General features: G+C 37.6%; 52 protein-coding genes and 2 rRNA genes (2 of these 54 only partly in view). 27 read left to right on the top strand and 27 right to left on the bottom strand.

What is annotated here, in order from left to right; genetic code table 11:
• From C8N28_RS09335 to recA, 6 genes are all read left to right on the top strand, one after another.
• Nucleotides 1-1,171: ribosomal RNA gene (locus tag C8N28_RS09335) — 23S ribosomal RNA — on the top strand (it extends 1,729 nt beyond the left edge of the window).
• A 97-nt stretch (nt 1,172-1,268) separates the two neighbouring features.
• A 5S ribosomal RNA gene (gene rrf, locus C8N28_RS09340) occupies nt 1,269-1,380 on the top strand.
• A 191-nt stretch (nt 1,381-1,571) separates the two neighbouring features.
• Nucleotides 1,572-3,188, top strand: coding sequence for a S8 family peptidase (locus C8N28_RS09345; protein ID WP_132224160.1), 1,617 nt, complete (start codon nt 1,572-1,574; stop codon nt 3,186-3,188).
• Between the two features lie 92 nt (nt 3,189-3,280).
• Nucleotides 3,281-3,475, top strand: a complete 195-nt coding sequence (locus C8N28_RS09350) for a hypothetical protein (RefSeq protein ID WP_132224162.1) — start codon at nt 3,281-3,283, stop codon at nt 3,473-3,475.
• A gap of 40 nt (nt 3,476-3,515) precedes the next feature.
• On the top strand, nt 3,516-4,169 hold the full coding sequence (nth, locus tag C8N28_RS09355; RefSeq protein WP_132224958.1) for an endonuclease III: 654 nt from the start codon (nt 3,516-3,518) through the stop codon (nt 4,167-4,169).
• A gap of 109 nt (nt 4,170-4,278) precedes the next feature.
• Nucleotides 4,279-5,307, top strand: a complete 1,029-nt coding sequence (gene recA / locus C8N28_RS09360) for a recombinase RecA (protein WP_132224164.1) — start codon at nt 4,279-4,281, stop codon at nt 5,305-5,307.
• 75 nt (nt 5,308-5,382) lie between these two features.
• On the opposite strand, the gene gcvP is transcribed toward recA, so the two are convergent.
• Entirely contained in the window at nt 5,383-8,265 is a 2,883-nt protein-coding gene (gcvP, locus tag C8N28_RS09365; RefSeq protein WP_132224166.1) for an aminomethyl-transferring glycine dehydrogenase, read from the bottom strand.
• 143 nt (nt 8,266-8,408) lie between these two features.
• Here gcvP and C8N28_RS09370 point away from each other — a divergent pair, with 143 nt between their 5' ends.
• From C8N28_RS09370 to C8N28_RS09405, 8 genes are all read left to right on the top strand, one after another.
• The gene (locus tag C8N28_RS09370; RefSeq protein ID WP_132224168.1) at nt 8,409-9,500 is read left to right on the top strand and encodes an acyl-CoA dehydrogenase family protein; all 1,092 of its coding nucleotides are present in this window, start codon (nt 8,409-8,411) and stop codon (nt 9,498-9,500) included.
• Nucleotides 9,501-9,548: 48 nt separating this feature from the next.
• Entirely contained in the window at nt 9,549-11,849 is a 2,301-nt protein-coding gene (locus C8N28_RS09375) for an NADP-dependent malic enzyme (protein ID WP_132224170.1), read from the top strand.
• A 16-nt stretch (nt 11,850-11,865) separates the two neighbouring features.
• Nucleotides 11,866-12,447, top strand: coding sequence for a Holliday junction branch migration protein RuvA (gene ruvA, locus C8N28_RS09380; protein ID WP_132224172.1), 582 nt, complete (start codon nt 11,866-11,868; stop codon nt 12,445-12,447).
• A 74-nt stretch (nt 12,448-12,521) separates the two neighbouring features.
• Nucleotides 12,522-12,902 carry a glycine cleavage system protein GcvH gene (gene gcvH / locus C8N28_RS09385; RefSeq protein ID WP_132224174.1) on the top strand — a complete coding sequence of 127 codons (381 nt, stop codon included), beginning with the start codon at nt 12,522-12,524 and terminating at the stop codon, nt 12,900-12,902.
• Between the two features lie 84 nt (nt 12,903-12,986).
• Entirely contained in the window at nt 12,987-13,370 is a 384-nt protein-coding gene (locus C8N28_RS09390; protein WP_132224176.1) for a VanZ family protein, read from the top strand.
• Between the two features lie 73 nt (nt 13,371-13,443).
• Complete coding sequence (locus C8N28_RS09395; RefSeq protein WP_132224178.1) at nt 13,444-13,662, top strand: FeoA family protein; 219 nt, start codon at nt 13,444-13,446, stop codon at nt 13,660-13,662.
• Nucleotides 13,663-13,674: 12 nt separating this feature from the next.
• A complete protein-coding gene (gene feoB, locus C8N28_RS09400) occupies nt 13,675-15,777 on the top strand; it encodes a ferrous iron transport protein B (protein ID WP_132224180.1) in 2,103 nt (700 codons plus the stop codon).
• A complete protein-coding gene (locus C8N28_RS09405) occupies nt 15,778-16,386 on the top strand; it encodes a sprT domain-containing protein (RefSeq protein WP_132224182.1) in 609 nt (202 codons plus the stop codon). It abuts the gene before it with no gap.
• Here C8N28_RS09405 and C8N28_RS09410 read toward each other — a convergent pair.
• The 11 genes from C8N28_RS09410 to pdxA all read right to left on the bottom strand — a co-directional run bounded on the left by C8N28_RS09410 (nt 16,383) and on the right by pdxA (nt 26,653).
• A complete protein-coding gene (locus C8N28_RS09410) occupies nt 16,383-17,774 on the bottom strand; it encodes a LutB/LldF family L-lactate oxidation iron-sulfur protein (RefSeq protein ID WP_132224184.1) in 1,392 nt (463 codons plus the stop codon). The genes C8N28_RS09405 and C8N28_RS09410 overlap by 4 nt on opposite strands.
• 4 nt (nt 17,775-17,778) lie before the next feature.
• Complete coding sequence (locus tag C8N28_RS09415) at nt 17,779-19,326, bottom strand: M28 family peptidase (RefSeq protein ID WP_246012786.1); 1,548 nt, start codon at nt 19,324-19,326, stop codon at nt 17,779-17,781.
• Nucleotides 19,327-19,374: 48 nt separating this feature from the next.
• A complete protein-coding gene (gene rpiB, locus C8N28_RS09420) occupies nt 19,375-19,818 on the bottom strand; it encodes a ribose 5-phosphate isomerase B (RefSeq protein WP_132224188.1) in 444 nt (147 codons plus the stop codon).
• A 3-nt stretch (nt 19,819-19,821) separates the two neighbouring features.
• Entirely contained in the window at nt 19,822-20,700 is an 879-nt protein-coding gene (tatC, locus tag C8N28_RS09425) for a twin-arginine translocase subunit TatC (protein ID WP_132224190.1), read from the bottom strand.
• Nucleotides 20,701-20,776: 76 nt separating this feature from the next.
• Nucleotides 20,777-22,117, bottom strand: a complete 1,341-nt coding sequence (accC, locus tag C8N28_RS09430) for an acetyl-CoA carboxylase biotin carboxylase subunit (protein WP_132224192.1) — start codon at nt 22,115-22,117, stop codon at nt 20,777-20,779.
• A 48-nt stretch (nt 22,118-22,165) separates the two neighbouring features.
• Nucleotides 22,166-22,636: an acetyl-CoA carboxylase biotin carboxyl carrier protein gene (accB, locus tag C8N28_RS09435; protein WP_132224194.1), complete on the bottom strand. Its 471-nt coding sequence runs from the start codon at nt 22,634-22,636 to the stop codon at nt 22,166-22,168.
• Between the two features lie 57 nt (nt 22,637-22,693).
• Nucleotides 22,694-23,683, bottom strand: a complete 990-nt coding sequence (locus tag C8N28_RS09440; RefSeq protein WP_132224196.1) for a beta-ketoacyl-ACP synthase III — start codon at nt 23,681-23,683, stop codon at nt 22,694-22,696.
• A 15-nt stretch (nt 23,684-23,698) separates the two neighbouring features.
• Nucleotides 23,699-24,637, bottom strand: coding sequence for a phosphate acyltransferase PlsX (gene plsX, locus C8N28_RS09445; protein WP_132224198.1), 939 nt, complete (start codon nt 24,635-24,637; stop codon nt 23,699-23,701).
• Nucleotides 24,638-24,733: 96 nt separating this feature from the next.
• Nucleotides 24,734-24,925 carry a 50S ribosomal protein L32 gene (gene rpmF, locus C8N28_RS09450; RefSeq protein ID WP_132224200.1) on the bottom strand — a complete coding sequence of 64 codons (192 nt, stop codon included), beginning with the start codon at nt 24,923-24,925 and terminating at the stop codon, nt 24,734-24,736.
• A 21-nt stretch (nt 24,926-24,946) separates the two neighbouring features.
• Nucleotides 24,947-25,483: a YceD family protein gene (locus C8N28_RS09455; RefSeq protein WP_132224202.1), complete on the bottom strand. Its 537-nt coding sequence runs from the start codon at nt 25,481-25,483 to the stop codon at nt 24,947-24,949.
• A gap of 111 nt (nt 25,484-25,594) precedes the next feature.
• Complete coding sequence (gene pdxA / locus C8N28_RS09460) at nt 25,595-26,653, bottom strand: 4-hydroxythreonine-4-phosphate dehydrogenase PdxA (RefSeq protein ID WP_132224204.1); 1,059 nt, start codon at nt 26,651-26,653, stop codon at nt 25,595-25,597.
• Between the two features lie 122 nt (nt 26,654-26,775).
• On the opposite strand from pdxA, the gene rsmA reads away from it, so the two are divergent.
• Complete coding sequence (gene rsmA / locus C8N28_RS09465; protein WP_132224206.1) at nt 26,776-27,552, top strand: 16S rRNA (adenine(1518)-N(6)/adenine(1519)-N(6))-dimethyltransferase RsmA; 777 nt, start codon at nt 26,776-26,778, stop codon at nt 27,550-27,552.
• Nucleotides 27,549-28,493 carry an NAD(P)-dependent oxidoreductase gene (locus tag C8N28_RS09470; RefSeq protein WP_132224208.1) on the top strand — a complete coding sequence of 315 codons (945 nt, stop codon included), beginning with the start codon at nt 27,549-27,551 and terminating at the stop codon, nt 28,491-28,493. Before rsmA ends, C8N28_RS09470 begins: the two co-directional genes overlap by 4 nt.
• Here the strand turns inward: C8N28_RS09470 and C8N28_RS09475 are convergent.
• A complete protein-coding gene (locus C8N28_RS09475) occupies nt 28,490-29,374 on the bottom strand; it encodes a UbiA family prenyltransferase (protein ID WP_132224210.1) in 885 nt (294 codons plus the stop codon). The genes C8N28_RS09470 and C8N28_RS09475 overlap by 4 nt on opposite strands.
• Nucleotides 29,375-29,443: 69 nt before the next feature.
• The gene (locus tag C8N28_RS09480; RefSeq protein ID WP_132224212.1) at nt 29,444-29,794 is read right to left on the bottom strand and encodes a HesB/IscA family protein; all 351 of its coding nucleotides are present in this window, start codon (nt 29,792-29,794) and stop codon (nt 29,444-29,446) included.
• Nucleotides 29,795-29,913: 119 nt separating this feature from the next.
• Here C8N28_RS09480 and C8N28_RS09485 point away from each other — a divergent pair, with 119 nt between their 5' ends.
• Together C8N28_RS09485 and dnaA are read left to right on the top strand one after the other, a co-directional pair.
• Complete coding sequence (locus tag C8N28_RS09485) at nt 29,914-31,464, top strand: acyl-CoA mutase large subunit family protein (protein WP_132224214.1); 1,551 nt, start codon at nt 29,914-29,916, stop codon at nt 31,462-31,464.
• A 370-nt stretch (nt 31,465-31,834) separates the two neighbouring features.
• Nucleotides 31,835-33,262 (top strand): chromosomal replication initiator protein DnaA, encoded by a 1,428-nt coding sequence (dnaA, locus tag C8N28_RS09490; RefSeq protein WP_132224960.1) that lies wholly within the window; start codon nt 31,835-31,837, stop codon nt 33,260-33,262.
• Nucleotides 33,263-33,534: 272 nt separating this feature from the next.
• Here dnaA and C8N28_RS09495 read toward each other — a convergent pair whose 3' ends face one another.
• From C8N28_RS09495 to rfbA, 4 genes are read right to left on the bottom strand one after another with little or no spacing between them, the layout of a single operon-like run.
• A complete protein-coding gene (locus tag C8N28_RS09495) occupies nt 33,535-34,932 on the bottom strand; it encodes an FAD-binding oxidoreductase (protein ID WP_132224216.1) in 1,398 nt (465 codons plus the stop codon).
• A 3-nt stretch (nt 34,933-34,935) separates the two neighbouring features.
• Nucleotides 34,936-35,304, bottom strand: a complete 369-nt coding sequence (gene folB / locus C8N28_RS09500; RefSeq protein ID WP_132224218.1) for a dihydroneopterin aldolase — start codon at nt 35,302-35,304, stop codon at nt 34,936-34,938.
• A gap of 50 nt (nt 35,305-35,354) precedes the next feature.
• On the bottom strand, nt 35,355-36,491 hold the full coding sequence (gene gmd / locus C8N28_RS09505) for a GDP-mannose 4,6-dehydratase (RefSeq protein ID WP_132224220.1): 1,137 nt from the start codon (nt 36,489-36,491) through the stop codon (nt 35,355-35,357).
• Nucleotides 36,491-37,378, bottom strand: coding sequence for a glucose-1-phosphate thymidylyltransferase RfbA (gene rfbA / locus C8N28_RS09510; protein ID WP_132224222.1), 888 nt, complete (start codon nt 37,376-37,378; stop codon nt 36,491-36,493). The genes gmd and rfbA overlap by 1 nt, the downstream gene beginning before the upstream one ends.
• A gap of 162 nt (nt 37,379-37,540) precedes the next feature.
• Between rfbA and C8N28_RS09515 the strand changes: the two genes are divergently transcribed.
• Genes C8N28_RS09515 through C8N28_RS09530 form a run of 4 tightly spaced genes read left to right on the top strand, consistent with a single transcriptional unit; the run spans nt 37,541 to nt 40,894 of the window.
• Nucleotides 37,541-38,419, top strand: coding sequence for an outer membrane beta-barrel protein (locus C8N28_RS09515; protein WP_132224224.1), 879 nt, complete (start codon nt 37,541-37,543; stop codon nt 38,417-38,419).
• Between the two features lie 44 nt (nt 38,420-38,463).
• The gene (locus tag C8N28_RS09520) at nt 38,464-39,012 is read left to right on the top strand and encodes an RNA polymerase sigma factor (protein ID WP_132224226.1); all 549 of its coding nucleotides are present in this window, start codon (nt 38,464-38,466) and stop codon (nt 39,010-39,012) included.
• Complete coding sequence (locus C8N28_RS09525; RefSeq protein ID WP_132224228.1) at nt 38,996-39,766, top strand: hypothetical protein; 771 nt, start codon at nt 38,996-38,998, stop codon at nt 39,764-39,766. Before C8N28_RS09520 ends, C8N28_RS09525 begins: the two co-directional genes overlap by 17 nt.
• Nucleotides 39,767-39,814: 48 nt before the next feature.
• Nucleotides 39,815-40,894 (top strand): ABC transporter ATP-binding protein, encoded by a 1,080-nt coding sequence (locus C8N28_RS09530; RefSeq protein WP_132224230.1) that lies wholly within the window; start codon nt 39,815-39,817, stop codon nt 40,892-40,894.
• On the opposite strand, the gene C8N28_RS09535 is transcribed toward C8N28_RS09530, so the two are convergent.
• Both C8N28_RS09535 and C8N28_RS09540 read right to left on the bottom strand, forming a co-directional pair.
• Nucleotides 40,895-41,368 (bottom strand): ribonuclease H-like YkuK family protein, encoded by a 474-nt coding sequence (locus tag C8N28_RS09535; protein ID WP_132224232.1) that lies wholly within the window; start codon nt 41,366-41,368, stop codon nt 40,895-40,897.
• 86 nt (nt 41,369-41,454) lie between these two features.
• Nucleotides 41,455-42,573, bottom strand: a complete 1,119-nt coding sequence (locus C8N28_RS09540; protein WP_132224234.1) for a Gfo/Idh/MocA family protein — start codon at nt 42,571-42,573, stop codon at nt 41,455-41,457.
• 282 nt (nt 42,574-42,855) lie between these two features.
• Between C8N28_RS09540 and C8N28_RS09545 the strand changes: the two genes are divergently transcribed.
• Nucleotides 42,856-43,665, top strand: a complete 810-nt coding sequence (locus C8N28_RS09545) for a hypothetical protein (protein ID WP_132224236.1) — start codon at nt 42,856-42,858, stop codon at nt 43,663-43,665.
• 135 nt (nt 43,666-43,800) lie between these two features.
• Nucleotides 43,801-44,421 (top strand): ABC transporter substrate-binding protein, encoded by a 621-nt coding sequence (locus tag C8N28_RS09550; protein ID WP_132224238.1) that lies wholly within the window; start codon nt 43,801-43,803, stop codon nt 44,419-44,421.
• 68 nt (nt 44,422-44,489) lie between these two features.
• Here the strand turns inward: C8N28_RS09550 and ettA are convergent, their stop codons facing one another.
• Nucleotides 44,490-46,169 (bottom strand): energy-dependent translational throttle protein EttA, encoded by a 1,680-nt coding sequence (gene ettA, locus C8N28_RS09555; protein ID WP_132224240.1) that lies wholly within the window; start codon nt 46,167-46,169, stop codon nt 44,490-44,492.
• A 189-nt stretch (nt 46,170-46,358) separates the two neighbouring features.
• Between ettA and C8N28_RS09560 the strand changes: the two genes are divergently transcribed.
• The 3 genes from C8N28_RS09560 to C8N28_RS09570 all read left to right on the top strand — a co-directional run bounded on the left by C8N28_RS09560 (nt 46,359) and on the right by C8N28_RS09570 (nt 51,090).
• Nucleotides 46,359-48,926: an ATP-dependent Clp protease ATP-binding subunit gene (locus C8N28_RS09560; protein WP_132224242.1), complete on the top strand. Its 2,568-nt coding sequence runs from the start codon at nt 46,359-46,361 to the stop codon at nt 48,924-48,926.
• A gap of 139 nt (nt 48,927-49,065) precedes the next feature.
• Nucleotides 49,066-49,536 carry a hypothetical protein gene (locus tag C8N28_RS09565; RefSeq protein WP_132224244.1) on the top strand — a complete coding sequence of 157 codons (471 nt, stop codon included), beginning with the start codon at nt 49,066-49,068 and terminating at the stop codon, nt 49,534-49,536.
• Between the two features lie 153 nt (nt 49,537-49,689).
• On the top strand, nt 49,690-51,090 hold the full coding sequence (locus C8N28_RS09570; RefSeq protein ID WP_132224246.1) for an MBL fold metallo-hydrolase RNA specificity domain-containing protein: 1,401 nt from the start codon (nt 49,690-49,692) through the stop codon (nt 51,088-51,090).
• Between the two features lie 98 nt (nt 51,091-51,188).
• On the opposite strand, the gene C8N28_RS09575 is transcribed toward C8N28_RS09570, so the two are convergent.
• The 6 genes from C8N28_RS09575 to C8N28_RS09600 all read right to left on the bottom strand — a co-directional run.
• Nucleotides 51,189-52,004, bottom strand: coding sequence for an enoyl-ACP reductase FabI (locus tag C8N28_RS09575; protein WP_132224248.1), 816 nt, complete (start codon nt 52,002-52,004; stop codon nt 51,189-51,191).
• A 105-nt stretch (nt 52,005-52,109) separates the two neighbouring features.
• Nucleotides 52,110-53,780 carry a DNA repair protein RecN gene (gene recN / locus C8N28_RS09580; protein ID WP_132224250.1) on the bottom strand — a complete coding sequence of 557 codons (1,671 nt, stop codon included), beginning with the start codon at nt 53,778-53,780 and terminating at the stop codon, nt 52,110-52,112.
• Between the two features lie 93 nt (nt 53,781-53,873).
• Nucleotides 53,874-55,082 carry a bifunctional phosphopantothenoylcysteine decarboxylase/phosphopantothenate--cysteine ligase CoaBC gene (coaBC, locus tag C8N28_RS09585; RefSeq protein ID WP_132224252.1) on the bottom strand — a complete coding sequence of 403 codons (1,209 nt, stop codon included), beginning with the start codon at nt 55,080-55,082 and terminating at the stop codon, nt 53,874-53,876.
• 11 nt (nt 55,083-55,093) lie between these two features.
• The gene (locus tag C8N28_RS09590) at nt 55,094-55,432 is read right to left on the bottom strand and encodes a DNA-directed RNA polymerase subunit omega (protein WP_132224254.1); all 339 of its coding nucleotides are present in this window, start codon (nt 55,430-55,432) and stop codon (nt 55,094-55,096) included.
• Between the two features lie 36 nt (nt 55,433-55,468).
• The gene (locus tag C8N28_RS09595) at nt 55,469-56,389 is read right to left on the bottom strand and encodes an outer membrane protein assembly factor BamD (protein ID WP_132224255.1); all 921 of its coding nucleotides are present in this window, start codon (nt 56,387-56,389) and stop codon (nt 55,469-55,471) included.
• A 257-nt stretch (nt 56,390-56,646) separates the two neighbouring features.
• Nucleotides 56,647-57,671, bottom strand: partial view of a hypothetical protein gene (locus C8N28_RS09600; RefSeq protein WP_132224257.1) — the 3' portion only. The gene runs 19 nt beyond the window's last position; 1,025 of the gene's 1,044 nt are visible here — the last part of the coding sequence; its start codon lies off the right edge, out of view — the gene reads right to left on this strand; the stop codon is at nt 56,647-56,649.

Raw genomic sequence — 57,671 nt, forward strand, 5'->3', positions numbered from 1 at the left:
CTTCGGGAGAAGGGGCGCTTCCTCATGCAGCAATGTGTGAGAAGCCGCAGTGAAACGGCCCAGGCGACTGTTTAACAAAAACATATGGCTTTGCCAAATCGAAAGATGATGTATAAGGCCTGACACCTGCCCGGTGCTGGAAGGTTAAGAGGGGATGTTAGTCGTAAGGCGAAGCATTGAATCGAAGCCCCAGTAAACGGCGGCCGTAACTATAACGGTCCTAAGGTAGCGAAATTCCTTGTCGGGTAAGTTCCGACCTGCACGAATGGTGTAACGATCTGGGCGCTGTCTCAGCCATGAGCTCGGTGAAATTGTGGTATCGGTGAAGACGCCGATTACCCGCAACGGGACGGAAAGACCCCATGAACCTTCACTATAGCTTAACATTGGAATTGGGTACAGGATGTGTAGGATAGGTGGGAGATTGTGAAGCGGCCTCGCTAGGGGTCGTGGAATCAACCTTGAAATACCACCCTTTCTGTACTCGGTTTCTAACTCCGCAAAGCGGAGGACATTGTTTGGTGGGTAGTTTGACTGGGGTGGTCGCCTCCAAAAAGGTAACGGAGGCTTTCAAAGGTAAGCTCAGTACGCTTGGTAACCGTACGTGGAGTGCAATAGCATAAGCTTGCTTGACTGTGAGACCGACAAGTCGATCAGGGTCGAAAGACGGATATAGTGATCCGGTGGTTCTGCATGGAAGGGCCATCGCTCAAAGGATAAAAGGTACTCTGGGGATAACAGGCTGATCTCCCCCAAGAGCTCATATCGACGGGGAGGTTTGGCACCTCGATGTCGGCTCGTCACATCCTGGGGCTGGAGAAGGTCCCAAGGGTTGGGCTGTTCGCCCATTAAAGTGGCACGCGAGCTGGGTTCAGAACGTCGCGAGACAGTTCGGTCCCTATCTGTTGTGGGCGTTGGAAGTTTGAGTGGGGCTGACCTTAGTACGAGAGGACCGGGTTGGACTAACCTCTGGTGAATCTGTTATGGCGCCAGCTGTACTGCAGAGTAGCTACGTTGGGAATAGATAAGCGCTGAAAGCATCTAAGCGCGAAACTAGCCACGAGATGAGACTTCCATTGAGGGTCGTTGTAGACTACGACGTTGATAGGCTGTAGGTGTAAAGGTAGAAATACCAAAGCCGAGCAGTACTAATTGCCCGAAGCTTTCTCAAGCAGATAGAACTGTTGTCTTCCTCTTTCTTTTTTTCTTCCAGTACATGTCATTGTTTAGCTGACTCTATTAATGATCAGAGAAACATAATAAAATATTTAGGTGCCTATATCGGCGGTGACCACCTCTTCCCATACCGAACAGAGAAGTTAAGCCCGCCAGAGCCGATGGTACTGCCGTAACAGGTGGGAGAGTAGGTCGGCGCCCAATCTTACAGGAACCCTGTCTCATCGCGAGACAGGGTTTTTTGCGTTCTTAACCTTTTTTTTCAGAACAAGCGGGCTGAAGGCTCAACCCGGCATTAACCAACACTCATAACTCACTTTTTAAAACGCTTTGTGCATCTTACGCTCGTATTGCTTAATATTATTTTATATTTGTTAATCAAATAAAGACTGACTATGAATTTTAAGAAGATATTACCGATTTTAGGTTTAACCCTTATTTCTTTCTTTGCATTTTCACAAGAGTTTAAAGCAGGAAAGCCTAACTGGCAGAATTTAGATCTTAAGGACGACGGTGTTTTTGGTATAAGCACAGAAAAGGCCTATAACAAGCTTCTTAAAAAGAAACCTAATACTATGGTTATTGTAGCCGTCTTAGATGGTGGTGTTCAAGCAGATCATGAAGATTTAAAGGCTGTAATGTGGGTAAATAAGGATGAAATACCAGGTAACGGAATTGATGATGATGGAAATGGATACATTGATGATATTCATGGCTGGAATTATTTGGGGAATGCTGATGGAGAGAATGTTCGATATGATAATCTGGAGATTACGCGACTATTAAGGGATCTTCAACCTAAATATATTTCTGTATTACCATCTACACCTCTTTCTGAGAGTGGAAAGCGCGAGTTTCAAGAATATCAGAAGATGGTAACTGATTACATGAATAGACTTCAAAGAGCCCAAATGGGAGAGCTTAATTACAGAAGTTTGAAGGAGAAGTTAGATAGTATTGTTGTATCTATTGGAAATCAGAATCCATCAAAAGCTGATATTGATCGTTATAAGCCTAAAAATAGGGATGAATCGCGGGCTATCAGAATTGTTAAAGATGCCATGAGTGATGGAATGAGTTTTGAAGCTTTTTACAAAGACTTTATGGAGGGATTTGACTACTATACAAATCAAGTAAAGTATCATCTCAATATGGCTTATGATTCTCGTTACATTGTTGGTGATAATTATGATGATAACAATGATCATAATTATGGAAATTCCGATGTAGAAGGACCTGATGCTGGGCATGGAACACATGTAGCTGGTATTATTGGTGCTGTGCGTGATAACGGATTGGGATTACAAGGTGTTGCAAACAATGTGCAGATAATGGGAGTGAGGATGGTGCCTGACGGAGATGAACGTGATAAGGATATTGCTAATGCAATTCGATATGCAGCTGATAATGGTGCAAAAGTGATCAATATGAGTTTCGGCAAGGGTTATGTTAAAAATAAGCAGATTGTGGATGATGCAGTTAAATATGCGATGGAGAAGGATGTATTATTAGTGCATGCTGCTGGAAATGATGGTGCTAATACAGATAATGCTCCTAATTTTCCAAACCGTCGTTATGTAGACAGTTTGGGTATGAATCAAGGAGAAGGAGAAGCGTGGCTTGAAGTTGGAGCAACCTCTTGGGAGAAAGATAACCTAATTGCTTCGTTCTCTAATTATGGTAAACGTACTGTTGATGTATTCGCTCCTGGTGTTGATATTTATTCATCAATGCCTGGTTCTTCATATAAGGAACAGAGCGGTACAAGTATGGCTTCGCCAGTAGTAGCTGGTTTAGCTGCACTTATTCGTTCATATTTCCCTAAGTTCAGTGCTTTAGAAGTGAAAGATATTATTATGCAATCTGTAGTTAAAACTGACGAGAAGGTTAGAATTAATGAAGGAGGTACTAATAAAAGGGTTCTTTTAAGTGATATAAGTATTAGTGGAGGGGTTGTGAATGCTTATAATGCTATTGAGTTAGCAGAGAAATTATATAAGAATAAGAAATAAATTTATAGGAGGAATGTTTAATTCGTTGATTGGCAATACTAATGTATTGTATGTGACGTTATATATATTCCAAAATATATAATCTTATGCATATGGATGAAACGTCTACTCCTAAGTTAGTGAAATTTAAATCTAAGCAAAAAACCGTATTCATTTCAAAACATGCATGGGTTAATAGTGATGACCCTTTTGAAAAAAGTTTGGCTGATTTATTAGATAAAGAATTGATTAATCCTCGAAAGCAAATTATCGATGAAATTCTGGAATTCTCGAAAAGGAATATGTAATTGACTTTAGAGAATGCGTGCAATATCCTTATCTTTGGTTATGCTTAAAAAAGATAGGTATAAAGCGTTCGTCAATTACTTTTCTGAACATCAGCCTAATGCTGAAACAGAGCTACATTATAACAATCCTTTTCAACTTCTAATAGCTGTTATTCTATCTGCCCAATGTACAGATAAGCGGGTTAACATGGTAACGCCAGCTTTATTTGAGCGATTTCCTAACCCTAGTATATTAGCTGATACCACTCCGGATATCGTATTCGATTATATTAAAAGTATAAGCTATCCTAATAATAAGGCCAAACATCTGGTGGGGATGGCAAAGATGCTGGTAGAAGAATTTGATGGAATTATTCCTAACACTACTGAGGAATTGATGCGTTTACCAGGAGTTGGAAGGAAGACTGCAAACGTAATTGCATCTGTTGTGTTTAACATACCAGCAATGGCTGTAGATACTCATGTATTTAGAGTATCGCGGAGAATCGGACTTACAAATGGGAAGACCGTATTGGCTGTAGAAAAAGATCTGATAAAAAACCTTCCAGAAGATACGATATATATTGCTCATCATTGGTTAATATTACATGGAAGATATATTTGTGTAGCAAGAAAGCCAAAATGTGAGATCTGTCCCCTCACAGCTTTCTGTCGTTATTACGAGAAAAATGTATCTAAAGCAGTTGAAGTATAAATATATTAGCATTATTTCTTATTTCGAAATATTTGTTGTACTTTGGCTAATATTATTAGTAGACCATTTGTTTAAACTATTCGTTATATTATTTTATTAGGTATTGACTATGAATGAGAAGACTGAAAAATTGAAAGCTTTACAGCTTACTTTGGATAAATTAGAAAAATCTTATGGCAAAGGAGCCGTAATGAAATTAGGCGATTCTGTAGTTGAGCCGATTGATTCAATATCGACAGGTTCATTGGGCCTTGATATTGCTTTGGGAATTGGAGGAGTGCCTAAAGGACGTGTGATAGAAATATATGGTCCTGAGTCTTCTGGTAAGACAACTTTAGCAACTCATATTATTGCTGAAGCACAGAAAAAAGGCGGTGTTGCAGCGTTTATTGATGCGGAACATGCTTTTGATAAATACTATGCTAGTAAGTTAGGTGTAGACATTGAGAATCTATTGATTGCTCAGCCTGATAACGGAGAGCAAGCCCTTGAAATAGCTGATAATTTAATTCGCTCAGGAGCAATTGATGTTATTGTTATTGACTCGGTTGCTGCATTGGTCCCAAGAGCAGAGATTGAAGGTGAGATGGGTGATTCAAAAATGGGATTACAAGCCCGATTGATGTCTCAGGCACTGCGGAAATTGACTGGTACCATTGCAAAAACGAATTGCTGCTGTATTTTTATCAATCAATTACGTGAAAAGATTGGTATCATGTTCGGTAATCCTGAAACAACAACAGGAGGTAATGCCTTGAAGTTTTATGCTTCTGTACGGTTGGATATTAGAAGAATATCGCAGATTAAGGATACTGAAGAAGTATCAGGAAATCGGGTTAAAGTAAAGATTGTTAAAAATAAAGTAGCTCCTCCATTTCGTATTGCTGAGTTTGATATTATGTTTGGAGAGGGTATTTCTAAGGTTGGTGAGATTATCGATCTAGGAGTAGACTTTAATATCATTAAGAAGGCTGGTTCATGGTTTAGCTATGGTGATACCAAACTTGGCCAGGGTAGAGATGCTGTTAAGAGACTTTTGTTAGATAATCCGGACCTTATGGATGAACTCGAGAATAAGATCCGTGTAGAAGTTACCGGTGAAAAGCTTGATCAAAAGGTGGAAAAAGAAGAAGATTAATAATCGTTATTAATATAAAAGGCTGCAGATAATTTCTGCAGCCTTTTTTGTCTTAGTCAATTTTATACAATCTGATTATTCCACTTCCATGTAAGTTTCTATTGGTGGACAAGAACATACTAGGGTTCGGTCGCCATAAGAATCATTGACACGGCTTATTGATGGCCAAAATTTATTTGTACGTAAATAAGCTAATGGAAAAGCTGCTGCTTCACGAGAATAAGCATTATCCCACTCCTCTGAGCTAATAGCTTGTACGGTATGAGGAGCATTCTTTAATATATTATTCGTTTTATCAATTTCTCCATTTTCAATTGCTGCAATTTCTTTACGAATAGCTAACAAAGCATCGCAAAAACGGTCAATCTCTGCTTTTGATTCAGATTCCGTTGGTTCAATCATTAGTGTGCCTGCTACAGGGAACGAAACGGTTGGAGCATGGAAACCATAATCCATTAATCGTTTTGCTATATCAGTAACTTCTATACCTGCAGATTTGAATGAACGACAGTCTAATATCATTTCATGGGCACAGGTGCCATTCGCTCCTGAATATAATATAGGGTAATCGTTCTCTAAACGAGCTTTTATATAATTGGCATTTAGTATTGCATATCTGGTTGCATTCGTTAACCCTTCCGGACCCATCATGGCGATGTAAGCATGTGAAATTCCTAAAATTGATGCCGATCCCCAAGGCGCTGATGATACTGCATTTATCGGATGAGACCCTTCAAGTTTTATTACCGAATGTCCTGGTAAGAAATCGACAAGATGTTCTGCTACACCGATAGGGCCCATTCCGGGTCCTCCACCTCCGTGAGGGATGCAGAAGGTTTTATGTAAATTTAAGTGGCATACATCTGCTCCGATAAAGCCCGGGCTAGTTAACCCTACCTGAGCATTCATATTCGCTCCATCCATGTAAACCTGACCACCATTGGCGTGAATAATTTCACACATCTCTATAATAGCTTCCTCGAAAACACCGTGTGTTGATGGATAAGTGACCATTAAACAAGATAAATGATCTTTGTTTTTCTCTGCCTGAGTTTTTAGATCAGATACATCAATATTTCCTCTTTCATCACACTTCACAATAACAATTTTTAATCCTGCCATTGCTGCAGATGCGGGGTTTGTTCCATGAGCAGATGCTGGAATAAGAACAACATTACGTTGACTTTGTCCATTATAGGTATGATAAGCTTTAATAACCATTAAGCCAGCATATTCTCCCTGTGCTCCAGAATTAGGTTGGAAACTCATTCTGCTAAATCCGGTAATCTCACATAACCAATGATTTAATTCATCAAATAATTGCATGTAACCTCCCGTTTGATCAGCAGGAGCAAATGGATGAAGATCACCAAATTCGGTCCATGTTAAAGGAATCATTTCAGTGCTCGCATTCAGCTTCATAGTACATGATCCCAAGGGGATCATAGAATGGCATAACGATAAATCTTTTGCTTCCAGAGACTTTATATAGCGAAGCATTTCATGCTCTGAATGATAAGAATTAAAGATTGGATGAGTTAGAAAGGCTGAATCTCTTTGTAAAGAATCTGGAATACTTGAGCTGAGGTTTTCTGCTAAGCTTTGAATATCTACCTCGTTATTACCCTTTCCTTTTACTTTAGCAAAAACTTTTATTAGGTTTTTAATATCCTCAATGGTTGTTGTTTCATCAATAGAAATTCCAACAGTAGAAGAGCTGTCGTATTTCAGGTTTATTTCCTGGTTAATAGACTCAGCATGGATAGATTCGATTAAATCACCTACTTGTACAGTAATCGTATCAAAGAATGTTTGATTTTCTATTTTGTAGCCTAATTCTGTTAAAGCTTTAACCAATAAGGTGGTAATGCTATGAATCCGATTAGCTATTTTTTTAATTCCCTGAGGGCCATGATAAACGGTATAAAATCCGGCCATGATAGCTAATAGTGCTTGCGCAGTACATATATTAGAAGATGCTTTATCTCGGCGAATGTGTTGTTCCCGCGTCTGTAATGCCATTCTTAGGGCATAATTGTTTGCAGCATCAATAGTAACGCCTACAATACGTCCGGGTATATTTCTTTTATGAGCATCTTTTGTCGCAAAATAAGCTGCATGCGGACCTCCAAAACCCATTGGTATTCCAAAGCGTTGTGTAGAACCTACAACCACATCGGCACCCCATTCTCCTGGCGGAGTTAAAAGAGCCAGGCTCATAATATCAGCTATTACACCTAAAGTCATCCCTTTAGCATGTAGGGCGTCAGCAAAAGTTCTATAGTCAAAAACATCCCCTGAAGCTGCTGGGTATTGAACGATAGCGCCAAATATATTATCGGTCAATTCAATATCTTGATGATTTCCAATTTTTAGTTCAATTCCATATGATTCTGAACGAGTACAAAGAACATCTAATGTTTGTGGAAAGATATTCTCAGAAACAAAAAATGTATTGGCTTCCTTGTTTTTACGTAAATTGTACTGCATAAACATAGCTTCCGCGGCTGCGGTTGCTTCGTCTAATAAAGAGGCATTGGCAATTTCCATCCCGGTTAAATCAATAACAGCTGTTTGGAAATTAAGCAGTGCTTGTAAACGACCTTGTGCAATCTCAGCCTGATAGGGAGTATACTGTGTGTACCAGCCTGGATTTTCCAGTATATTTCGAAGAATTACAGTAGGTGTATTAACATCATAATAGCCTTGTCCGATGTACGATTTGAATACCTTGTTTTTTGAAGCTAATTGCTTCATCTTTTTTAAATACTCCACTTCGCTCAAAGCTGATGGAAGACTTAAAGATTTCTTAAGACGAATGTTTGCAGGAACAGTTTTTTCTATTAGTTGATCTAATGATTCTACATTTACTGTTTGTAACATAGCTGAAAGGTCTGATTTGCGGACAGATATATGCCTCTTTTCAAACTTCTCCTGGAAATTGATATCTATTTTCATTAAGAGAATATTTTTATAATAAATTAGCCCTTGAAAGCTATAAACTGGGATTCATTAATGAGTGCAAAGGTAAGCAAATTAACATGTAATTTTGAAGAAGAAAGCTAGCCAGAGATAGACTTAATATACATAATTTGATAGCAATGACATATGTTTTTGATAGGATAGATATTCCTGAAAAAGAAACCTTATATAAGGAAGCTCCGAAGGCAGAAAAGCTTGGTAAACTGACCAGTAAACAATTAGATATTATATATCAAAATAGATGGTTTCATCTCTTAGTACCGCAAAGTATTGGAGGTGCAGAAATGCCACTTCCTGAATTTGCCGCGATGATGGAGAAGCTAGCTGCGATTGATGGGAGTTTTGCGTGGAATGTGAATTTGGGTGCTGGAGCCAATATGTTCGCAGGTTTTATGGAGCAGAATGTAGCTTCTGAAACTTTTAAAAGCGAGAGAGCCTGTGTCGCAGGTAGTGGTGCAGTTACAGGAACTGCTAAGATAAAAGATGAAGGATATATTATCGATGGAAATTGGAAATATGCAAGTGGTTCGGCACACGCGAATTATTTTTCGCTAAACGCTCAGCTGGTAGATTCTGAAAAAGATGAATATGCTTCTTTTCTTGTTCCAGCCAAAGATGTTAAAGTAATTGATACATGGAAGGTTTTTGGAATGAAAGCCACTTCAAGTTGTGATTTTAGTGTAAGCAATGTTTGGGTATCGAAAAGTTATCGTTTTGATCTTCAAAAACCCTCATCGGCGGTTCAGTCTCCATTGTATCGATTCCCATTTATGTTGTTAGCAGAAATTAATATGTTAGTGATGACAAGTGGGCTCGCTATTCATTTTTATGAGTTAGTAGAAGAGTATGCAAAGGAGAAAATGGTAGGTGAAAAGAATTCGAAGCAAATTCCATTATCAAATCTTCCTAGATTTAAAGAGGATTTAAATAAAGTTTCATCGGCCTTTCTGGAGAATAGAGGGAATGTCTTTGTTCTATTAGACAAACTATGGCAAGAAGTTTGTTCGGATAGACAGATAGCATCAGATTTAAGTGATCAATTTAGTGAGTCTATTGCAGAAGCTGCAAAAGCTACAAGGCAATTAGTAGATACTTTGTATCCTTATTTAGGAATGAAAGTCATCTTTACAGACACGGAAATTAGTCGAGTTTACCGTGATTTTAAAGTTGCTTCTCAGCATGCATTATTATCTCCTAGCCTCCATATTTGACGTTTATTCTTATACCTTTGTTAATCCAGTAATAAAATAATCACTAAAATGAGGAAAGAAAATCAAAAGCAGGATGCCCTTAACTATCATAGTAAGGGAAGGCCTGGGAAAATTGAAGTAATTCCAACAAAACCAACCAACTCTCAGCGTGATCTGTCATTAGCATATTCTCCAGGCGTTGCAGAACCATGTCTAAAGATTGCCGAAAATAAAGACGATGCTTATAAATATACTGCTAAGGGTAATCTGGTAGCTGTAATAAGTAATGGAACTTCGGTTCTTGGTTTGGGTGATATCGGGCCAGATGCTGGTAAGCCAGTAATGGAAGGAAAGGGTTTACTCTTTAAAATTTTTGCTGATATCGATGTGTTCGATCTGGAATTAGACACGAAAAATGTAGATGAGTTTGTAACTATTGTAAAAGCGCTGGAACCTACATTCGGTGGAATCAACTTAGAAGATATAAAAGCGCCGGAATGTTTTGAGATTGAAAGAAGGTTAAAAGAAGTGATGTCTATTCCGGTTATGCACGATGATCAGCACGGAACAGCAATAATTTCTGGTGCAGCATTGATCAACGCCTGTGAGATCCAAAAGAAAAAATTAGAAAAGGCAAAAATCGTTGTCAATGGGGCTGGAGCCGCAGCAGTATCTTGTACAAAAATATATATATCCTTAGGAGCGAAAACGGAGAACATAGTAATGATTGATCGCTCTGGAGTAATTCGGGCCGATCGTTCAAATTTGGAGCCGACAAAGGCTCAGTTCGCAACTACTCGCGATATTCATACATTGGAAGAAGCCATGAAAGATGCTGATGTTTTCATTGGCCTGTCTGCTGCAGATGTAGTTTCTGTGCCCATGTTAAAATCCATGAATAAAAACCCTATTGTTTTTGCAATGGCCAACCCAAAGCCAGAAATTGACTACGAACTAGCGGTTAATACCCGATCAGATATCATCATGGCTACAGGTCGTTCTGATTTTCCTAATCAGGTTAATAATGTTCTTGGTTTTCCATACATTTTTCGCGGAGCTTTGGATGTCCGGGCTACCGGAATTAATGAGGCAATGAAGATTGCAGCAGTCTATGCAATTGCTCAACTAGCCAAGAAGACTGTTCCTGATTCAGTAAATCAGGCTTATGATGATAATAATTTAAAATTCGGAAAAGATTATATTATTCCTAAACCAACAGATCCTCGTTTAATTACCTCTGTTGCGCCAGCAGTTGCGAAGGCTGCAATGGATACTGGTGTTTCTAGAAAACCGATTGAGGATTGGAATGCTTATATCATAGAATTGCGGAGCCGTTTGGGCTTGGATGATCGGATTATCCGAGACTTAACAACCGCTGCTAAAAGTGGACCTAAGCGCGTTGTGTTTACAGAGGCAGATAGTTATAAAATTTTAAAAGCTGCTCAAATTGTTAAGGAAGAAGGAGTTGCTAATCCTATCCTTTTGGGTAATCGTGATAAGATCGCTCGTTTAATTAGAGATAATGCTTTAGATATTGAAGATGTCCTAATTATTGATCCGTTCGAGGAGCAAGAAACAGAACGGTTTGATAAATACGTTCAATTCCTGTTTAAGAAAAGACAAAGAAGAGGAATTACAGAAGCAGGTGCCCGCAAATTAATGCTTGATCGCAATTACTTTGCCGCTTGCATGGTTGAATTTGGTGAAGCAGATACATTGATTTCCGGATTAACCAAAAACTACGTTACAGCTATTCGACCTGCCTTGCAAGTAATTGGAACGCAACCTGGAAGCCGTGTTGCAGGAATGTACATGATGTTAACTAAGAAAGGTCCTGTTTTCTTTGGAGATACAACTATCAATGAAAACCCTTCTGTTGATGAATTGGTTGATATTAGTGTGTTGCTTAATAAAGCTGTTAAGCGATTCAATATTAAGCCTCGTTTAGCAGTTCTATCTTATAGTAACTTTGGTTCAAGTGATGCTGCAATCCCTCTAAAAACCCGTGAAGTAGTTAAGAAGCTTCATGAGGAATATCCAGATATTGTAGTTGATGGTGAGATGCAGGGTAATTTTGCCATTAACAATGAGATGCTTACAGATAACTTCCCATTTAGTGATCTTAAAGGACAGGCGGCTAATACCCTGGTATTTCCGAATCTTGAATCCGGAAATATTGCTTATAAACTCTTACAGGAATTAGGAGATGCAGAAGCCGTCGGACCAATTTTGTTGGGGATGAATAAACCTGTTCATGTTTTGCAATTAGATAGCTCTGTCAGGGAAATTGTAAATATGATTACTATTGCAGTTGTTGATGTTCAATCTCATGAAAAATTGAATTTGAATAATAAAAGTGTTGTGAAATAATTCTTATAATTAGATTATGTATGATTATTTAAGCGGTAAGTTAGTTTATAAAGGGCCAACCTATGTTGTTCTTGATGTTGGGGGAGTAGGTTATCATGTTGTTATTTCTTTAAATACATATGAACAAATTAAAGCTGACGAACATTGTAAGTTATATATTAGCTTTCAGGTAAGGGAAGATTCCCATACATTATATGGTTTTTACGAAGAGGGAGAGAGGAAGCTCTTTTTACATCTTTTATCCGTTTCAGGTATTGGTGCTAATACAGCCCGTATGATTCTGTCGTCCATTACACCTGTTGAAATACAAAGTGCCATTATTCAAGGAAATGTAGATCTTATTCAGCGCATTAAAGGAATTGGACCTAAAAGTGCTCAGCGCATGATCTTGGAACTCCAAGATAAATTGAAAAAAGAAGGCCCAGATACTTTAATTAATGTTCCTAAAAATCAGACTGTATTAGATGAGGCTCTTTCCGCGTTAGTTATGTTAGGCTTTGTTAAAATAAAAGCTGAAAAAGTATTGCAAAATATTTATATGACCGATAATACGATCAACGTAGAGAACTTAATAAAGCAGGCACTAAAAAAGCTATAGTGAGTGTTTATTAATATTTCAGTTAATTGTTAATTGTCGTTTAGAATTATAAATTTGAATAAAAATAGAAGACTATGAATTTTCCAACTGAGTTGAAATACACAAGAGATCACGAATGGATTCGTGTCGAAGGAGATGAAGCTATTATTGGTATCACTGAATTTGCACAAAGCGAATTGGGAGATATTGTTTTTGTTGATATTGATACCGTTGGGAATGAAGTCGATAAAGATGGACTTTTCGGTTCTGTTGAAGCTGTTAAAACAGTATCAGACCTGTTTATGCCTGTAAAAGCTACCGTTCTTTCTATAAACGATCAGTTAGATGCCAGCCCGGAGTTGGTTAATACAGATCCATATGGAGAAGGTTGGATGATACGTGTTAAGTTGGATAATCCAGCAGATGTAGAATCCTTGCTATCGGCAGATGCTTATAAGGAGTTAATTGGTAAATAAGATTCCAATTTATTGGTAGAAATAATTATTAGAGACTCAGCATCATTTTTGCTGCGTCTCTTTTTGTTTTTATAATAGTTTAAAATGAAGCATTATCTCTGGGCCCTTGTTTGGGCAATTCTTGTATTATTTTTAGTATCATATCCGATGCCTGATGTGTCTCACTCACCAGATATCTTTCCTGGCATAGATAAGCTGGTTCATACCGGTTTCTTTTTCGTTTTCACTATTCTTATGTTTTTCGGTTCCATTATGAATACAAAGGAACATACCTTGTTTCATTGGCCAAGTGTTTTGATCTTGGTAACCGGGAGCCTTTTTGCTATTCTAACCGAACTTATTCAGAAATATTTTTTCACCTATAGAAGTTTTGAATATTGGGATATTTTTGCAGATCATGTAGGTATTGCTATGGGATATTTCGCTTATTTGGTCCTTGTGCTTAGTATTAGCAAGATTAAAGGATAATTGTTACATAGTTATTGTTTTTGTTACTTGTAATGAGTCTAAATAATTGTATTTTTGGAAACAATTAAAAACTATGAAACTATCAGATTTGAAAATTGGCCAGCATGGCATAATTAAGGAATTTACTGATTTAGCATTATCGGTTAAATTGATGGAGATGGGTTGCTTACCAGGAGAATCTGTTTGTCTTGAGCGTATAGCTCCATTGGGAGACCCAATTGCTATTAAAGTTTCTGGTTACCAGTTGAGCTTACGTAAGGAGGAAGCTTCAAAGGTTATTTTGCATATCTAAAACTTATATGACTTGAAAGTTGCTTTAGTAGGGAATCCAAATACTGGAAAATCTTCATTATTTAATATACTTACCGGATTAAATCAGAAAATAGGAAACTTTCCCGGCGTTACGGTAGATAAAAAATCGGGATTTTGTAAGCTTGCAGATAACCAGGTTGTGTCTATTATAGATCTACCAGGTTGTTATAGTTTATATCCTAAAACTCAGGATGAAGCAATCGTTTCTGATATTTTATCTGATAAGAAAAATGAATTCCACCCTGATTTAGTGATTGTCGTAGTTGATGTTACTAATCTAAAGCGTAATCTTTTACTTTACAGCCAGGTTGCCGATCTTGGAATCCCACTGATCTTGGCGCTGAATATGAATGATTTAGCAGAAAAGGAACAGATAGCTGTAGATGCTGATAAGTTATCAGAGCTGCTAGGTGTTCAAGTTATTAAGATCAGTGCTCGTAATAATGAACATATAGAAGATCTGAAAAAGGCGATTTCTAATGCTCCAAGTTTTGCTATTCATTCTTCTGCTTATTCCATACCTCAATCATCTCAGAATTTAGTTGATAAAATATCTCATGAGTTTGATTATGATAATGAATATGCAAGCCTTTTATTAGCCCATCAGTATTCGGCTGCCAAACATCTTTCTAAAAATGAAACTGATAAATTAGACAGCTTTATTGAAGAACAACAATTTCATTCAGCAGATCAACAGGTAGAAGAAACCATATGGCGATATACATATATTGACAAATTGATAAAAGAATGTGTTCAGATAGCTCCTAAGCCTATCGAGCCTAGTCTGACAGATAAAATTGATGATGTATTAACCCATAAGTTCTGGGGCTTTGCAATCTTCTTTTTGATCTTATTGGTGATCTTTCAATCTGTTTTTTCATGGGCAGAATACCCAATGGCCTTGATTGAGAATCTATTTTCATGGATTGATGAAGTAGGTCATCAATATTTACCTGCAGGAGTTTTTGCTGACTTATTATTAAATGGAATACTCGCCGGCTTAGGAGGAGTGATCGTCTTTGTTCCTCAAATTGCCATTCTATTTGCTTTTATAGCTATTTTGGAAGATACGGGCTATATGGCGCGTATTACATTCCTTATGGATAAATTAATGCGTAAAGTTGGTTTGAGTGGTAAGTCAGTGGTGCCTATGATCGGTGGATTAGCTTGTGCTGTTCCCTCTATTATGGCAACCAGGAATATAGAAAACTGGAAAGACCGCATAATCACAATCATGGTTACTCCATTAATAAGTTGTGCAGCCAGGCTTCCCGTTTATATTTTATTAATATCGCTGGTTGTTCCCGATGATAAGGTATGGGGCTTTTTCGATTTGCGAGGCTTAACTTTATTAGCATTATATATTTTAGGTACAGTAGGAGCTGTATTTGTTGCTTGGATTATGAAGCGCCTCATTAAAGGTAAGGAGGCGTCATATTTTATTATGGAATTACCCATTTACCGTAAACCACGATGGAAGAATGTTTTCCTTACTATGTTTGATAAGGTGATGACTTTTATCTTTGAGGTCGGTAAAATAATTATAGCAATCTCCATTGTACTATGGGTAGCAGCCAGTTATGGCCCTCCTAGTAGAATGGATAGTATAACAGCGAAATACGAGTCTCCTGAACTTATTGATAGTCATTCAGCAGCTGAATTAGAGCGAATGGAATCTTCAGAAAGATTAGAAAATTCATACGTTGGTATTCTTGGAAAGACAATCGAACCGGTTATTCGTCCACTTGGTTTTGATTGGAAAATCGGAATTGCTTTGATTACCTCTGTTGCCGCAAGAGAAGTTTTTGTAGGTACCATGGCAACTATATACAGCGTTGAAGGCTCAGACGATGATACAGCAAATATTCGTGAAATTATGGCTGCAGCTAAAGACCCTCAAACCGGAGCAAAGGTTTATACAACAGCCACGGCCTTTTCTTTGATGGTGTTTTATGCATTTGCAATGCAATGCTTAAGTACAATTGCTGTGGTAAAGCGTGAAACAAATGGTTGGAAATGGCCTGCAATACAGTTTGGTTATATGACCGTGATGGCTTACCTTGCCAGTTTAATTGTATATCAGCTATTGAGGTAAATGGAACGCGTTTCAGTCCTTGCAAAATACATACCCTTAGAAGCCGCTCAAATAATTGCACAATGGATCGTAGATAGTCCTTGTCAATTTACGATTTCGCGCAGCCGAAAAAGTAAATTCGGTGATTATCGTCCTCCATATGGTGGCAAAGGTCATCGAATATCAATTAACAATAATCTTAATCAGTATGCTTTCCTCATTACAAGCGTACATGAATTCGCTCATTTAAAGACCTGGAAGGAGCATAAGAATAAATTTAAGCCACATAGCTTGGTTTGGAAGAATAATTTCAAGGAATTGATGCAGCCCTTCTTTGCATTAGAGATCTTCCCGACAGATATCAAGGAAGCCGTTTCCGCTTATTTGTCAAATCCAAGTGCATCAAGCTGTACTGATCTTAACCTCTATCGTGCTCTTCAGAGATATGATACGGTTAAAGATGGGCATATTGTATTAGAGCATCTTCCACAAGATCGCTTATTTGCATTATCATCTGGTAGAGTTTTCGAAAAAGGGCCTAAGCTGAGAAAAAGATACCGTTGTGTTGAAAAACCCAGCGGTAAGGTTTATTTATTTAATCCCTTGGCTGAAGTTAAAATGCTGTCTTAGGTTGGAGTTTCCTGATTTTTTTCTTTCCATTGTTTGCTAAACGATTTCTCAGCAACAACAGGAAGATCTCTGTGTTTCCCCCAACTCTTTCGAAAGAAGTTCCTTAGAAACCAGTTCTTAGTCTTCCCTCCAAATTTATCAAGCAAACTTCTGCGGGTTATCGTCTTCGAGAAAACCTTCCAGCCAATGCGTTCCATTGTAGGAGTTAAGCCTGCTTTTACCGCATCGCGCCGATTCGCCAAAAGCATATTGTGAATATCGATTTTAACAGGGCACACCTCAGTGCATTTTCCGCATAGGCTAGATGCATAGCTTAGATGTTTGAAAGCTTCCATACCCTTCATATGGGGCGTAATCATTGATCCTATTGGTCCGCTGTAAGTCGTATTATACGTATGTCCTCCTATATTTTTGTAAATAGGACATGCATTCAAACAAGCTCCGCAACGTATGCAATATAAAGCTTGTCGCTGATCTTTTTGTGCTAAAACATTGGTTCTTCCATTATCTAAAAGGATAACATACATTCTCTCCGGACCATCAGTTTCTCCAGCCTGTCTTGGGCCACCAATGATACTATTATAAACTGTTAAGTTCTGACCAGTACCATGGCTTGATAGCAAAGGCCAATAAAGATCTAAATCCGACAGAGATGGAATTATCTTTTCGATCCCTACAATGGCAATATGTATTTTAGGAAAAGTTGTACTTAGTCTGATATTGCCCTCGTTTTCTGTTAAAGCAATACTACCTGTGTCGGCAATAAGAAAATTTGCACCTGTAATGCCTACATCCGCCTGTAAATACTTATCCCGTAAAAGTTCTCTTGCTTTTAAAGTTAACTGTTCAGGAGTAGCATCAATTGGAGTATTAAACTTTTCGTTGAATAATTTAGAAATGCTTGCCAGGTTCAGGTGCATTGCCGGAGTCACAATATGATAAGGCTTTTGCCCTAAGAGTTGAACTATATATTCCCCAAGATCACTTTCAATAGATTCAACGCCATGTTTTTCAAGAAATTCATTTAAATCAACTTCTTCTGTGGTCATTGATTTCGACTTGATCACCTTTTTGGCATTTACTTCACTGAGTATCTTCCAGATTTCTTGTTGAGCCTCTTCCTCATTATTCGCCCAGATAACCTTTCCTCCCTTTCGTTGAAAATTTGCTTCAAACTCAGGTAAGTACTTATCCAGGTTCTCCATTACCTTCCATTTTAAGCTATAACCTTTTCTTTTGGAGTTTTCAAGATTATTAAAACGTGCAGTACCAACTTTAACAGCCGAATCGTATTTATTAATATTATAATTAATAATCTTTCTGTGATCTAAATCGAATGCTTTTGATTCACTTTCAGTTTGAAAAATACTAGCTGGATTGGAAGCCATGGTCTTATCTTTTATTGGAATCTATTACCAATCTTTTATCACGATTGGCTATTTCCCAAGCGGTGTAAAACACTAATTTGGCGCGTTTAATTAACAAATCAAAATTTATTTTGTCAACAGTATCTGTAGGTTGATGATAATCTTCATGAACACCATTGAAATAGAAGATTACAGGAATACCATTTTTAGCAAAGTTATAATGGTCAGAACGATAGTATATTCTTTCCGGATCATCCGGGTCATTATATTTATAATCTAGATTCAGCTGTGTATGTTCAGCATTTGCTTCCTCACTAATTTTATGTAATTCAGAACTTAGCTTATCAGAACCTATCAGGTAAATGTAGTTTGGTTGCGACTGATGTGATGGATCTATCCTGCCAATCATATCTATATTTAAGTCGGTTACTGTGTTTTCCAATGGATAAACAGGATGACGTGTATAATAATCAGATCCCAGTAAACCTTTCTCTTCTCCTGTTACGGTCAAAAAAAGTATACTTCGTCTCGGCCCATTACCTTCTTTCTTACTCTTCGAAAAAGCTCTGGCCATTTCTAATACACCAGTAGTTCCAGAGCCATCGTCATCTGCACCATTATATATTTCTCCATTTGTAACGCCAACATGATCATAATGTGCTGAAATTACAATTAGTTCATCTTTTAAGTCAGTTCCTTCCAGATAGCCTAAAACGTTTTGCGATTGTACGTTTTTGACAAGAGTTCCAAAGCTGGTAGATAGATTGGCAGGTAAAGTCTTTGTAAAAGGTATTCCTGCTTTATTGATATTATTCTTTAAGTCTGCTAAAGATGTGCCCGATTGTTTTAATAGTTGATCGGCTATATCAGATGCAATGTAAGCCACCGGAGTAGTATTTTCAGGCTCTTTAAAATCTTCCTTCAGAACAAGTCTCGACCTGTTAATACTTTCGCCCATGCTTTGCAATGAGTTGAAAGCATTAGGGGAGATCGCCAAAACGAGTTTGGGGTTCTTAGCTAAAATAGTTTGAAGCCTTTTGTTCGGTTGTGTTGACCAATCTGAAAGTTGTTTGGTACCTGTAATATACGATATTCCATTTTCATTTACAGGCTCACCTTCGTTTATCAACAAAACAACCTTGTTTGTTATATCAATATTCTTTAAATCGTCATATTGATTACTACTGATGCCATAGCCAATAAAAAGTATATCACTTGTAGTTACGGTAGATTCCTTGCCAGAACCGATCATATAGAAATCCTGACCAGCCTTATAACTTTCATTATTAACAGTAAAGCTCTGAACTTTAAACTGTGTTTCTATTAACTCAATGGGTTGAAAATAGCTGTTATTTACAGGAGCTGTCAAATTGAGTTTCTTAAATTCATTCGCGATATAATTTGCTGCTTTCTGACCGCCTGGTTTTCCGGTATCACGGCCTTCAAAATCGTCTGATGCTAATATCGTTAAATGTTCTCTTGCAGAGTTTTCATTAATTTCGTTCGCATACTTTTGAGAATTGTCCTGTGCACACGCATTGGAAAGCATGCCAAGTCCAATGAATAAAAGCATCAGATTTTTTAAATACATAGCAGAATTATTTATAGAAAGCGAGACCTCTTAACAAGCAGATATTTTATTTACCCGGTTGTCATGACGTCCACCTTCGTAAGCAGTTGCAAGAAAAGTTTTAACAATCTCTTTCGCTTCTTCAATCGTCACAAACCTTGCAGGCACACACACAACATTTGCATTATTATGTTGCCGGGCCAGAGCTGCAACTTCTTTATTCCAGCAGATTGCAGCTCGTATACCTTGATGTTTATTAGCAGTTATTGCTACACCATTAGCACTTCCACAGATTAAAATCCCAAATCCTTGAGCTTTGCTTTCTACAGCTTCTGCTAAAGGATGTGCAAAGTCTGGATAATCTACAGATTCATTACTATGAGTACCAAAGTCTTTTGATGTATATCCTAGTTCGTGAATATAGTTTTTTAGAGCCTCTTTATATTCATACCCTGCATGATCTGCACCTAAAGCAATATTTTTTAAGGTTTCCATATTTTATGAATTAAAGAATTCTTTTTCTTTTTTTAATTTACGTTTTTGTACGTTCTCTGAAACAATAATGCTGATCTCATACAATAGTAATAATGGGAATGTAACAGCTAGCATCGTAATTACGTCTGGTGTAGGTGTTACAATTGCTGCAATTACTAAGATAAGAATAAATGCATATCGTCTTGTAGAACGCATAAACTGAGGAGTCATAACTCCAATTTTAGATAATATAAAGATAATGATTGGTAGCTCAAAAACGATACCTGATCCCAATGAAATTGTGGCAATAGATGATAAGTAAGAGGTAATGGTTATCTGGTTCGTAACCTCATTACTTACTTGAAAGTTTCCTAAGAAGTTTACTGATAATGCCGAAATTATATAATATCCGAACAATACTCCAGTAGCAAAAAGAAAGCTGGCAAAAAATACAAATCCGCGCGCAGATTTGCGTTCTATATCTGATAAAGCAGGTTTCACAAAGCGCCAGATCTCATATAACATATAAGGAAAACCAACCATTACACCAATAAGTAGTGATGAGTTTATCTGCAAAGTAAATTGTCCGGCAAGCTCCGTATTAATAAGATTAATAGGAATTTCGGTTACACAAAAATCAGCACCCAAACTGAATTTATCTGCTAACAGGCACATCATTCTATAAGTCCAGAAATCAGTTCTCAATGGTCCCATAATAAGATCATCAAAGATGAAATCATAAAAGACGAAAGCGAGAACCATAAAAAGAAAAACGGCAATCGCCACACGGATCAAATGCCACCTTAAAACCTCTAAATGTTCAAAAAAGGACATTTCGGCTTCCAGATTCTTGCCTTTCTGCTTTATAGCATCGAGTAATTTTTTACTATTTGTATCGCTCATAATTGTTAAAAAGCTAAAATACCATTCTAAAAATAAAGAATGGTATTTTAAAAATATTTATCATCTGTCAAAAAAGCTATTCGGATAGATCAAAAGTCTCCATAAATTTAGTCGTAAAATTGCCGGCCCTAAAATTAGGATCTGCCATTAAACGTAAATGCAGTGGAATAGTAGTTTTGATCCCCTCAATCACAAATTCACTCAATGCTCTTTCCATAGTAGAAATAGCCTCTTCTCTGGTTTGTGCTGTACAGATTAGTTTGGCAATCATTGAATCATAATATGGAGGAATGGTATAGCCGGCATAAACATGCGTATCTACACGTACACCATGACCTCCGGGTGAATGGAAGTTAGTGATTGTTCCAGGAGAAGGTCTGAAATTGTTAAACGGATCTTCTGCATTAATCCTGCATTCAATAGCATGCATTGTAGGCTCATAGTTATTTCCTGAAATAGGAACTCCGCTAGCAACCTTAATTTGTTCTTTTATTAAGTCAAAGTTTATGATCTCTTCTGTTACAGGATGCTCCACTTGAATCCGTGTATTCATCTCCATAAAGTAGAAGTTTCTATGCTTGTCGACCAAAAACTCAATCGTTCCGGCACCTTCATAATTCACTGCTTTTGCTCCTAAGATAGCAGCTTCACCCATCTGTCTTCTCAATTCAGTTGTAATGAAAGGAGAGGGGGCCTCTTCAACCAATTTCTGGTGTCTTCTTTGTATCGAGCAATCCCGTTCAGATAAATGACAAACTGTGCCAAATTGATCACCAACAATCTGGATCTCAATATGACGTGGATCTTCAATGTATTTTTCAAGGTAAAGACCATCGTTACCAAACGATGCTCCAGCTTCTTGTCGGGCAGAATCCCATGCACCTTCAAATTCACTGTCTTTCCAAACAATCCGCATCCCTTTTCCTCCACCACCTGCAGTAGCTTTTAGAATAACCGGATAACCAATCTCATTTGCAATCTTTACGCCTTCTTTTATATCTTTAATTAATCCCTTAGAACCAGGAATGGTAGGAACACCTGCCTTTTGCATGGTTTCTTTTGCCGAAGCTTTATCACCCATGGCATTGATCTGAGCCGCAGTTGCTCCAATAAACTTAATACCATAATCTTCACATGTCGCAGAGAATTTGGCATTTTCGGATAAAAAACCGTATCCGGGATGAATGGCATCAGCATTTGTTAATTCTGCAGCCGATAATATATTAGGGATATTTAAATAGGAATCTTTGCTTGCCGGTGGGCCAATACATACGGCTTCATCTGCAAAACGAACATGTAAGCTATCGCGGTCAGCAGTAGAATACACCGCTACACTTTTTATGCCCATTTCTCTACAGGTACGAATAATGCGCAGTGCAATTTCACCACGATTAGCAATAAGTATCTTTTTAAACATAATAAATTTTATTTTGCTTTTTTAATAGCAGTAAGTCATCAAATGTTGTTAGCTAGGATCTACCAGGAATAAGGGTTGATCATATTCAACAGGTTGAGCGTTCTCAACCAGAACTTTCACTATTTTACCAGATACCTCTGATTCTATTTCGTTAAAAAGCTTCATTGCTTCAATAATACAGATTACATCACCAGCAGAGATCGAATCACCAACATTTACAAACAATGGTTTGTCAGGGCTTGAAGAACGGTAGAAAGTACCAATCATCGGAGATTTGATTGTAATCAATTTAGATGTGTCATCTGTTGCCGGAGCAGCCGGTGCTACCTCTACTGCTGCAACTGGCGCAGCTACAGGTGCCGGTATAGCCTGCACTGCTGCAGGTAAGGTCGCATTTACATACGTTGGTTCCTTATTTGTCTTAATAGTAATTTTAAAATCCTGCTCTTCTATAGATACTTCGTTCACGCCTGATTTGGCAACAAACTTAATTAGATCTTGAATTTGTTTAATATCCATTGATGTATTAATTATAATCGTTTAACAATGTTATATTTAAATATAGTAAATCGCTTCTTAATAAGCCCATTTTAAGTAAACAGATCCCCATGTAAATCCACCACCAAAAGCTGCCAATACTAAAACATCGCCCTTTTTAAGTTGGTTTTCCCAATTCCATAAACATAAAGGAATCGTTCCATTGGTTGTATTACCGTATTTTTGGATGTTGATCATGATTTTCTCAGAGCCAATACCCATCCGATTAGCTGTGGCGTCAATAATTCTCTTATTTGCTTGATGAGGTACCAACCAGGTAACGTCATCTCCTTTAAGATTATTCCTCTCCATAATTTCACCAGCTGCATCTGCCATATTGGTAACAGCAAATTTGAAGACCTGCTGGCCTTCCTGATGAATAAAATGCTCTCTGGCATCAACAGTCTCATGGCTAGCCGGGTTCAAAGAACCTCCGGCTTTTTGATATAAATAATGTCTGCCTGCTCCGTCACTTTTTAATACCGAGTCCATAACACCATTTCCTTCTGTATCCGGCTCTAGTAAAACAGCTCCACAGCCATCACCGAAAAGGATGCATGTCGACCGATCTGTATAATCCACGATGGATGACATTTTATCACCACCAACCACTAATACTTTTTTATGATGACCTGTTTCAATAAACTGAGCACCAGTAGTTAAGGCATATAAAAATCCTGAACATGCTGCCTGTAAGTCATAGCCCCAAGCATTCGAAGCACCAATTTTATCGGCCAGAATATTTGCTGTAGCTGGAAATACCATATCAGGCGTTGCCGTCGCGAAAATTATTAAGTCAATCTCTTCAGCTGAAATACCCCGTTTCTCAAGCAAGCCCATTACGGCTGGCACAGCTAAATCAGAGGTTGCTTTATCAGCATCTTTTAGAATCCGACGTTCTTTAATTCCTGTTCTTGAAACGATCCATTCATCGTTGGTATCAACAAGCGTCTCCAACTCCTGGTTGGTGAGGACATAAGGAGGAACATAGCCATTTACAGCTGTTATTGCAGCGCGAATTTTAGACATTTCTATTTTATAAATTTAATTAAAGGCAGCCCTTATTTTATCGGTTATTTTTGATTCAATCATTAGCCGCGATAGTAAAATCATGTTTTTTATGGCTTCAGGACTAGATATGCCGTGACCAATGATAACAGGAGCGTTAACTCCCAAAATAGGGCTTCCCCCATATTGCTCATAATTAAAGCGATCAAAGAAGTCATCTTTGAAGTTCCTTTCCTCCACCAAATTATGAAAAGATTCGGCAAGTTTTAACATAATATTGCCTACAAAACCATCGCATACCATTACATCGGCTTTATCGTTAAATAAATCCCGGCCTTCAATGTTGCCTATGAAATTAATGCCTTTTTTCTCTTTGAATAAAGGATAAGCAGCATGTGTTAGGTTGTTACCTTTCTCTTCTTCCTCTCCTAAGTTAATCAAGCCAACTTTCGGATTAGGAATATTATAAATATGTTCTGCAAACAAACTGCCTAAAACGGCAAACTGCACTAACGTTTCAGCTTTGCAATCTGCATTTGCTCCCACATCAAGTAGAATGCCATAACCACTCTTTTCTTTTGGAATATTAGATGCAATAGCAGGGCGGTTTAGGTTTGGAATACTTTTAACACTAAACATAGCTCCAACCAACATAGCTCCTGTATTACCTGCAGAAGCAAAAGAATCTAACTTTCCTTCTTTAAGTAATTGAAACCCTAAACTGATACTGGCGTTTGGCTTGTGTGTAATAGCTTTGGTAGGGTGTTCATTCATTCCGATCGTTTCGGTTGTATGAACATATTCAAATAGGTCTGGATTTGCACCTGCCTGTTTAATAATTGAATGCGCCTGGTCTTTATCACCGATGAGAACGAGGTTTTGATCTGACGATAATTCTTTTTGAGCTTCTATGGCTCCTAAAACAATTGCTTTTGGGGCGAAATCACCCCCCATAATGTCTAAGCCAATCTTCATTCTATTTTATTTATTTTTTTAAAAATAGTAAAAAACATCCCCAAGGTAACACTTTTTTAGTGAACCTGAGGATGCTTTACGTTAGAAAAAATAAATTTATGCAAGTGCAGTATTCTCAATAAGTACCTTGCCATTATAGTATAAAACACCGTCTACATCATAAGCGCGGTGTGGCAAATGTACAGCACCTGTTGTTTGACAGGTTGTAAGGCTAGGTGCTACAGCTTTGTAATGTGTCCTTCTTTTATCTCTTCTTGACTTAGAGGTCTTGCGTTTTGGATGTGCCATCTCAGTTTAAATTATTAATTATTATTTCTTAATCTTATTTAGTACGTCCCATCGTGGGTCAATACTTTTTTGTTCACTCTCTTTATTATGAATTGATAAAGAATTGATTTTGTCAATCATTTCTTTATCACACGTTGATTTATTGCCCGGATCATCGCAGCGACTGTTAAAAGGAGCTGCCAGATTAATATACTCATATATTAAAGGCGATATATCTAATTCATGATCCTTCTTTGATAAGATCAGTATCTCTTCCGTGTCTTCACTTATATCTTCATGCTCAGAAAACTTGATAATAACCCGCTCGTTAATTGCTGTTTCTGCAGGAAATCTGCTTAAACATAGATCACAATCCAGGTGAATAAATCCCTTAATGTCAAAGTTTGCAATCATTAAGGTCTCCTGTTTATCAAGAGTTACCGACAATTTTAATTTGCCATCTTTAACTATAGAGTATTCAAACTCATCAAAAAAACGCTTATCTATCTCATACTCGAAAATATGCTGACCTAACTTCAGACCGGTATATGGAATATGATAGTATTGTAAATAGTTCAAAGCACGATATTTGAGCCTGCAAATTTATGGAATATTTATAACTTGTGAAAGTATTTTACGTAATACCTTTTTTTGAAATTTTATAGAAGGCGAAATCAATCAAATTGGGCCTTAATCCCGATCTCGCGACAACCTTCTGACTTTTAAAGGATTTGATAGAAGCTCCAATTGCTCTCTTCGTTGTTTCACAATCGTGATAGCAGCAAATACAGCTTCACGAAAAGACTCGGGAGACGCCAGATTCTTACCTGCAATGTCGAATGCTGTTCCATGGTCAGGTGAGGTGCGCACAAAAGGCAGGCCTGCTGTATAATTAATGCCATTATGAAATGCAATATGTTTGAAAGGGATTAAACCCTGGTCATGATACATAGCTAACACAGCATCAAATTTCTTATAGGCATCGCCCGCAAAGAAACCATCGGCCGGATAAGGGCCAAATGCAAACACGCCTTCTTCATGAGCCTTTTCTATTGCAGGTTCAATGATTTCCTTTTCCTCCATGCCAATTAAACCGTCATCTCCGGCATGCGGATTTAATGCCAATACAGCAATTTTAGGTTTCTCGATCCAAAAATCGTTTTTTAAGCTCTGATTCATTAGAACTAACTTAGAAACGATGGTTTCCAGTTTAATGTTCTGAGCGATATCCTTTACAGGAACATGGCCTGTTACTACTCCAATACGCAAATCATCACCGATCATAAACATAAGAGATTCTTCTGTCAAGGCCTTTGATTGAAGATATTCAGTATGTCCCGGGAAGTTAAAAGATTCGCTTTGGATTGATTTTTTATTAATAGGTGCTGTTACCAATGCATCAATCTTTTCTGCCAGAAGATCATTGACAGCATTCTCTAAAGAAATAAAAGCATATTTTCCACCGGTTTCATTTGCTTCGCCCGGTGTAATTTTTACATCCTCTTCCCAGCAATTAATAATGTTTGCTCTCTTTTCATTGGCCTGATCGGCAGAAGCGATCACATTAAAGCTGAAATCAGATAAACCAACGTTTTTGCGGAAATAGGAAGCTACTTTCGTGTTCCCATAAACAATGGGTGTACAAAAATCAAGCATGCGATTATCAGCGAATGTTTTAATAATGATTTCCATGCCGATGCCATTTACATCACCAATAGAAATACCAACTTTTATCTTTTTATCGCTCATAATCTTTTGCATAGGAATGCCAAAAGTATGAAAAAGGATAGATTAATTCAATATTACACGAGCTAATCATCTTATTGATTTGTAAATTTCAATTACCTTTGATGAAATTTAACACTTACTGAATGACGGTTCGCGCAAAGAAACATCTAGGGCAACATTTTTTAACAGATAAAAATGCTGCAAATAGAATTGTTAATGCATTGCAAAATGAAGGTCGATTTAATAAAGTTCTGGAGGTTGGTCCCGGTATGGGAATTCTATCTGATCTTTTACTGGCGAAAAAAGAGTATACAACCTGGCTGATTGATATCGATGCAGAATCAGTCCAGTACTTAAAAGAAAAATATCCGGAATTAGGAGACCGATTAATCTTAGGCGATTTCTTAAACCTGGATTTCAAAAAGCTCTTCGACGAGAAGATTGCCATTATTGGCAATTTCCCTTATAATATCTCTTCTCAAATTTTATTTAAAGTACTAGAAGAGCGCAACCAGGTAGTTGAAGTTGTGGGCATGTTTCAGAAAGAAGTTGCCCAGCGTTGTGTAGCAAGCCCGGGTACCAAAGAGTATGGAATATTAAGCGTTTTCTTGCAAGCTTATTTCAAACTGGAATACTTGTTTACTATAAAAGCCGGTGCGTTCAATCCGCCACCCAAAGTTTTGTCGGGTGTTATTCGTTTAGAAAGAAACCAGGTTGAGAAATTAGATTGCGATGAAAAGCTGTTCTGGCAGGTTGTAAAAGCCGGATTTAACCAACGTCGTAAAACATTGCGCAATGCACTCTCTTCCTTAATTAATAAAGAGGCAATGAAAGAAAATCCCTTTCTGGAGTTGCGAGCCGAACGATTGTCCGTTCAAGATTTTGTTACCCTTACTAATTCAATATCAGAAACACGATGAATTCCTTAATCAAAACCCCTCTTCGTCTATTGATAGTAGACGATCTACATCCTATTTTTATGGAAATGGTTGAAGCTGCCGGCGTAGAATGTGATTATAGGCCCGCTATTTCAAGGGCAGAAACGCTTCCTATTATCAAAGATTATAACGGACTTATTATCCGTTCAAAATTTCAGGTAGATGAGGAAATGATCGATGCGGCTCCTAATTTAGAAGTTATTGGCAGGTCAGGTTCTGGAATTGATAATATTGATCAGGCTTATGCTGAAAAAAGATCCATCCATTTATTGTCAGCTGCAGAAGGGAATTGTGATGCAATGGCTGAACATATGATGGGTCTCCTTTTGGCACTATTAAATAAAATCACTGTTGGAAATGAAGAGGTTCGAAACGGTTTATGGCAGCGTGAAAAGAATAGAGGAAATGAGTTGGGTGGTAAAACAGTCGGACTTATTGGATACGGGCATAACGGTCAGGCAATGGCTAAAAAATTATCTGGCTTCGATGTAGAAGTACTTGCCTACGATAAATACAGATCGAATTTTAGTGACGCCTATGCTAAGGAGGTTCAAATGGACGAGATATTCTCAAAAGCTGATATACTAAGTCTGCATATGCCTTTAACGAGTGAAACCAAAAATCTAATCAATAAAGAATTCTTATCGCGTTTTAAAAAGCAGATCCTATTTCTGAACGGATCAAGAGGCCCGGTAGCAAATGTAGAAGACGTAATAGAAGCATTAGAAAATAATAAGATCGTTGCCGCTGCGTTTGATGTTTTGCCGAAAGAGAAATTTCCGGTACTCTATGACACAAGCTGGTATAAAAAGTTGATAACATTTGATAATGTTATTCTTACTCCCCATGTTGCCGGCTGGTCAGTAGAATCTTATTATAAGCTTTCCAAGGTGCTTGCAGAGAAAGTATTGAAGTTGCTTTAGAAGCTAACCGAGAAATACTGTAAGATAAAAACGCTTAAAAACTGGAGTATGAGTGTTCCGTCCAGGTAGAAGAAATAATAATATTCATCTTTTTTCCATCTTGATTTAAAAATTAACCAGCCTGTTAACAGGGTCACTGCTATTAATCCGGCTATAGCAAGCGTAAGCTTGGGTACAAAAATAAGCAAGAGGATAATGTATAATATTAATAGGGCTTGACAAAATAAAGTCGACTTCCTTTCTCCTAAAATTACCGGCAATGTCTTTAAATTATATTGTTTATCCTGAAATAAATCACGGATATCAAAAGGGATTGTTATGGCTGTAATAAACAGGAATCGTTTGGCTGTCAATAATAAAAGAGCAATCAAGGATACCGATATCCCTGAGCTTTTTAACTCGATAATAGGAACACAAACACAGCTTAATGCCCATACCATTGAAATAATAAACAATTTAGCTCCCGGCAGATTCCTTAATCCTACGCGTTTTGATTTATCCTTAAATAAAGGGAAGCTATAAGAAAGCGCCAACAGCCCAATAAAAAATAAGAGGGTAATGGTGCCAATGCTCAATTGCAAGGTCAAAGGAATTAAAGCAATGGCTGATAGTACAGTCAAACTTACTACCAGGTTGTAATGCGAATAAATCCAATGTACGCGGCGATGCGGCGAATTTGAAGGATCTTTAGGACGTGCCAGTATCATGCTAAAGTTATACAAGAACATAGTAGCACACCCAAGTATAGCAATTACAACAAAGTTTAGGGGTGTTTTAAGGAGCATGTAAGTAAGTGCTCCTTGTGCCATAGCGCAACAGGCAATAAATAAATTGCTAAATAGAATAAAGTCTAAAGGTCGCGTAAGCCAGGTATAACGCATTATTCAAAATATCCGTGAAAAATTAGGATACGTAGAAATTAGGATTTATAGAATTCGCAATTTAATTACCTAGGCCGAAAAAGAAGTTCCGCAACCACAAGTTGATTCTGCGTTCGGATTATTAAAAATAAAACCTCTTGCGTTTAATCCACTTTGAAAATCTATCTGCATTCCTGCAAGATACATACCGTGAGCCTGATTCATAAATACGCGAATACCATCAATAAAGAATTCTGAATCGCCGTCCTTCTTCTGATCAAAGCCTAAAACATAATTTAATCCAGAGCAACCACCTCCGTCTACACCTATTCTTAATCCAAAATCTTCACCGATCTCTTGCTGGTCTCTCAATTTTAGTAATTCCTTAACGGCACCTCCTGTAAAACTCACAGGAGCTATTGCTGAAGTTTCTTTTACCATATTTCATTAATTTATATACAAATATACAGCTAAATGTTCATTTTTGTTTACAAAGATGCATTTTGACCAAATGCAAACATTCGCTTACCGAAGCTGGTTAATCAGATTAGATCAATACTATGAGTAGTAAAAAGCATACATCTTCTGGAATAGAGATAAAAGAGGTTTATAAAACCTGCAGGCCCATGGAAGAGCTTCCCGGAATATTTCCTTTTACTCGGGGTGTAAAAAAAGATATGTACCGAGGCCGTTTATGGACAATGCGCCAATACGCGGGCTTCTCAACTGCCGAAGAATCTAATAAGCGCTATCATTATTTATTGAGCCAGGGAACAACAGGTTTGTCTGTCGCTTTTGACTTACCTACTCAAATAGGATACGATTCTGATCATGACATGGCTGACGGGGAAGTGGGAAAAGTAGGAGTAGCGATTGATTCATTAGCAGATATGGAGCTTCTATTTGAAGGTATCGAGCTCGAAAAGATCACTACGTCCATGACTATTAATTCTACAGCAGCTATTTTGCTGGCTATGTATATTGCCTTAGCAAAAAAGCAGGGTGCTGATCTCAGAGAGCTTTCAGGTACCGTTCAGAACGATATTTTAAAAGAATACGTTGCTCGTGGTACCTATATTTATCCTCCAGTACCTTCCATGCGCTTAATAACCGATATATTCGAGTATTGCAGTAAAGAGCTTCCTAAATGGAATACCATATCTGTTTCGGGCTATCATATTCGCGAAGCAGGATCTACAGCAGTACAGGAATTGGCTTTCACCTTATCCAATGGTAAGGCCTATTTAAAGGCGGCTCTTGAAAAAGGGTTGGATATTAATGTTTTCGCATCGCGTATCTCATTCTTTTTTAACTGCCATAATAACTTCTTTGAAGAGATTGCTAAATTCAGGGCAGCCCGCAGAATGTGGGCTAAAATAACCCGCGATCTTGGCGCAACAAGTGAAAAAGCACAATCTTTGCGTTTCCATGCACAGACAGGAGGTTCTACATTAACAGCTCAGCAACCCTTGAATAATATTGTTCGTGTCAGCAATCAAGCCTTGGCAGCAGTATTGGGTGGTGCTCAGTCGCTTCATACCAATGGCTACGATGAGGCTCTTTCTCTGCCAACAGAGGAAGCCGCAAAAACGGCTCTTAGAACGCAGCAAATTATCGCCTATGAAAGTGGAGTAGTGGATACAGTTGATCCAATGGGTGGATCTTACTTTGTCGAAACCTTAACCGATGAAATTGAATCGGCAGCTTTTGAATATATAAAAGGAATTGATGAAATGGGTGGAGCCGTGTGGGCAATAGAAAAAGGATACATGCAGGATGAGATTGCTAAAGCCGCTTACGATTTCCAAAGAGCAGTTGAGAGCGGAGAGCAAATTGTTGTAGGAATAAATAAATATACGGAAGAGGCGCCGGCTGTAAAGCAAGTGTTCCGGATAGATGATAGCATCCGTCAGCTGCAGATTCAAAAACTACAAACCTTAAAAAGTACGCGGTCTGCTGAAGCAGTCGAAAAAGCTTTGACGGATTTGGAGCAGGCAGCTAAGGGAAGTGTCAATACAATACCTTTTATTTTGAATGCGGTAGAAAGTTACGCTACGCTGGGTGAAATTTCAGATGTTCTGCGACGAGTTTTCGGAGAGTTCAGACCATAATGAAAAGAAGAGTTACTTAAGGTTAAGCCTTTCAAAATAATGAGATTCAATCAACTACAATTTATTCTATTTTTTTCTTGGAAAATCACCTTTAAAATTGTTACCTTAAAAGCAGAAATTGTAGTGATTCAAGCCGGTTATTAATTATTGTCGAGGGTGAAAAAATCAAATGTTAATAATTAAATCAGACAATCCGAAGAGATTAAATTGTAGGTAGAAAAGTGGCTTATCTTGTTGATTATTAATGATATGATCAATAAATGAGATTTATCTTTTTTTAATACATTTTTTTTGTGACCTTCGGTACTCCGATGGGTTATTAACATTTACACCCACTAGTATTGTAAATCAGAATATTAACAAAATGAGTATAGAAAAAACGTGTACTAACGTATGGAATAATTGCCTTCAGGTTATAAAAGATAACATACCTGCCCGGAGTTTTGCTACTTGGTTTGAACCCATAAAAGCTTTGAGAATAGAAGGGGATGTACTGACGATACAAGTACCTAGTTTGTTTTTCTATGAATGGCTTGAAGAACATTATGTTAACCTACTGCGTAAAACCGTTAAACAACAATTAGGAGAGAATGCGAGATTAGAATACAATATTGTTGTTGAAAAATCTTCTAATAGTAATCCTTATACAACCAATATCCCATCTAATGGGAATGGTGCAGCCGGAAGCAAACAATCAATTCCGGTTCCTGTAGCATTAAACAGAGATATTAAGAACCCTTTTGTTATTCCAGGTTTGCAGAAATTGCAGGTAAACCCACAATTAAATCAAAATTACACGTTTGATAACTTCATAGAAGGTGATTGCAATCGGCTGGCACGCTCTGCGGGCTATGCTGTAGCACAGAAACCAGGCGGAACCTCCTTTAATCCATTAATGGTATATGGAGGCGTTGGACTAGGTAAAACACACTTGGTACAAGCTATTGGAAACGAAATAAAGAAGAACTTTCCTGATAAACTGGTTATTTATGTTTCATGCGAAAAGTTCTGCCAGCAGTTTGTAGACTCATTAAAGAATAGGACCATCAATGATTTCGTGAACTTCTATCAGGTAATGGATGTCATTATTATGGATGATGTTCATAATTTTGCCGGTAAGGAAAAGACACAAGATATCTTCTTCCATATCTTTAATCACCTTCATCAGTCTGGAAAGCAAGTGATCTTAACATCAGATCAACCACCAAAAGATTTATCCGGATTGGTAGAACGCTTGTTAAGCCGTTTCAAATGGGGGCTTTCTGCAGATATGCAAATACCTGATTTGGAAACCAGAATGGCTATCCTTCAAAAGAAAATGTACTCTGACGGAATTGAATTGCCTTATGAAGTAGTAGAGTACGTTGCGAATAACATCGATAACAATGTCCGCGAATTAGAGGGTGCCATGGTTTCGCTATTAGCACAATCTACATTGAATAAGAAAGAAATTGATTTGGATCTTGCTAAATCAATGCTGAAAAACTTTATCAAGAATAGCCATAAAGAAATCTCGATTGAATACATCCAGAAGTTAGTTTGCGATTATTTTGAAGTTCCTGTAGAAATGGTGAAATCAAAAACCCGTAAACGTGAGATCGTTCAGGCTCGTCAAATTTCGATGTATCTGGCTAAAAGTTATACAAAGACTTCCCTAAAATCAATAGGTGCCTTTTTCGGAGGGCGCGATCATTCTACTGTGATCTATGCTTGTCAGACTGTAGTTGATCTTATTGAAACCGATAAGAAATTCAAATCTTACGTACAAGACATCCAGAAGAAATTAAAGCTTAGTTAATAAGCTTTAGTTCATTTCATTTCAATTTATTTGCTCTTGAAATAGCCTTCTGAAGGTTATTAAGCCCCTTTGCATGGATCTTTAGGTTACATTAGCATAGCCTTGATTAAGATTCCAGATTACTATAATCTTTGTTCTTCCGTTGTATCTGCGTTGTTTTGGCCGAAAAAGCGCAGACACAACGGATAGATCACTCGCTAATAACTCGTATATGTAAAGCAAGGTATTATCAAGTTATATTGAATAATGCTTGATTCGCAGAAACTGGAAGTTTAAAATATTTTGCCGGGATTCATAATTCCTTTGGGGTCGAATACCTTTTTGATCCCTTTCATGAGATCAATGTGGGTAGCAGAGAACTTTAAAGGTAGGTATCCTTTTTGAACATAGCCAATGCCATGCTCTCCTGAAATGGTGCCACCAAGTGCGACTGTTAAATTGAAAATTTCTGTAATGCCATGTGGAAGAACAGTATTCCATTCCTCATCTGTCATGGTTGATTTGATGATGTTTACATGCAGATTTCCATCGCCGGCATGGCCATAACATACAGATTCAAAACCGTATTTCTTGCCGATCTCTTTAATTCCCTTTATTAATTTGGGTAGTTCGGCTCGTGGAACTACGGTATCTTCCTCTTTATAAATGGAGTTAGATTTTACAGAAACAGCAACCAGGCGTCTCATGCTCCAAAGAGCTTCTTTTTGTGCGGTGGTATCAGCTAATAAAACATCCGTACAGCCATTCTCTTCCAATACTACGTTTATTTTTTCGCATTGCTGAAAAAGAGAGTCCTGGTTATCTCCATCTACTTGTATTAGCAAGAATGCTTCAATACCATCTACCAGATCAAAGCTAATAGAATCGTGCTCCATGACCCATTCTATTCCTTTGCGTTCAATAAATTCAAGAGAAGAAGGAGTTTGTCCGGCTCTGAAAATAGCAGAAACTGCTTCACAGGCCGATTCATTGCTTGGAAAGGAAGCGAGCATCACCATGTTTTCTGCCGGTTTAGGAATTAGTTTTACCACAATTTTGGTTACAATTCCTAAGGTACCTTCAGAACCGATAAATAATTGAGTTAAGTTATATCCGGATGAGAATTTTAGGGTATTGGCTCCCGTCCATATAATTTCGCCTGAAGGCAGAACAACCTGTAAGTTTAAAATGTACTCACGGATGGTGCCGTACTTTACTACTTGTGGGCCACCGCTGCTATGAGAAACGTTGCCCCCTATAAAACAAGAACCTTTGCTTGCCGGGTCAACCGGATAAAACAGGCCTTTCTCTTCAACCGCAGTCATAAGAACCTGAGTTATTAAACCAGCTTCTGCTGTTGCCTGCAAGTTTCTTTCATCAATCTCTATCAGTTGGTTCATGCGTTCCATGCAAATTACTAATCCGCCGTGAAGGGGTAAGGCTCCTCCGCTTAAACTGGTTCCAGCTCCCCTGGGAGTAATTGGAATCTGATTATTGGAGCAGATTTTTACGAGTTCAGAAACTTCTTCTGCAGATTTCGGGAGTGCTACAACCTCTGGGTAGAAGTGCAGATCTTCCGTTTCATCATGCGAAAAGCGGAATAGGTCGTCTTTTTCAAAGAAGGTATGATCGCTGCCGGTAACGTTGATTATTTCGGCAAGTATTTCAGGAGTTATAGGATTGAATTCCATTTTTTAATCTTTCTTATGCCATTGTATAGTGACTCTCGCCTGAGCCCTATCTCCACCGAATGGAGGATTTATTTTGCTTATACTAACCTCGATACGAGTTAGATGCTGAAATTCTAGTTTAATATTTTCTAATATTTCGTCGGCTACGGTTTCCAGAAGCTTTCTTGGATTTTTCATTGCAGTGGTCGCAATGGAGTAAAGCTGTTCGTAGTTTACAGTGTGCTCTAGTTGATCATCGCCAAGGCCGGAGCTATCGAAGAAGGTTTTAATGTTCACAAAGTATTCGTTTCCGAGTATTTGTTCTTCCGGATAAAAGCCATGGTAGCTATAAAAACGAAGATCTTCTAAATTGACTTGAACGGTTTTTCCCATAACAATGAATTAATCTACCAACGGAATGTGAATAAAAAAGAGAATCAGACTTATTCGAAGTAATTTAAAGTATTGAAACCACCCTTTTTCAAGTAGTCTTCTTTTTGCATTTCTTTTAAATCTGAGTGCATCATGTCTTGAATCAGCGCATCTAAGCTGTATTTAGGTTTCCAACCTAATTGCTTAAAGGCTTTTGATGCATCGCCAATTAATAGCTCTACTTCTGTAGGTCTGAAATAACGAGGATCTACCCGAACTACCGTTTGTCCTATTTTCACAAGTTCCGGATTTAGGCCTAAAGATACGAGCTGTGCTTCATCAAAATCAATTACTACGCCCTTTTCATTTTTCCCTTTACCGGCAAACTCGATTTCTATTCCTACTTCTTCAAAGCTTCTTCTAACGAACTCACGCACGGTAGTGGTTACCCCGGTTGCAATTACATAATCTTCTGCTTTTTCTTGCTGAAGCATTAACCACATGGCTTCCACATAGTCTTTTGCATGCCCCCAATCTCGTTGCGCAGAAAGGTTTCCCAGATATAAGCAATCTTGTGAGCCCAATGCGATTTTGCTGACTGCACGTGTGATTTTACGGGTTACAAAAGTTTCTCCCCGAATAGGGCTTTCGTGATTAAACAAGATGCCGTTACAGGCATACATATCATAAGCTTCGCGGTAATTTACGGTAATCCAATAGGCGTAAAGTTTTGCTACAGCATAAGGAGAACGCGGATAAAATGGCGTGTTTTCATTTTGTGGAACTTGCTGAACCAAGCCATAAAGTTCAGAAGTTGAAGCTTGATAGATGCGGCATTTATCTTTTAATCCAAGCATACGAACCGCTTCCAAAAGGCGTAACATGCCTAAACCATCTACGTTTGCTGTATATTCTGGCGTATCAAAGCTTACTTGTACATGGCTTTGAGCTGCTAAATTGTAAATCTCATCGGGCTGTGTTTCCTGAACAATTCGGATCAGGTTGGTAGAGTCTGTCAGATCTCCATAATGCAGGGTGAAATGTCTGTCTTTCTCGTGCGGATCTTGGTAAAGATGATCTATACGATCTGTATTAAACAGGGAACTTCTGCGTTTTACTCCATGCACAATATAGCCTTTTCTTAATAGGAACTCGGCTAAATATGCTCCATCTTGTCCGGTTATACCTGTTATTAAAGCCGTTTTCATTAATTGGGGTTATATATTTTTGATTGCTTTAGAACGGTTTCCAGTAAATATTTTCCGTATCCGCTTTTTACTAAAGGTTTCGCTATTTTTTCTAATTGTTCAGCATCAATAAACTTCATGCGGTAGGCAACTTCTTCTATACAGCCAATTTTTAGACCTTGTCTTTCTTCAATTACCTGTACAAATTGTCCGGCTTGCATTAAGGATGTAAAAGTTCCGGTATCTAACCAGGCAGTTCCTCTGCCAAAAATGCCAACGCTTAAACTGTCCTCATTAAGATAGGCTTTATTGACATCCGTAATTTCGTATTCTCCTCTTGGAGAAGGTTTCAGATTTTCAGCAATCGATATGACAGAGTTGTCGTAGAAATAAAGTCCGGGAACCGCATAATTTGATTTAGGTTCATCTGGTTTTTCTTCAATTGAAATTACCTTATTAGCATGGTCAAATTCTACCACACCATAACGTTCCGGATCTGAAACCTGATAAGCAAATATTAAAGCGCCATCAACATCTTTTTTGGATTGCAGTAAATTCGCAATTCCATCTCCATGGAAAATATTGTCACCTAAGATCAAAGCCACCTTATCGTTTCCGATAAACTCTTTACCAATAACAAAAGCCTGCGCCAAACCATTGGGTACAGATTGCTCGGCATATGAAAATGAGCATCCTAAGCTGGATCCATCACCTAATAATTTTTTGAAATTAGGTAAGTCATAAGGTGTGGAAATGATTAGGATCTCATTAATCCCTGCAAGCATCAGCGTTGATAAAGGATAGTAAATCATCGGCTTGTCGTAAACAGGCATTAATTGCTTGCTGACAGCTAAAGTAAGTGGGTGTAGGCGGGTTCCTGAGCCTCCTGCTAAAATAATTCCTTTCAAAATATGCGATTTAAATAGTAAAAGTATAAAATATTTTCCTTTCCATGCAACCTTTCAGTCCAATGTACCGTCTTAAGTAAAATGGAATATCAGACATAATAGCGCTTTAAGATTTAATTCCGGTTAAAAAATTTTTAAATTAACACTAATAATAAGAATCAGATGAAATCACTTCTCTTAACATTTTTAAATATTGCATTTATTGCAGCAGGTGTTAACGCACAGAATCAGCAGGTTATACAAGTAAGAAGGACCGATACGGTGCGTGTTATTGCAGATAGCACAGTCGTTGAAATAAAAAATGACGGACAAAAAAAGCGGGTTAAATTGATTTTTGAATATGGAAGTGATTCAATAGGGAAACCTGTTAAAGTTTCGATAAATAGAGAGGACAAGCGGGATTCGGTTAAGAAAAGCAATCCTTTCTTTATTGGTTTAACCTTTTCTCATTTTGATTTAGGTTTGACGAAGATCCTTGATAACGGTAAAATCAGCCTTTCTCCTACAAATGAGTTTCTGGATTATAAGACTTGGAAAACTATTAATGTAGGTTTTGATGTCTTTAAAATGGGCTATAAATTTACCGATCAGTTTAATATGCAAATTGCTGCCGGCTTTGATTGGACACATATTCGGTTAAAAAAGGATATTTTATTTCTGGAAGATACACGCCCTTTGACTTATGTTGAATCGGATATTGATTATAGTAAAAATCGGTTCACCTCAAGCTATTTGCGCATTCCGTTAACTTTTACATTGAGTACCAAGGCAGGTGCTTTGCCAAAACGTTTAAATGTGGCAGTGGGCCCTATGGCCGGAATACTATTGCAGGGAAGCCAGAAGGTGAAAAGTGAGGCAGAGGGCAAGCATAAAGTGAAAGATGATTTTAACTTTGCACCTATAACTTATGGTGCCTTTGCAAGAGTATGGTATGGAAGTTTAGGTGTATACACTAAATATTATTTCAACGATATGTTTGTGGATAGTCCGGATCAGGAAGGAGTAAAGAACCTTAGCTTTGGTTTGATGTTTATGTTTTAATAAACAAGAATTGTATAGAAATATAGATCGACATTTAGAAAGAAATGAATACGGAGTCCTTTTTAGAAGGCTGTAGATTAAATGATCGGAAGGCGCAGGAAATGCTCTACCGAGCATTTTCTTCTAAAATGATGGGAGTTTGTTTACGATATGCGAGTTCTCAGTTTGAGGCTGAAGATATTCTGCAAATGGGTTTTATTAAAGTTTTTAAAAATATAAATCAGTTTGCAAATAAGGGATCTTTAGAAGGTTGGGTAAGGCGAATTATGGTGAATACTGCGATAGAGTTTTCTCGGAAAAGTGTGATCCTTCAAGATATTGATGCGGTTAATGAGAGCACGATAATTGATTCGCAGTTGTTTGAAATCGATGGACTGGAGGTTAAGGATTTATTGAAGATGATTCAGGATTTAGCACCTGGTTATCGTTTGGTATTTAATATGTATGCTATTGAGGGCTTTTCTCATAAAGAAATTGCTAAGGCATTGGATATAAGTGAGAGTGCTTCAAAATCGCAGTTATTTAGAGCGAGAATGAGATTGCAGGAGAAGATTAAATTAATGGAAGGAGAGGTAAATGGAATCAAGTCATAATAAAAATTTTGATAAGCAGGTTAAAAGGAAGTTTGAGGATTTTTCGGCAGAAGTTCCTTCTTCTTTGTGGGCTGGTATTGAAAAAGAGATTGAACCTGGAGAGGTTAAAATTAAGAAGGTGTTTAATTTAAAACGCTACCGTTATATAAGTATTGCTGCTGCCTCACTAATCATTGGATTTACGATTTGGAAGATTCAGCCTGAAGAGAAGATATTTCTTAGTGGAGAAGCAACTGTAGAAGAAACTGCGCTTGTTCAGGAACCGGAGGTTAAGCAATCGGCAGATGAAAAGTTGAGTCCGTTAGTGGTTGAAGAAAAAAAGGAACCTGTTTTAATTAAAGCTCCTGAACCTGTATCGGTAGCTGTGGTGAATGATGATGATAATGATCAGCGTCAGCAAGATTCTCAAACAGCAATTGAGGAAAAAACAGAAGAGTTTGCGCCCAGAGAGCCGATCATGGCTGTAAATGCATCGGTTGAAAATGATAATTCCTCAATTATTGATGATGCGAGTGCAATTTCTCCTTTGAATAAGACGCCGGATATTAAAGATGTGAGTCTGGATTCTTTGTATCAAGGGCCAGAATTGGCAGAAACTAAACCCGAAGAGCGGCAGAACCTTGTAAGTGGTATCTTAAATTTTGTTGCCGCTAATCTTCAGATTGGCGGAGATAGAAGACTGGAATTCACTGAAAATGAACATGGTATTATCAAAATTGGGTTAAAGGGAATTTTTGCTAAAAATGATAGATAGACAAGATTCTTAAAATTCATACCTTCGTGGGGAATTTATTTTAATAAAATGTCGAATTCCTCAAAAGATAATTCCTGTGAATTTGTGCCTGGCGATGTTTACGTGGCTGATTCTTCTTTGTTGGTAATAAATGATTTATCAAGAAAGTATTCTGATAAACCTGATTCGGGAGGACTTAAGTCGATCAGTTTCTCTGTAAATAAGAATGAGATTACAGCTATTATAGGTAAAAGCGGCAGTGGAAAGAGCACTTTGCTTCGTTTGATTTATGGTTTGCTGGAGCCTGATGCAGGTGAAGTTCGTTTTGAAGGATGGAAAGTTATTGGGCCAACTGATAAATTAATTCCGGGACACCCGGCTATGCGCATGGTTTCTCAGCATTTTGATGATCTGAATACCTATGCGAATGTATATGACAATGTTGCTTCGCAACTTAGTAATGAGGACCTTGATCATAAAGAAAAGCAAACACTTCTTACTCTAAAGCGTCTTCGGATCGATCATTTAAAGAATCAGCGAATTAGTGATTTAAGTGGAGGGGAGAAACAACGTGTAGCTATTGCCAGAGCTTTAATTACCCAGCCTAAGTTGCTTTTGATGGATGAGCCTTTTAATCAAATTGATGCTGCATTTAGAGATGAGTTGCAAAGAGATTTAAAGGAGATTGTAGAAGAAACGGATCTGTCTGTGATTTTAGTTTCGCATGATCCTTCAGAGGTTTTAGGGATGGCAAATCAATTGGTTATTTTAAAAGACGGATCTTTGGTTGCCTTTGGCGAGCCTGTAGCTCTTTATAATAATCCGCCCAGCAAATATGTGGCCCGTATGCTAGCAAAGAGTAATATTTTAACCGCAGAGCAGGTTAGGGACTTAAATATTACAGAAGAAGGGGACAATTTTGCTATTCATCCTGAATGGATCAAGGTGAGAGCCAGCAAAAGAGGCCGCTTTGAAGTGAGGATGGTTTTATTCAGGGGCTTTTATGAAGAATTGATTATTCATAACTCACATCTGTATCTTCGCGTATACCATATGAAGCACGGGCAGTTGAAAAAGGGAGATAGGGTAAACTGTCAGATATTGAAATCGACGCCTATTACCGATAAGGATCCTTCTCTTTTAGCTTGATTACTGTACCATTTTATTGGCACAGGCTGAACTGGCAAACGCTTCTGGTTTTGCTTTGAAAACAAAGCCCATTCCCAGAATATAACCCATGGCTTCATGCAATGCCTGATTTGACTTGAATTTAGGATTGGTATTGATATCAGCATGTACTTCTAGTCCGATATCATATTTATCCAGCATACTGCAAAGGTCATAAGCTATGGAAATGGAACGTTGCACTTCGGATAGCATTCTTCTTTTGATGCTCATCCTCTCTCTGGTACGTTCTTGGTGGATAAACATAAAGGCACCCTTTTTTTCTCGCAGGAAGACAATAACAGTGGCAAAGTCAGTTACTAATCCTTTAACCTGCGAGTCGGTACCGATACATACTTTTAATTTGTTTCCAACCTCATTCTCTCTTAAAATTACATTGTTTACTTCTTCTAAAATATCTTGTTGTAATACCTCGCCATTAAATTTTTTCCAAGTCATGAGTTCTGATTTATAATAGTTTTAGTTTAATATAATATCATTCAAGTTCTTTGTTTCTTTAAATAAAGGCAGTTTAGTTACAAAGCTTATATTTTTAAAGGAACTTTCTGGTTTGTTTTTGTAGCTAAGTAGATTGCATCAATGATCTTTGAATCTTTCAAAGCCTCTTCCCCATCAACAGGAACTACAGGTGATTTTCCATCTAAAATAATACCTGCCATTTCTTCCATTTGTACCGTTTGATGGGTTACGTGTGGTATGTTTAGTTCACCTTTATTAGTACGGCCTTTTATAGGTCCATATCCGGTAGAAGGGTTTAATTCAGCAAATCCTTTTTCTCCGTTTAAGAAAAATCGATCCAGGTAATTCATGTTGTAAGTTGACAGGCATGAGGCTACTGCGCCACTTGGAAACCCTAATTGAAATTGAATGGTTTCATCAACACCTTCTTTAAATTTCACATGATCTGTTTTTGTTTCCTGTGCTGTAACCCAAATTGGTTCTTCTCCGATAAGGTATCTTGCACCGTTGATAGCATAAATTCCGATATCCATCATAGAGCCTCCACCTGCCAGTTGCTTATTTAAACGCCATTGTGTCGGATCGCCTATTCTAAAGCCGCATAATCCTTGAAAGAACATAATTTTACCAAAATCTCCCGCTTTTCTCATGCGAATGATTTCTAAGGTATTTGCTTCAAAATGCATTCTATATCCCACCAATAATTTAACATTTGCTTGTTTACAAGCATCGATCATTTCTTGTGCTTCTTTGGCGTTTATTCCCATTGGTTTTTCACAAATCGCATGTTTCCCTGCTTTGGCAACCCTTATAACTTGATCGTGGTGTAGAGAATTAGGGGTTATAACATATACTGCATCTATATCGGGATTGTCCTTAATAAGATCAAAGTTGTCATAGTTGTAGCAATTTTTTTCTGGAATATTGTACTTCTTTTGCCAGTCACTAACTTTTGAAGGGGTGCCACTTATAACTCCTACTAATTTAGCTCTTTTGCATGATTGCATAGCTTCGGCTACCCGGGTACCGTAGCTGCCTAGGCCCATTATAGCTACCCGAAGTACGGGTCCTTGGTATAAGGAAGTGGATATCCCTTCTAAACCTGTTGATTTATAAGTAGATAATAATGGTAAAGCAAGTGCAGAAACAGTGATATTCTTTAAAAAATTACGACGTGTATTCATAACAGATATTATAATGTTAATAGAGATTGAAAAAGATTTTATTAAATATAGTATTTATATCGTTTACCTGTTTTTATCTCTATTCATTTAAATTCCTTAAAGCGTTATAAATATACCTTTAATTGAGGACTGTTTTTCTTTATTGGCTGTTGTTAAATTGTAAACAAAAGGTTAATTATCAGAAATGTATCAAAATAATTTAGTCGAAATTGTCCTCCTTTAGCGAACAATTCCTAATTTTACGCGTTACCTCTAAATGATAACAGTAAAAAACAATACAAAATGAGAAAGAAATTGAATTTAAGTTTGGTGGCTTTGGCATTGGCTGCAACTAGTTTTACAGCCTGTAATTCTGGATCTCAGAATACTGAAAATAATGCAGATGCTGCTGATACAGTTGCTACACAGGAGATACAAGTTGTTCCTGTTGCAGACTCGAAAGCTTTTCCTGGAGCAAGTTTAGAAATTAGTTCGATTACTTCTGAAAAAGTTGGAACCGACTCTGCTCGTATTACAGTTAAATATGATGTAAAGAACTTTACATTAACTGAGCATACGGATGATATGAATGCAGATCATATGGCGAATTCTAAAGAGGGGCAGCATATCCACTTTATTTTAGATAATACACCGTATACTGCTTTGTATAAGCCAGAAAATACAACCATGGTTAAGTTGGGAACAGAACATTATTTGCTGTCATTCTTATCACGTTCTTACCATGAATCAATTAAAGAAGAAGGAGCTGCAGTTTTAAAACATTTTAGAATTGATGAAAATGGAACTCTTTCTGATCTGCCTCTACCTAAAGACGCATCTTTATTCTATAGCAGACCAAAAGGAGAATATACAGGTGCTGATACAGAACGTGTATTATTGGATTTCTATGTATGGAATACAGATTTGAAAGACGGTAAAAAAGTAAAGGCTACTATTAATGGAACTGATTTCTTGTTAGATAATTGGGGACCATATGAGATTTTGAATGCACCAAAGGGTGAGTTAACAGTGAATTTGTCATTGGTTGATCAAAATGGTAATCCCTTATCGGGTGATAATGTATCGATCAATCGTACAGTAACATTAAAATAATACTTAGAAAACCTGTTTAAAGGTTAATGATATGTAGTGCTAAACGTCTTCAGAATTTCTGAAGACGTTTTTTGTTTTGCGTTATAATTTTAATGCTAGGTGTGAATTTGTACATTTGTTGTCTAATTTTAAGAAATGAGTTTAACACTTTCTCACGTATCAGATATAGTTGCCAGTCTGGATTTATCGCAACCTTTGAGCGAAAAATTAATAGAGGACTACGATTCGATTGCATCCAAAGAAGATTTGTTTCAATGGATACAGCAAATCGGTATTGATGCTGGAAAAATTGAAGCTGCGGCTGATCTGGTTGCTGATTTGGAAGAACGTATTAATTTAGTTCAGCATAAACTTAAGTTTATTGGTGAGGATCAAAAGCCGGCAGTATTGGTTTTAACCGGAGTAGTTCCTGCTGTTATTGAGACAAATGACTATCTGAAAGAGGTTTTAAAGATTGCTGGTTCTAAAATTTACAGTGCAAATGAAGAAGAAGCTTTTAATCCGGATATCCTGCTTATAATTTCTGACCAGATGGAAAGCCTCTTTAGTGAAGTTGGAGTTCTTCTATCTATGGAGGAGTGGCAGAATACCAATGCCGTTAAGAAAAACAGGATGTATTTGATTAATGGCGAAAATAACTTTGGAGGCTATAGCTCAAGAATAGCTGAAGATGTGGAAATATTGGCAGAAATTATTTATCCTCAATATTTGACCTTTGGTGGAAATGGTGAATCCTGGGTTCAATTTGAAGTATAATAAAAAAATGCCAGCTATATAGGATGTCCTAAATAACTGGCATTTTGTCTGTTTAGACGAATTATTTTCTAAACGATGTTCTTGTATTTAATTCTTTTCGGTATAAGGTCACCAAGTCGTTTCTTGCGATTTTCTTCATAATCTGAATAGTTTCCTTCAAAGAAGTAAACTTGCGAGTCTCCTTCGAAAGCCAATATATGAGTACAGATACGATCGAGGAACCAACGGTCGTGAGAAATAACTACGGCACATCCTCCGAAATTTTCCAATCCTTCTTCTAAAGCTCTCAGGGTATTGATGTCAATGTCGTTGGTAGGCTCATCTAATAAGAGCACATTTGAGCTCTTTTTCAATGTTATGGCCAGGTGAACACGGTTGCGTTCTCCTCCTGAAATTACACCTACCTTCTTTTGCTGATCGGCACCGTTGAAGTTAAACTTCGAAACATAGGCTCTTGAATTGATCGTTTTAGTTCCTAATTGGATGTTGTCAAGACCGTCTGTTATGTTTTCCCAGACAGATTTTTCAGCATCCAGATCATTATGCATTTGATCAACGTAACCCAGAACGACTGTTTCTCCAACTCTAAAAGTTCCTGTATCGGGCTGCTCTTGTCCGGTAATTAGTCGGAATAAGGTGGTTTTTCCAGCTCCGTTAGGGCCGATAATTCCAACAATACCAGCAGGTGGTAAAGAGAAACTAAGGTTTTCGAACAAGACTTTATGTCCATAAGCCTTGCTGATATTTTCAGCCTGGATTACAATATTTCCTAAGCGCGGACCTGGAGGGATAAAGAGCTCTAGTTTTTCTTCGCGCTCTTTTGTTTCCTCTGAGGCTAGTTTTTCGTAGTTGTTTAATCTGGCTTTTGATTTAGCATGACGGGCTTTTGGAGCCATACGTGCCCATTCTAATTCACGCTCCAGTGATTTCTGTCTTTTACTTTCAGTTTTTTCTTCTTGTGCTAAACGTTTTGCTTTTTGATCAAGCCATGATGAGTAATTGCCTTTCCATGGAATACCTTCGCCACGATCAAGCTCCAGGATCCAGCCTGCTACATTATCTAAGAAATAGCGGTCATGCGTTACAGCGATAACTGTTCCTTTATATTGTTGTAGATGTTGTTCAAGCCAATCGATTGATTCGGCATCCAGGTGGTTGGTTGGCTCATCCAGTAATAAAACATCGGGCTCTTGCAGTAAAAGCCGGCATAAAGCAACACGGCGACGTTCACCTCCTGAAAGGGTTGCAATTTTTGTATCAGGTTCCGGACAGCGAAGCGCATCCATAGCACGCTCTAGTTTATTATCAAGCTCCCATCCACCCATTGCATCAATCTGATCTTGCAGTTCGCCTTGTCGGATCATTAATTTATCCATGGCGTCAGGGTTTTCATACACTTCCGGCAGTCCAAACTTTTCGTTTGTTTCTTCGTATTCTTTTAATATCGAAATGATCTCTACACAGCCTTCCTCAACAGTTTCGCGAACTGTTTTGTCGGGATCCAGATGTGGTTCTTGTTCTAATAGACCAACTGAAAAGCCTGGAGAGAAGACGACTTCTCCTTGAAAAGATTTATCGATGCCTGCAATGATTTTTAAAAGGGAGGATTTTCCTGATCCGTTAAGTCCGATGACGCCAATCTTGGCACCATAGAAAAACGACAGGTAAATGTTTTTTAAAACTTGTTTCTGTGGTGGATAGATTTTATTTACTCCAGCCATCGAAAAAATGATTTTCTCTTCTGACATATTTTCTGATATTTTGAGTTCAAATATCGTGATATTTAGCAATTTAGTGCCATTTTTTTCCTAAAACTTAGAATTCTGCCAATTAAATGCCATTGTTCTCGCTGTGGCTCAATTCTTGATGAATGATTAAAAGCTGTAATTGTTTAATTGAATAATTAATATATTAGAGCAATTAAAAAAAGGAAACTTATGGATGCGAAATTCTCGCCACGTGTAAAAGACGTAATCTCTTTCAGTAGGGAGGAGGCGTTAAGACTTGGGCACGACTATATAGGCACCGAGCATTTATTATTAGGCCTTATCAGAGAGGGGGATGGAATGGCGATTAAAATACTCGATAGTAATGGAGTAGATACATCACGTTTACGTCGTTCTATTGAGGAGGCTGTAAAAGGAACTTCAGTAACCAGTGCCAATTTAGGCAATATCCCATTAACTAAACAGGCTGAAAAGGTATTGAAGATTACCTATTTAGAAGCAAAAATATTTAAGAGTGAAGTAATTGGTACAGAACACTTATTGCTGTCTATTTTAAGAGACGAAGATAATATCGCCTCTCAGATACTTCAACAATATAATATTAATTACGATGTATTTAAGGCTGAAGTAGAGCAAAATCGTACAGAAATATCTGATCAGGCAAGTTCTGCTGCCGGCGATGAAGATTATAGGGAAGAAGATTACGGACAACCTAAAAAGGTATCAGATATTAAATCGAAGACCCCTGTATTGGATAATTTCGGACGAGATTTAACTCGCGCTGCAGAGGAAGGCAGATTGGATCCTATTGTTGGACGTGAAAAAGAAATAGAACGTGTTTCTCAGATTCTTTCTCGTCGGAAGAAGAATAATCCAATTCTGATTGGAGAGCCAGGTGTGGGTAAGTCTGCTATTGCAGAGGGATTGGCATTACGGATTATTCAACGTAAGGTTTCTCGCGTGCTTTTTAACAAACGCGTTGTTACGTTAGACCTGGCTTCATTAGTTGCTGGAACAAAATACCGTGGACAATTTGAAGAACGTATGAAGGCTGTTATGAATGAACTCGAGAAATCGCCTGATGTGATTTTGTTCATTGATGAAATTCATACAATTGTTGGTGCAGGTGGAGCCTCTGGCTCGTTAGACGCTTCTAACATGTTTAAACCTGCTTTAGCGCGTGGAGAAATTCAATGTATTGGAGCAACGACATTAGATGAGTACCGTCAGTTTATTGAGAAAGATGGTGCATTGGATCGTCGTTTCCAAAAGGTTTTAGTTGAGCCTGCAACACAGGAAGAAACAATAGAGATATTAAATAGGATTAAGGATAAATACGAAGAACACCATGGTGTTACGTATACTCCTGAAGCTATTGAGGCCTGTGTGGCATTGACTACTCGTTATATTACAGATCGTTTTTTACCAGATAAGGCAATTGACGCATTGGATGAATCGGGTTCTCGTGTTCACTTGAACAATATCCATGTTCCGCAGACAATAATCGATATCGAGGAAAAGATCGAAGAGATTAAAATCGAAAAGAACAAAGTAGTTCGCAGTCAGAAATACGAAGAAGCTGCAAAATTACGCGATACTGAAAAACGCCTATTAGAAGAGCTTGAAGCTGAGAAAAATACTTGGGAAGCTGAAACTAAGACTAAACGTTATACAGTATCGGAAGATAATGTAGCAGAAGTTGTATCAATGATGACTGGTATACCTGTACAGCGTGTAGGACAAACTGATAGTCAGAAACTTCTTGGAATGGGTGAAGCCATGAAGAAGAGGATCATCGGACAAGATGAGGCTGTTCAGAAATTGGTTCGTGCTATTCAACGTACTCGTGCAGGATTAAAAGATCCTAAAAAGCCGATCGGTTCTTTCATTTTCTTGGGACCTACAGGAGTTGGTAAAACCGAACTTGCAAAGGAACTTGCCAGGTTTATGTTTGATAGTGAAGATGCTCTTATTCAAATTGACATGAGTGAGTATATGGAGAAATTTGCGATATCACGTTTAGTGGGCGCGCCTCCAGGATATGTTGGTTACGAAGAAGGTGGACAGTTAACTGAAAAGATACGCAGAAAACCTTATTCAGTAGTTTTATTGGATGAGATTGAGAAAGCACACCCTGATGTATTTAATATTTTACTTCAAGTATTGGATGAAGGACAGTTGACCGATAGCTTAGGAAGGAAAGTAGACTTTAGGAATACAATTGTTATCATGACCTCTAATATTGGTGCAAGACAATTGAAAGATTTCGGGCAAGGTGTAGGATTTACTACAAGTGCGAAAAGCGGACAAGCAGACGCGCATTCAAGAAGTGTTATTGAGAATGCATTGAAACGTACGTTTGCTCCTGAATTCTTAAACCGCGTTGACGATGTTATTGTATTTAATTCATTGAGAAAAGAAGAAATCTTTAAGATCATTGATATTGAACTTAGAACATTGTTTGAAAGAATTGAGAGCTTAGGTTATACCATTAAATTGACTGATTCTGCTAAAGATTACATTGCTGAAAAAGGATTTGATTCTAACTTTGGTGCCCGTCCTTTAAAACGAGCTATTCAGAAGTATCTGGAAGATCCGGTAGCTGAAGAAATCTTGAAAGGTGAATTGGCTGACGGCAGCACACTGGAGGTTTCTTACGATAAGGATAAAGATGAGGTTGTTGTGAAAAGCTTGAAAGATGGTAAAGCAAAACCACCGAAACCGACAGATGTAAGTCCGAAGGCGGCTAAGAAAGACGATAAGAAAGAAGAAAAATAATCTTTCTATTAAGATAAAAACAGAAAAAGGCGCGATAAAATAATATTTTATTGCGCCTTTTTCTGTTTTGGCTTATTGTTTGTGTTAAACCTTTATACATTTTGAGAATCTATTTAATAAAATAATAAAACTAATTTATATGAAAAAGCCATTACTATTTTTATGTGCATTGTTAATGATCGGGTTAACAGCATGTGATGACACGAACGACGTTCAACCAACATATGAGAATCCTAATACAGCATTTGTTGTGACATTAGATCCAAGTGGTTGGAAACGTATATCAAATGCAAAAATTGCTTTTGATATACCACTAAAAGATTTAACAGAATACTACTTGCTTCAAGGTGGAGTTGCTGTAGCATTGAGCTTTGACGATGAAGATTCTTATGAGATTCTACCCACAACTTCAGAAGGTTTAGCTTATTCTGTAAACTATGCGATTGGATGGGTAACTATTTACGCTGATGATCCATTAGCTGATGATGGTGTGACGACAACATTCCCTACGGGCGATATCATTGCGAAAATTATATTGTCGACTACAGATTATTTAGATTATCAGGGAATGTTCAATTCTCCGGAAGTAAAGTTTAAACAATTGAAATAAATCATTTTCATTGTATTATAAAAAGTAAAGGCAATATTTTTAAATATTGCCTTTACTTTTTATAATATGTTTAAGAACTATTTCCGTTTTAATTGCAGTTAGAAATGGTTTTTTGTTAAATTGAATTATTAGAGAAAATAAAATTAATATACTATGCAAATAGCTTTTCATGGTGCTGCAAAAACTGTAACCGGTAGCAAACATTTAATTACTTTGAAGAACGGCACTACCATTTTATTAGACTGTGGGATGTTTCAAGGAAGAGGCTCTGACAGCGATATTCTAAATAAACATTTTGGATTTACTCCGTCAGAGGTTGATTATGTTGTGTTATCTCATGCCCACATTGACCATACTGGTTTGTTGCCTTTGTTGGTAAAAGAAGGTTTTCGTGGGAAGATTATTTGTACGCCGGCTACGCGAGATTTATGCAAGATATTATTGCTGGACTCTGCCCATATTCAGGAATCAGATACTCGCTATTTAAATAAGAATTTATTGAAGCAGGGTAAAAAACCTGTCGATCCTTTATATGATACGGAGGATGCTCATTTGGCTCTTTCACTTTTCCGTACAGTTAAATATCATACAGAGTTTGATCTGTGCAAAGGAGTAAAGTTGCTTTATACGGATGCTGGCCATATTATAGGAAGCGCGGCTGTGCACCTCGATATTATGGAAGATGGAAAACTGACTAAGATTTCTTTTTCTGGAGATGTGGGCCGTTATGGTGATCTTATCTTGAAGTCTCCAGAAGAGTTTCGACAGGCTGATTACATCTTATTAGAATCGACCTATGGTGACGAAATTCATGAAAAGATCGTATCTACAGAAGAGATGCTAAACCGGGTTATACAAGAAACATGCGTACAAAGAGGAGGGAAGGTTATTATTCCAGCTTTTAGCGTGGGTAGAACGCAAGAGCTATTATACCATTTGAATAATTTAGGCCTGAGTAATAAGCTGCCTAAAATTCCTGTATATGTAGATAGCCCGCTATCAGAGAAAGCTACCTTAGTTGTGAAATCACATCCCTGGAGTTTTAATGAAAAGGTTCAGGAGGTTATGAAGAGTGATGATGATCCTTTTGATTTTCCGGGCTTGCATTTTGTAGAAGATGCAGAAGAGTCTAAATCATTGAACTTTAGAAAGGAGCCTTGTATTATTATTTCTGCATCAGGAATGGCGGAAGCAGGAAGAGTAAAGCATCATATCAAAAACAATATTGAAGATCCAAAGAATACAATATTACTTGTGGGCTATAGTGAGCCGGGGTCATTAGCCGGAAGGTTAAAGGCTGGTGTAGAAATGGTATCAATTTTCGGTGAGAAATTTTTTGTAAAGGCGAAGGTGGAGAGTGTTCAGTCGATGAGTGCGCATGGAGATCAGAATGATTTGCTTCAGTTTATTTCAAAGCAAAACCCTGCTCAGCTAAAGAAAATATTCTTGGTTCATGGAGATCCTGACACTCAACTTATCTTTAAGAATAAGTTAATGGGACAGGGATACCAGGTAGAAATTCCTGAACGCCATCAATCTTTTGAGTTAAATTAATATTAGCTGCAGATATATAGATTAGTATTAAGTATAAAAGAAAAAGCGGAATCCTGAGGTTATCAAGATTCCGCTTTTTCTTTTATCTTTTTTAAATGTTATTCAGTCATATCGTCAATGATTCTTTGGCTTACTCCTGTAAAAGAGAAACCTCCATCATGGAAAAGGTTTTGCATAGTAACCATCTTGGTCAGATCTGAGAATAAAGAAACGGCGTAGTTAGCACATTCGTCTGCAGTTGCGTTTCCTAGCGGTGACATTTTATCTGCATAATCAACGAAACCATCAAAACCTTTAACGCCCGAACCTGCTGTTGTACGAGTTGGCGACTGGCTGATTGTATTGATTCTAACGTGTTTCTTAACACCGTATTGGTATCCGAAATTACGGGCAATGCTTTCTAACAAAGCTTTGGCATCCGCCATATCGTTGTAATCCGGGAATACGCGTTGACCGGCAATGTAGCTAAGTGCAACAACAGAACCCCACTCGTTGATAGCATCTTTCTTCATAGCAGTTTGCAAGATACGATGAAGACTGATTGCAGAGATATCAAATCCCTTATGCATATAATCGTAATTGTTTTCGGTATAATGAATTCCTTTACGAACGTTAATACTCATCCCGATTGAATGAAGGATAAAGTCAACGCCTCCACCAAAATGCTCAATAGCTTTATCGAATAAATTGTCAATATCTGCCTGACTTGTTACATCTGCAGGGATAACCGGTGCATTATTGCATTCTTTTGAAAGTTGATCAATTGTTCCCATTCTTAAAGCAACCGGTGCATTAGTTAAAATGATCTCAGCTCCTTCTTCTACGCATTTTAATGCGGTTTTCCATGCAATAGAACGGTCATCTAGCGCACCGAAAATGATTCCTTTTTTTCCTTTTAATAAGTTGTATGCCATAATGGATTGTTTTATTTTCGATTTTGTACCAAAGGTTGTAAAAAGTTGCTGATCTGCCAAATTACATGAACCTTTTGTCTGTTTATTAACGGTATTTATTCTGTATTAGTTTTTATTTAAGGTAAGTAGTTCTTTCGCATGCAAGAAAGCTGTTTCGCTGATATCTTTACCGCCCAGCATTTGTGCGATCTCCTGAATACGTTCTTCTGGATTTAACAATTGAATATTGGTTTGGGTATGATTTGTTTTTTCTTCTTTAAAAACTTTGAAATGAGAAGAGCCTTGCGAGGCGATCTGAGGTAAATGCGTAATGGCAATTACTTGCAGGTTCTCTGTGAGTTTCTTCATCAGGTCACCAACTTTAATAGCAACCTCGCCTGAAATCCCGGTGTCGATCTCATCAAAGATAATGGTTGGTAACGCAGATGTTTTAGCAACTAGTGATTTGATAGCCAGCATTAACCGCGATAGCTCTCCGCCAGATGCAACCTTACTTACTGATTGTGGTTCCTGGCCCAGGTTCGCAGTAAAGAGAAACTCTACTTCATCTTTTCCACTGCTGCGGAGTTCTTCTGCCGGAAGCGCATTAAGCTTTATTTTGAAAATACTTTGCGGCATTTCAACCTTCGTTAATGAAGAAACGATTTCCTTTTCTATTAAAGGAATGGCCTCTTGCCGGCGTTGTGAAAGCTCATCGGCCAAGGCCAAAGCCTGTTGATTCAGCAACTCTTTTTTTGCTTTTAGCTTTAATATATTATCCTCATTGACTGATACGGCGTTGATCTTTTCATCAAGCTCATCTCTTAACTTAATTAAATCTTCAACAGTATTAACCTGATGCTTTTGTTGAAGTTTATAAATTAAACTCAGACGATCCTGAACAATAAGCATACGCTCACCATCCACAAATGTATCGTTGTCTAATTGATAGATTTCTTCATTAATATCTTTCAACTCAATGATACTGCTATTTAAACGAGCAGATAACTCATGAATGCTGGGTAGAAACCTTTCACATTGTTGCAATTGAGATAGGCCTTCTTTTAGAAGCTGTAATGCAGACTGTTCTTGTGCATCCAGTGCAAAACTTGCCTGTTGTAAGCTTCGCTTTATCTCTTCTGCATGGCTAAGCTTGTTTACTTCTTCTTCTAATAGTTTTTGTTCATCAGGTTCCAGGTTTGCTTCTAGAAGTTCATCAAATAAGAATTGATGATAGTCTGTTTCTGATTTAAGCTGTGCTGATTCTTTTACAAGTCTGTTATAAGATTCTTTCGCCTTATTGAAGCTTGTAAATGTTTTATGGAAGCGGGCTAGCAGGTCGCTATTCTCCGCAACGCCATCAATGGTTAATAACTGAAAAGACTCTTTATTGATTTCCAGCGTTGCATGTTGAGAATGTATAGCAATTAAGAGTTCGCTTATTGATTTTAATAAACTAAGTTTGACAGGTGTGTCATTAATGAAAGCTCTTGATTTGCCATCGCTGAATATCTCTCGTCTTAAGATCGTTTGAGGTTCATAATCCAAATCGTTTTCTTCAAAGAACGGCTTGATCTGATAGTTATCGATATTGAAATAACCTTCAATTACACATTTCTTATCTTGATTATAAAAGTATTTGCTTTCTGAACGCTGTCCTAAGATAAGCGATAGCGCACCTAAAATGATCGACTTTCCTGCACCGGTTTCTCCTGTTATGATATTTAATCCCGTGGCAAACTGGATATCGATCTCATCAATTAATGCATAATTTTTTATAGACAAACGTGCAAGCATGTAGAAATAGGTTTCAGATCAAAAGATTAGATTAATCGCTTCGGTCAAAGATACATAAAGAAGCTTAAATTGTGGATAGAGTGAAAGGTGGTATTATTGCTTTTTTGAGAGCAGAGAAAGAACTTCCTGAGCGATATCTTTTGCAACTTCAACTTTCGATTTCAAATCGAAAGTTTGCTTATTCCCTGACGAATCAATAGTCGTTATTTTATTTTGATCGCCAGCAAAGCCTGCTCCTTCATCTTTAAGAGAGTTGAGTATAATCAGATCCAGGTTCTTTCTCTTAAGTTTTGCTTCTGCATTTGCAAGCTCATTGGTGGTTTCTAATGCAAAACCAACAATGATTTGATTCTCTCTTTTCTTAGCACCCAGTGTTTTTAAGATATCGGTTGTTTTTTCTAAATCAAGGATTAAAGAGTCTTCATCCTTCTTTATTTTATCTGCAGCAACTTCTTTTGGGCGGTAATCGGCCACTGCAGCACTCATGATAAGTATATCTGCTTCTTCAAAGTTTTCTGAACAAGCTTGAAGCATTTCTGCTGCAGAAGTAATGTTTATTCTGCTAACGCAGTTAGGGGTAGATAAAGAAGTCGGCCCACTAATCAATGTAACTTTTGCGCCAAGCTTTTGAAATACTTCAGCAAGTGCAAAACCCATTTTACCACTGGAGTGATTTCCTATAAAGCGAACCGGATCAATAGCTTCATAAGTTGGGCCGGCTGTTATAAGCACCTTTTTGCCACTTAATGGAGCGTTGGTTTCTAAAAGTGTATTGCTTAAGTATTGAACAATCTCTTCGGGTTCAGCCATTCTGCCTTCTCCTTCAAGTCCACTGGCTAACTCGCCATTAGCAGGTGCAATTAACTTGTTGCCATAAGACAAAAGTTGCTTAACATTGGTTTGAGTGGAAGGGTGTGCCCACATATCTAAATCCATGGCTGGTGCAAAATAAACCGGGCAGCGTGCAGATAAATATACAGCTGTTAACAGGTTATCGCAAAGGCCGTTCGAGATTTTAGCCAGGCTATTGGCACTAATCGGAGCAATAATGAGTGCATCGGCCCACAGGCCTAACTCAACATGATTGGTCCACACACCACTTTTTGAGTCAAAAGAATCCACCAAAACGGGATTCTTTGAAAGCACAGAAAGTGTTAAAGGGGTAATAAAGTTTACAGCATCCGGAGTCATTATTATTTGCACATTAGCTTGTGCTTTCACTAATAACCTAACCAGTAATGCTGATTTATAAGCTGCTATGCTTCCACACACGCCTAAGACAATATTTTGGCCTTTAAGCATAGCGTTAAGATTTACTCTTGTTCAGGAGTTGGAATTCTGTAGTAAACCTTGTCGTTTAGAAATTCGTCAATAGCTAGTAGAGTAGGCTTTGGCATACGCTCGTAGTGTTTTGAAATCTCAATTTGCTCACGGTTTTCAAATACTTCTTCCAGGTTATCATTTACAGTCGCAAAATCAGCAAGTTTAGAATGCAATTCTTCTTTTACATCCGAAGCTATCTGATTAGCACGTTTACTGATTACTACAATTGATTCGTAAATGTTATCTGTATTTACATCTAACGTACGTAAATCGCGTGTAACAGTAGTAGTAGGTGTTGGAACTATTGCTTTTTCTTGATTGTTTTCCATGGTTTTATTTTTTATCCTTGCGGCTTTTTGGGTATTTTATCCTTGCGGACTTACTGGTGTTTCTTTTAAAGTCTGTTCTTCTTCACGTTTCTTTATTCTTTCTTCAGCTTCTTTCTGAAGAACAGCTAAAGCAGATAATGTTTCTTTAACAGCAACTATCCTTTTTTCAGAGTCACTTTTAAATTCGTTGGCGTCTTTTATATATTTACTATCCGGATAGTCTGAAACAAAATCTTCTGAGAACTCAATAGCTGTTCTAAAACGTTCTTCCTTTCTACGGTCAGAGCTATTTAATGCATATTTGTATTGTGCTTCTATCTTGTAATACTCAAGAAGTTCAGCATACTTAGTATCTGGATAATCACGTAATGAGTTTTCAAATGCAATTACAGCAGCTAAATAATCTCCGATATCCAAATATAATTTAGCGTTCTCGTAAGATTTACGCTCTAATTTATCACGAAGAGTAGTGATTAATCCTGATGCTTCTTCAGCACGTTCGCTTTCAGGATAGATATTTATAAACAGTTGCAGCGCTTCAATAGCCTTTAACGTATTATCCTGATCCAATGAATAAACAGGAGATTCAAGGTAATAGCAATAGGCTCCCATGTAACGGCATTCTTCTGCTTTAGGGCTACCAGGATAAGTATCTGTAAAAGATTTAAAATTATAACGAGCGGTCGTATAATCTCCTAACTTATAATTGGTAAAAGCAAAATAATAATTTAAATCTTCTGCTTCTGGACGGCCTCTGTACAGTTTTACGAGATCATCAAACAAAACAAGAGCTTTGGTATATTTACCATTATTATAAAGTCTGATCGCTTCCTGGTATTTTCTGCCTGTATCATTACTTGCTCGTAGTTTCTCGAATTTGCTTTTGCATCCCGAGAATCCAACAGCAACAAGCAGCAATATTGCAAGCGTTTGTATTATACGTTTGTTTTTAAACATTTTGCAAAGATAGTTGAATTAAAAATATGTAGCAATTATATTTTTTTGATACCAAGATATTAGGTAAAACTTAAACTAAAGAAAGAATACCTGCCTTTTAACAAAGTTTAACAATTAACTGCACGGCTATAATATAGCACTGTATTTATTCTTCAGTCAAAAGCTTAACGGTTTTAGCTTTTATTGCGAAAAGCTGCTCTGTTAATATTGCGAAAAAACTGCTCTGTTAAAAAACAAAGATAGCTTATTGAAAGGGCTCACAGCTTAATTTGTCGGATTACATTTTTAACGTTCAATTCAACTAAGTCTGTCATCGACTTACATTTATAATAGTTTTTATCTTTAAAATGCTCAGCCAGATTTTGCCTTAATTCAGCCATTTTCTCTGGAGTTGATATTTGGTCATTTGCAGAAGCATCTCTTAATGCAGCAATTCGGTGGCGTTCACTTCGTGCGCGATGTACGATTGACGATCTTTCTTCTTGCTGATACTGAAGTACGGATTGCTCTGTTAAGTTGTCGATTCCTAACCTTACATAAGGATAATTATCTTTGAAGTATTGTGGTAGGTATATCTTTATATTGCCTTCATAGAATTGCTGATCGAAATCAATAGACCGTATCCTGAATTGAAAATCATCAAAGTCAGGCGTAATCTGCATAACAAAGTTATATGAACGCATATCTCCTAATAAGGTTATTAGGCATCGCTCATTGAATTTAACAAACTCTTTTGCAATGCGAATAGGATTGTAATCTGATTTGTCAAAATGCCAGTTTGCAAAAACATCGCCAGGTATACCTGCAGTATGTTCTTCTATTAAGGTCTTTCTATCTACTATATAGTTAACTTGGTTTGGCGATAAGATATGTTCAAGCTCTAACCCGTATATTCGTGATGCATCGGTTTGTTTAACATAAAAATAATCGTACACATCGTTTAACCTATTTACTATACGAATGCGGAATGGATGTGTATTCCCGAAAGTGCAATAGTCAATCCGATCAATGTATTTATGCTCAACGATCCGAATATTTCCAGAAGCCTTTAAAATTGCATATATTATTTTCAGTCCAGAATGGATTCGTTCAATTTCAGAAGAAGGATAAAGTGGAGTTTCCCATAAAGTATCTTTCCCGGTTTTATCTAATACAGGAACTGTTTCATCGAAGCTCAGTAAGTCATGATAGGTTAACGGTAGTTTTTCGTCACGCTGATAAACATGCAAATACTTTTGCAAAGATGGAATTACAGGATAAATTGGCTTCTTCCTTGATATTT

This window comes from Albibacterium bauzanense, from assembly GCF_004339765.1.
In the GTDB taxonomy this organism is placed as follows: domain Bacteria; phylum Bacteroidota; class Bacteroidia; order Sphingobacteriales; family Sphingobacteriaceae; genus Albibacterium; species Albibacterium bauzanense.

Coding starts and splice junctions, on each gene's coding strand:
- C8N28_RS09345 (WP_132224160.1), top strand. CDS start 1,572: ATGAATTTTAAGAAGATATTACCGATTTTAGGTTTAACCCTTATTTCT.
- C8N28_RS09350 (WP_132224162.1), top strand. CDS start 3,281: ATGGATGAAACGTCTACTCCTAAGTTAGTGAAATTTAAATCTAAGCAA.
- nth (WP_132224958.1), top strand. CDS start 3,516: ATGCTTAAAAAAGATAGGTATAAAGCGTTCGTCAATTACTTTTCTGAA.
- recA (WP_132224164.1), top strand. CDS start 4,279: ATGAATGAGAAGACTGAAAAATTGAAAGCTTTACAGCTTACTTTGGAT.
- gcvP (WP_132224166.1), bottom strand. CDS start 8,265: ATGAAAATAGATATCAATTTCCAGGAGAAGTTTGAAAAGAGGCATATA.
- C8N28_RS09370 (WP_132224168.1), top strand. CDS start 8,409: ATGACATATGTTTTTGATAGGATAGATATTCCTGAAAAAGAAACCTTA.
- C8N28_RS09375 (WP_132224170.1), top strand. CDS start 9,549: ATGAGGAAAGAAAATCAAAAGCAGGATGCCCTTAACTATCATAGTAAG.
- ruvA (WP_132224172.1), top strand. CDS start 11,866: ATGTATGATTATTTAAGCGGTAAGTTAGTTTATAAAGGGCCAACCTAT.
- gcvH (WP_132224174.1), top strand. CDS start 12,522: ATGAATTTTCCAACTGAGTTGAAATACACAAGAGATCACGAATGGATT.
- C8N28_RS09390 (WP_132224176.1), top strand. CDS start 12,987: ATGAAGCATTATCTCTGGGCCCTTGTTTGGGCAATTCTTGTATTATTT.
- C8N28_RS09395 (WP_132224178.1), top strand. CDS start 13,444: ATGAAACTATCAGATTTGAAAATTGGCCAGCATGGCATAATTAAGGAA.
- C8N28_RS09405 (WP_132224182.1), top strand. CDS start 15,778: ATGGAACGCGTTTCAGTCCTTGCAAAATACATACCCTTAGAAGCCGCT.
- C8N28_RS09410 (WP_132224184.1), bottom strand. CDS start 17,774: ATGGCTTCCAATCCAGCTAGTATTTTTCAAACTGAAAGTGAATCAAAA.
- C8N28_RS09415 (WP_246012786.1), bottom strand. CDS start 19,326: ATGCTTTTATTCATTGGACTTGGCATGCTTTCCAATGCGTGTGCACAG.
- rpiB (WP_132224188.1), bottom strand. CDS start 19,818: ATGGAAACCTTAAAAAATATTGCTTTAGGTGCAGATCATGCAGGGTAT.
- tatC (WP_132224190.1), bottom strand. CDS start 20,700: ATGAGCGATACAAATAGTAAAAAATTACTCGATGCTATAAAGCAGAAA.
- accC (WP_132224192.1), bottom strand. CDS start 22,117: ATGTTTAAAAAGATACTTATTGCTAATCGTGGTGAAATTGCACTGCGC.
- accB (WP_132224194.1), bottom strand. CDS start 22,636: ATGGATATTAAACAAATTCAAGATCTAATTAAGTTTGTTGCCAAATCA.
- C8N28_RS09440 (WP_132224196.1), bottom strand. CDS start 23,683: ATGTCTAAAATTCGCGCTGCAATAACAGCTGTAAATGGCTATGTTCCT.
- plsX (WP_132224198.1), bottom strand. CDS start 24,637: ATGAAGATTGGCTTAGACATTATGGGGGGTGATTTCGCCCCAAAAGCA.
- rpmF (WP_132224200.1), bottom strand. CDS start 24,925: ATGGCACATCCAAAACGCAAGACCTCTAAGTCAAGAAGAGATAAAAGA.
- pdxA (WP_132224204.1), bottom strand. CDS start 26,653: ATGAGCGATAAAAAGATAAAAGTTGGTATTTCTATTGGTGATGTAAAT.
- rsmA (WP_132224206.1), top strand. CDS start 26,776: ATGACGGTTCGCGCAAAGAAACATCTAGGGCAACATTTTTTAACAGAT.
- C8N28_RS09470 (WP_132224208.1), top strand. CDS start 27,549: ATGAATTCCTTAATCAAAACCCCTCTTCGTCTATTGATAGTAGACGAT.
- C8N28_RS09475 (WP_132224210.1), bottom strand. CDS start 29,374: ATGCGTTATACCTGGCTTACGCGACCTTTAGACTTTATTCTATTTAGC.
- C8N28_RS09480 (WP_132224212.1), bottom strand. CDS start 29,794: ATGGTAAAAGAAACTTCAGCAATAGCTCCTGTGAGTTTTACAGGAGGT.
- C8N28_RS09485 (WP_132224214.1), top strand. CDS start 29,914: ATGAGTAGTAAAAAGCATACATCTTCTGGAATAGAGATAAAAGAGGTT.
- C8N28_RS09495 (WP_132224216.1), bottom strand. CDS start 34,932: ATGGAATTCAATCCTATAACTCCTGAAATACTTGCCGAAATAATCAAC.
- folB (WP_132224218.1), bottom strand. CDS start 35,304: ATGGGAAAAACCGTTCAAGTCAATTTAGAAGATCTTCGTTTTTATAGC.
- gmd (WP_132224220.1), bottom strand. CDS start 36,491: ATGAAAACGGCTTTAATAACAGGTATAACCGGACAAGATGGAGCATAT.
- C8N28_RS09515 (WP_132224224.1), top strand. CDS start 37,541: ATGAAATCACTTCTCTTAACATTTTTAAATATTGCATTTATTGCAGCA.
- C8N28_RS09520 (WP_132224226.1), top strand. CDS start 38,464: ATGAATACGGAGTCCTTTTTAGAAGGCTGTAGATTAAATGATCGGAAG.
- C8N28_RS09525 (WP_132224228.1), top strand. CDS start 38,996: ATGGAATCAAGTCATAATAAAAATTTTGATAAGCAGGTTAAAAGGAAG.
- C8N28_RS09530 (WP_132224230.1), top strand. CDS start 39,815: ATGTCGAATTCCTCAAAAGATAATTCCTGTGAATTTGTGCCTGGCGAT.
- C8N28_RS09535 (WP_132224232.1), bottom strand. CDS start 41,368: ATGACTTGGAAAAAATTTAATGGCGAGGTATTACAACAAGATATTTTA.
- C8N28_RS09540 (WP_132224234.1), bottom strand. CDS start 42,573: ATGAATACACGTCGTAATTTTTTAAAGAATATCACTGTTTCTGCACTT.
- C8N28_RS09545 (WP_132224236.1), top strand. CDS start 42,856: ATGAGAAAGAAATTGAATTTAAGTTTGGTGGCTTTGGCATTGGCTGCA.
- C8N28_RS09550 (WP_132224238.1), top strand. CDS start 43,801: ATGAGTTTAACACTTTCTCACGTATCAGATATAGTTGCCAGTCTGGAT.
- ettA (WP_132224240.1), bottom strand. CDS start 46,169: ATGTCAGAAGAGAAAATCATTTTTTCGATGGCTGGAGTAAATAAAATC.
- C8N28_RS09560 (WP_132224242.1), top strand. CDS start 46,359: ATGGATGCGAAATTCTCGCCACGTGTAAAAGACGTAATCTCTTTCAGT.
- C8N28_RS09565 (WP_132224244.1), top strand. CDS start 49,066: ATGAAAAAGCCATTACTATTTTTATGTGCATTGTTAATGATCGGGTTA.
- C8N28_RS09570 (WP_132224246.1), top strand. CDS start 49,690: ATGCAAATAGCTTTTCATGGTGCTGCAAAAACTGTAACCGGTAGCAAA.
- C8N28_RS09575 (WP_132224248.1), bottom strand. CDS start 52,004: ATGGCATACAACTTATTAAAAGGAAAAAAAGGAATCATTTTCGGTGCG.
- recN (WP_132224250.1), bottom strand. CDS start 53,780: ATGCTTGCACGTTTGTCTATAAAAAATTATGCATTAATTGATGAGATC.
- coaBC (WP_132224252.1), bottom strand. CDS start 55,082: ATGCTTAAAGGCCAAAATATTGTCTTAGGCGTGTGTGGAAGCATAGCA.
- C8N28_RS09590 (WP_132224254.1), bottom strand. CDS start 55,432: ATGGAAAACAATCAAGAAAAAGCAATAGTTCCAACACCTACTACTACT.
- C8N28_RS09595 (WP_132224255.1), bottom strand. CDS start 56,389: ATGTTTAAAAACAAACGTATAATACAAACGCTTGCAATATTGCTGCTT.